The 57,332-nt window shown below is 65.9% G+C and carries 54 protein-coding genes and 7 pseudogenes (1 of these 61 only partly in view); 45 read left to right on the forward strand and 16 right to left on the reverse strand.

The window, feature by feature from the left end:
- Positions 1–145, forward strand: partial view of a TetR/AcrR family transcriptional regulator gene (locus QSK17_RS17065; protein WP_285705790.1) — the end only. 479 nt of this gene lie to the left of the window's left edge; the window shows 145 of its 624 coding nt (coding positions 480–624); the start codon falls outside the window, past its left edge; the stop codon is at positions 143–145.
- 67 nt (positions 146–212) lie between these two features.
- On the forward strand, positions 213–578 hold the full coding sequence (locus QSK17_RS17070) for a transposase (RefSeq protein WP_285705791.1): 366 nt from the start codon (positions 213–215) through the stop codon (positions 576–578).
- A 626-nt stretch (positions 579–1,204) separates the two neighbouring features.
- Here QSK17_RS17070 and QSK17_RS17075 read toward each other — a convergent pair.
- The 3 genes from QSK17_RS17075 to QSK17_RS17085 are packed head-to-tail and all read right to left on the reverse strand — an operon-like array spanning position 1,205 to position 2,520.
- On the reverse strand, positions 1,205–1,600 hold the full coding sequence (locus QSK17_RS17075) for a GlcG/HbpS family heme-binding protein (protein WP_285705793.1): 396 nt from the start codon (positions 1,598–1,600) through the stop codon (positions 1,205–1,207).
- Positions 1,601–1,652: 52 nt separating this feature from the next.
- Positions 1,653–1,961, reverse strand: a complete 309-nt coding sequence (locus tag QSK17_RS17080) for a DUF4286 family protein (protein ID WP_285705794.1) — start codon at positions 1,959–1,961, stop codon at positions 1,653–1,655.
- A 22-nt stretch (positions 1,962–1,983) separates the two neighbouring features.
- The gene (locus QSK17_RS17085) at positions 1,984–2,520 is read right to left on the reverse strand and encodes a hypothetical protein (protein WP_285705795.1); all 537 of its coding nucleotides are present in this window, start codon (positions 2,518–2,520) and stop codon (positions 1,984–1,986) included.
- Positions 2,521–2,870: 350 nt separating this feature from the next.
- Here QSK17_RS17085 and QSK17_RS17090 point away from each other — a divergent pair, with 350 nt between their 5' ends.
- Together QSK17_RS17090 and QSK17_RS17095 are read left to right on the forward strand one after the other, a co-directional pair.
- On the forward strand, positions 2,871–3,389 hold the full coding sequence (locus QSK17_RS17090; RefSeq protein ID WP_285705796.1) for a hypothetical protein: 519 nt from the start codon (positions 2,871–2,873) through the stop codon (positions 3,387–3,389).
- Positions 3,390–3,472: 83 nt separating this feature from the next.
- The gene (locus QSK17_RS17095; RefSeq protein ID WP_285705797.1) at positions 3,473–4,114 is read left to right on the forward strand and encodes a cysteine hydrolase family protein; all 642 of its coding nucleotides are present in this window, start codon (positions 3,473–3,475) and stop codon (positions 4,112–4,114) included.
- Positions 4,115–4,165: 51 nt separating this feature from the next.
- Here the strand turns inward: QSK17_RS17095 and QSK17_RS17100 are convergent, their stop codons facing one another.
- The 4 genes from QSK17_RS17100 to QSK17_RS17115 form a co-directional block, all read right to left on the reverse strand.
- The gene (locus QSK17_RS17100; protein WP_285705798.1) at positions 4,166–4,753 is read right to left on the reverse strand and encodes a transposase; all 588 of its coding nucleotides are present in this window, start codon (positions 4,751–4,753) and stop codon (positions 4,166–4,168) included.
- Between the two features lie 101 nt (positions 4,754–4,854).
- Complete coding sequence (locus QSK17_RS17105; RefSeq protein WP_285705799.1) at positions 4,855–6,030, reverse strand: NAD(P)/FAD-dependent oxidoreductase; 1,176 nt, start codon at positions 6,028–6,030, stop codon at positions 4,855–4,857.
- Positions 6,030–6,218: a ferredoxin gene (locus tag QSK17_RS17110; protein ID WP_285705800.1), complete on the reverse strand. Its 189-nt coding sequence runs from the start codon at positions 6,216–6,218 to the stop codon at positions 6,030–6,032. The genes QSK17_RS17105 and QSK17_RS17110 overlap by 1 nt, the downstream gene beginning before the upstream one ends.
- Positions 6,219–6,232: 14 nt before the next feature.
- Positions 6,233–7,102: a cytochrome P450 gene (locus QSK17_RS17115; RefSeq protein WP_285705801.1), complete on the reverse strand. Its 870-nt coding sequence runs from the start codon at positions 7,100–7,102 to the stop codon at positions 6,233–6,235.
- A gap of 773 nt (positions 7,103–7,875) precedes the next feature.
- On the opposite strand from QSK17_RS17115, the gene QSK17_RS17120 reads away from it, so the two are divergent.
- Complete coding sequence (locus tag QSK17_RS17120) at positions 7,876–8,277, forward strand: IS66 family transposase (RefSeq protein ID WP_285705802.1); 402 nt, start codon at positions 7,876–7,878, stop codon at positions 8,275–8,277.
- Between the two features lie 124 nt (positions 8,278–8,401).
- Here QSK17_RS17120 and QSK17_RS17125 read toward each other — a convergent pair whose 3' ends face one another.
- Positions 8,402–9,547 carry an ABC transporter substrate-binding protein gene (locus QSK17_RS17125; protein ID WP_285705803.1) on the reverse strand — a complete coding sequence of 382 codons (1,146 nt, stop codon included), beginning with the start codon at positions 9,545–9,547 and terminating at the stop codon, positions 8,402–8,404.
- 650 nt (positions 9,548–10,197) lie between these two features.
- On the opposite strand from QSK17_RS17125, the gene QSK17_RS17130 reads away from it, so the two are divergent.
- The 9 genes from QSK17_RS17130 to QSK17_RS17170 all read left to right on the forward strand — a co-directional run bounded on the left by QSK17_RS17130 (position 10,198) and on the right by QSK17_RS17170 (position 20,148).
- On the forward strand, positions 10,198–11,025 hold the full coding sequence (locus tag QSK17_RS17130) for an SDR family NAD(P)-dependent oxidoreductase (RefSeq protein ID WP_285705804.1): 828 nt from the start codon (positions 10,198–10,200) through the stop codon (positions 11,023–11,025).
- A 394-nt stretch (positions 11,026–11,419) separates the two neighbouring features.
- A complete protein-coding gene (locus tag QSK17_RS17135) occupies positions 11,420–12,613 on the forward strand; it encodes an NAD(P) transhydrogenase subunit alpha (RefSeq protein ID WP_285705895.1) in 1,194 nt (397 codons plus the stop codon).
- A gap of 2 nt (positions 12,614–12,615) precedes the next feature.
- Positions 12,616–12,933 carry an NAD(P) transhydrogenase subunit alpha part 2 gene (locus QSK17_RS17140; RefSeq protein ID WP_285705805.1) on the forward strand — a complete coding sequence of 106 codons (318 nt, stop codon included), beginning with the start codon at positions 12,616–12,618 and terminating at the stop codon, positions 12,931–12,933.
- Positions 12,930–14,330, forward strand: a complete 1,401-nt coding sequence (locus QSK17_RS17145) for an NAD(P)(+) transhydrogenase (Re/Si-specific) subunit beta (RefSeq protein WP_285705807.1) — start codon at positions 12,930–12,932, stop codon at positions 14,328–14,330. Before QSK17_RS17140 ends, QSK17_RS17145 begins: the two co-directional genes overlap by 4 nt.
- Before the next feature lie 549 nt (positions 14,331–14,879).
- The gene (locus QSK17_RS17150) at positions 14,880–15,665 is read left to right on the forward strand and encodes an ABC transporter ATP-binding protein (protein WP_285705808.1); all 786 of its coding nucleotides are present in this window, start codon (positions 14,880–14,882) and stop codon (positions 15,663–15,665) included.
- A 308-nt stretch (positions 15,666–15,973) separates the two neighbouring features.
- Positions 15,974–16,540 (forward strand): ABC transporter permease, encoded by a 567-nt coding sequence (locus tag QSK17_RS17155; RefSeq protein WP_285705809.1) that lies wholly within the window; start codon positions 15,974–15,976, stop codon positions 16,538–16,540.
- A 71-nt stretch (positions 16,541–16,611) separates the two neighbouring features.
- Entirely contained in the window at positions 16,612–17,640 is a 1,029-nt protein-coding gene (locus QSK17_RS17160; protein WP_285705810.1) for an ABC transporter substrate-binding protein, read from the forward strand.
- Between the two features lie 76 nt (positions 17,641–17,716).
- Positions 17,717–18,751, forward strand: coding sequence for an LLM class flavin-dependent oxidoreductase (locus tag QSK17_RS17165; protein WP_285705811.1), 1,035 nt, complete (start codon positions 17,717–17,719; stop codon positions 18,749–18,751).
- 167 nt (positions 18,752–18,918) lie between these two features.
- The gene (locus QSK17_RS17170) at positions 18,919–20,148 is read left to right on the forward strand and encodes an MFS transporter (RefSeq protein WP_285705812.1); all 1,230 of its coding nucleotides are present in this window, start codon (positions 18,919–18,921) and stop codon (positions 20,146–20,148) included.
- 198 nt (positions 20,149–20,346) lie between these two features.
- Here the strand turns inward: QSK17_RS17170 and QSK17_RS17175 are convergent, their stop codons facing one another.
- Positions 20,347–20,982, reverse strand: coding sequence for a TetR/AcrR family transcriptional regulator (locus tag QSK17_RS17175; protein ID WP_285705814.1), 636 nt, complete (start codon positions 20,980–20,982; stop codon positions 20,347–20,349).
- 115 nt (positions 20,983–21,097) lie between these two features.
- On the opposite strand from QSK17_RS17175, the gene QSK17_RS17180 reads away from it, so the two are divergent.
- The 9 genes from QSK17_RS17180 (at position 21,098) to QSK17_RS17220 (ending at position 29,242) form a co-directional block, all read left to right on the forward strand.
- Positions 21,098–22,243, forward strand: a complete 1,146-nt coding sequence (locus QSK17_RS17180) for an acyl-CoA dehydrogenase family protein (protein ID WP_285705815.1) — start codon at positions 21,098–21,100, stop codon at positions 22,241–22,243.
- 57 nt (positions 22,244–22,300) lie between these two features.
- The gene (locus tag QSK17_RS17185; protein ID WP_285705816.1) at positions 22,301–23,518 is read left to right on the forward strand and encodes an acetyl-CoA C-acetyltransferase; all 1,218 of its coding nucleotides are present in this window, start codon (positions 22,301–22,303) and stop codon (positions 23,516–23,518) included.
- A gap of 28 nt (positions 23,519–23,546) precedes the next feature.
- Positions 23,547–24,302 carry an SDR family oxidoreductase gene (locus QSK17_RS17190; RefSeq protein ID WP_285705818.1) on the forward strand — a complete coding sequence of 252 codons (756 nt, stop codon included), beginning with the start codon at positions 23,547–23,549 and terminating at the stop codon, positions 24,300–24,302.
- A 1-nt stretch (position 24,303) separates the two neighbouring features.
- A complete protein-coding gene (locus QSK17_RS17195; protein WP_285705819.1) occupies positions 24,304–25,086 on the forward strand; it encodes an SDR family oxidoreductase in 783 nt (260 codons plus the stop codon).
- A gap of 193 nt (positions 25,087–25,279) precedes the next feature.
- Positions 25,280–25,924: an HAD family hydrolase gene (locus tag QSK17_RS17200; protein WP_285705820.1), complete on the forward strand. Its 645-nt coding sequence runs from the start codon at positions 25,280–25,282 to the stop codon at positions 25,922–25,924.
- 47 nt (positions 25,925–25,971) lie between these two features.
- The gene (gene fabG, locus QSK17_RS17205) at positions 25,972–26,712 is read left to right on the forward strand and encodes a 3-oxoacyl-ACP reductase FabG (protein WP_285705896.1); all 741 of its coding nucleotides are present in this window, start codon (positions 25,972–25,974) and stop codon (positions 26,710–26,712) included.
- 25 nt (positions 26,713–26,737) lie between these two features.
- A complete protein-coding gene (locus QSK17_RS17210; protein ID WP_285705821.1) occupies positions 26,738–26,959 on the forward strand; it encodes a hotdog family protein in 222 nt (73 codons plus the stop codon).
- A gap of 1 nt (position 26,960) precedes the next feature.
- A complete protein-coding gene (locus QSK17_RS17215; RefSeq protein WP_285705822.1) occupies positions 26,961–28,019 on the forward strand; it encodes a phosphotransferase family protein in 1,059 nt (352 codons plus the stop codon).
- Positions 28,019–29,242 carry an acyl-CoA dehydrogenase family protein gene (locus QSK17_RS17220; protein ID WP_285705823.1) on the forward strand — a complete coding sequence of 408 codons (1,224 nt, stop codon included), beginning with the start codon at positions 28,019–28,021 and terminating at the stop codon, positions 29,240–29,242. The genes QSK17_RS17215 and QSK17_RS17220 overlap by 1 nt, the downstream gene beginning before the upstream one ends.
- Positions 29,243–29,261: 19 nt before the next feature.
- On the opposite strand, the pseudogene QSK17_RS17225 reads toward QSK17_RS17220, so the two are convergent.
- The 6 genes and pseudogenes from QSK17_RS17225 to QSK17_RS17245 all read right to left on the reverse strand — a co-directional run.
- Positions 29,262–29,405 (reverse strand): annotated as a pseudogene (locus QSK17_RS17225) (IS5/IS1182 family transposase); the annotation flags it as partial.
- Positions 29,406–29,425: 20 nt separating this feature from the next.
- A pseudogene (locus QSK17_RS36430) lies at positions 29,426–29,527 on the reverse strand (IS5/IS1182 family transposase); the annotation flags it as partial.
- A 35-nt stretch (positions 29,528–29,562) separates the two neighbouring features.
- Entirely contained in the window at positions 29,563–30,039 is a 477-nt protein-coding gene (locus QSK17_RS17230) for a hypothetical protein (RefSeq protein WP_285705824.1), read from the reverse strand.
- Positions 30,036–30,251: pseudogene (locus QSK17_RS17235) on the reverse strand (IS256 family transposase); the annotation flags it as partial. The gene QSK17_RS17230 and the pseudogene QSK17_RS17235, both read right to left, overlap by 4 nt.
- 135 nt (positions 30,252–30,386) lie before the next feature.
- Complete coding sequence (locus QSK17_RS17240; protein ID WP_285705825.1) at positions 30,387–31,088, reverse strand: SDR family NAD(P)-dependent oxidoreductase; 702 nt, start codon at positions 31,086–31,088, stop codon at positions 30,387–30,389.
- Between the two features lie 7 nt (positions 31,089–31,095).
- Positions 31,096–31,971 (reverse strand): ABC transporter permease, encoded by an 876-nt coding sequence (locus QSK17_RS17245; RefSeq protein ID WP_285705826.1) that lies wholly within the window; start codon positions 31,969–31,971, stop codon positions 31,096–31,098.
- Between the two features lie 525 nt (positions 31,972–32,496).
- On the opposite strand from QSK17_RS17245, the gene QSK17_RS17250 reads away from it, so the two are divergent.
- The 18 genes and pseudogenes from QSK17_RS17250 (at position 32,497) to QSK17_RS17330 (ending at position 50,825) form a co-directional block, all read left to right on the forward strand.
- Positions 32,497–33,342 (forward strand): ABC transporter ATP-binding protein, encoded by an 846-nt coding sequence (locus QSK17_RS17250; RefSeq protein WP_285705827.1) that lies wholly within the window; start codon positions 32,497–32,499, stop codon positions 33,340–33,342.
- Positions 33,332–34,219 (forward strand): alpha/beta fold hydrolase, encoded by an 888-nt coding sequence (locus tag QSK17_RS17255; protein ID WP_285705829.1) that lies wholly within the window; start codon positions 33,332–33,334, stop codon positions 34,217–34,219. The genes QSK17_RS17250 and QSK17_RS17255 overlap by 11 nt, the downstream gene beginning before the upstream one ends.
- Complete coding sequence (locus QSK17_RS17260) at positions 34,216–36,126, forward strand: flavin-containing monooxygenase (RefSeq protein WP_285705830.1); 1,911 nt, start codon at positions 34,216–34,218, stop codon at positions 36,124–36,126. The genes QSK17_RS17255 and QSK17_RS17260 overlap by 4 nt, the downstream gene beginning before the upstream one ends.
- A gap of 42 nt (positions 36,127–36,168) precedes the next feature.
- Positions 36,169–36,999, forward strand: a complete 831-nt coding sequence (locus QSK17_RS17265; RefSeq protein WP_285705831.1) for an alpha/beta fold hydrolase — start codon at positions 36,169–36,171, stop codon at positions 36,997–36,999.
- Entirely contained in the window at positions 36,992–37,822 is an 831-nt protein-coding gene (locus tag QSK17_RS17270; RefSeq protein ID WP_285705832.1) for an SDR family NAD(P)-dependent oxidoreductase, read from the forward strand. Before QSK17_RS17265 ends, QSK17_RS17270 begins: the two co-directional genes overlap by 8 nt.
- A 136-nt stretch (positions 37,823–37,958) precedes the next feature.
- A complete protein-coding gene (locus QSK17_RS17275; RefSeq protein ID WP_285705833.1) occupies positions 37,959–38,849 on the forward strand; it encodes a LysR family transcriptional regulator in 891 nt (296 codons plus the stop codon).
- A gap of 569 nt (positions 38,850–39,418) precedes the next feature.
- On the forward strand, positions 39,419–40,321 hold the full coding sequence (locus tag QSK17_RS17280) for a LysR family transcriptional regulator (protein WP_285705834.1): 903 nt from the start codon (positions 39,419–39,421) through the stop codon (positions 40,319–40,321).
- A gap of 171 nt (positions 40,322–40,492) precedes the next feature.
- Positions 40,493–40,570, forward strand: a pseudogene (locus QSK17_RS36435) (hypothetical protein); the annotation flags it as partial.
- Between the two features lie 53 nt (positions 40,571–40,623).
- Positions 40,624–40,935 carry a hypothetical protein gene (locus QSK17_RS17285; RefSeq protein ID WP_285705835.1) on the forward strand — a complete coding sequence of 104 codons (312 nt, stop codon included), beginning with the start codon at positions 40,624–40,626 and terminating at the stop codon, positions 40,933–40,935.
- 100 nt (positions 40,936–41,035) lie between these two features.
- Entirely contained in the window at positions 41,036–43,249 is a 2,214-nt protein-coding gene (locus QSK17_RS17290) for an acetate--CoA ligase family protein (RefSeq protein WP_285705836.1), read from the forward strand.
- 13 nt (positions 43,250–43,262) lie between these two features.
- The gene (locus QSK17_RS17295) at positions 43,263–44,795 is read left to right on the forward strand and encodes an acyl-CoA carboxylase subunit beta (RefSeq protein ID WP_285705837.1); all 1,533 of its coding nucleotides are present in this window, start codon (positions 43,263–43,265) and stop codon (positions 44,793–44,795) included.
- A gap of 9 nt (positions 44,796–44,804) precedes the next feature.
- Complete coding sequence (locus QSK17_RS17300) at positions 44,805–46,160, forward strand: acetyl-CoA carboxylase biotin carboxylase subunit (RefSeq protein WP_285705838.1); 1,356 nt, start codon at positions 44,805–44,807, stop codon at positions 46,158–46,160.
- A gap of 25 nt (positions 46,161–46,185) precedes the next feature.
- The gene (locus QSK17_RS17305; RefSeq protein ID WP_285705839.1) at positions 46,186–46,407 is read left to right on the forward strand and encodes a biotin/lipoyl-binding carrier protein; all 222 of its coding nucleotides are present in this window, start codon (positions 46,186–46,188) and stop codon (positions 46,405–46,407) included.
- 14 nt (positions 46,408–46,421) lie between these two features.
- Complete coding sequence (locus QSK17_RS17310) at positions 46,422–47,405, forward strand: NADPH:quinone oxidoreductase family protein (RefSeq protein ID WP_285705841.1); 984 nt, start codon at positions 46,422–46,424, stop codon at positions 47,403–47,405.
- Positions 47,406–47,670: 265 nt separating this feature from the next.
- Positions 47,671–47,868 (forward strand): annotated as a pseudogene (locus tag QSK17_RS17315) (acyl-CoA dehydrogenase family protein); the annotation flags it as partial.
- Positions 47,788–48,350 (forward strand): annotated as a pseudogene (locus QSK17_RS36440) (tyrosine-type recombinase/integrase); the annotation flags it as partial. The pseudogenes QSK17_RS17315 and QSK17_RS36440, both read left to right, overlap by 81 nt.
- Before the next feature lie 132 nt (positions 48,351–48,482).
- A complete protein-coding gene (locus QSK17_RS17325; RefSeq protein ID WP_285705843.1) occupies positions 48,483–49,016 on the forward strand; it encodes a kinase in 534 nt (177 codons plus the stop codon).
- Between the two features lie 474 nt (positions 49,017–49,490).
- Positions 49,491–50,825 (forward strand): tyrosine-type recombinase/integrase, encoded by a 1,335-nt coding sequence (locus QSK17_RS17330; RefSeq protein WP_285705844.1) that lies wholly within the window; start codon positions 49,491–49,493, stop codon positions 50,823–50,825.
- Positions 50,826–51,032: 207 nt separating this feature from the next.
- On the opposite strand, the gene QSK17_RS17335 is transcribed toward QSK17_RS17330, so the two are convergent.
- The gene (locus QSK17_RS17335) at positions 51,033–51,548 is read right to left on the reverse strand and encodes a hypothetical protein (RefSeq protein WP_285705845.1); all 516 of its coding nucleotides are present in this window, start codon (positions 51,546–51,548) and stop codon (positions 51,033–51,035) included.
- A gap of 545 nt (positions 51,549–52,093) precedes the next feature.
- Between QSK17_RS17335 and QSK17_RS17340 the strand changes: the two genes are divergently transcribed.
- The 4 genes and pseudogenes from QSK17_RS17340 (at position 52,094) to QSK17_RS17355 (ending at position 56,819) form a co-directional block, all read left to right on the forward strand.
- Positions 52,094–52,474, forward strand: a complete 381-nt coding sequence (locus tag QSK17_RS17340) for a hypothetical protein (protein WP_285705846.1) — start codon at positions 52,094–52,096, stop codon at positions 52,472–52,474.
- A 1,030-nt stretch (positions 52,475–53,504) separates the two neighbouring features.
- Positions 53,505–54,273: pseudogene (locus QSK17_RS17345) on the forward strand (IS256 family transposase); the annotation flags it as partial.
- Positions 54,274–54,323: 50 nt separating this feature from the next.
- A complete protein-coding gene (locus QSK17_RS17350; RefSeq protein ID WP_285705847.1) occupies positions 54,324–56,432 on the forward strand; it encodes an ISAzo13 family transposase in 2,109 nt (702 codons plus the stop codon).
- A gap of 84 nt (positions 56,433–56,516) precedes the next feature.
- Entirely contained in the window at positions 56,517–56,819 is a 303-nt protein-coding gene (locus QSK17_RS17355) for a hypothetical protein (protein WP_285705848.1), read from the forward strand.
- Positions 56,820–57,332 lie beyond the last annotated feature (513 nt).

Consider the following 57,332-nt stretch of genomic DNA (forward strand, 5'->3'; position numbering starts at 1 on the left):
TTTCCATGTCAAGACCGTAGAGGACCCGCAAGCGTGGACAGGAGAGCGAGTGAACCATACTCTCGAATACCTCCTTCAGGTACTCCTCTCCTCGGCAGACGCGCAGGTATCTACCCCGCCCGCTTCTTCAGCCGTGGAACGCTGAACGATCGGCGTCTTGCGTGCGCAGATCGAGATCGGCCTCACCGATCCCTCCCCGGACCGTCTCTCCAGTGCGGCAGGAACTGCTGAACGCCACCCAGCGCAGCGAGCGGCTCATCAAGGCGCTGCTCGTACTGGCCAGAGCGAGCACGGCCTGGATAGACCGCCTGCCCAGCACATCCATGCAGGTCAACACGGCGTGGTGCGTCGCCGCCGCGATCGCCACTGACCTTTTGTGCTGGCTACGGCTGCTGTGCCTGAGTGGGACCATGTCCCACGCCGAACCCAAGACGTTGCGCTACCGGCTCCTGCACACCGCCGTACGCCTCGTGCGTGGCCAACGGAAACGGAAGATCAAGATCCCACAGGCCTGGCCCTGGGCTCACGAACTCGCCGACTGCTTCACCTTCGCGCTCGCCCTGGCCCCACCAGGCTGACGAGCACCCTGCCCCTTGCCCCCAACCCCGGAGGAACCCCACATCGGCCCGTGGAACCGACGCCCACCCGGCGCGACAGCCGGGCGGACACGCTATCCCACAGCTCGACAACATGATCGAACTCGAAGCCGAAGACCGGTTTCACACCCGAGAAGTCCCCTCGCGCCCCACCCGTGACTGATCAAGGCTGAAGGTCGCCCGCGGTCAGGTCATCCGACATGATCCAGAACTATAGATCACAAAACCTGGCTGTAGTACTAGCGAGGAGGCCATGTGAAGTTGGCCAGAAACACCCTTCCCGAAACACCCCCAAGCGACGTGAGCGCCGGGCATCCGTGACGAGCAGAGTCCCGATCGTCCACGTCGTCATCGCTCACTCCTCACATGCCGGGCCGACTACGCGCCCGGCCCCTCTCCCTGTACCTGCCCTAACGACCTGCCACGGGGTTGCGCCGACCGTCGCGGCCCGTGGCAGGTCGTCGACCGGCTCTCGGGGTAGGGCACCACGACCGCCTGCCCGCCCACCGCGTCGAGCACAGCGGGCTCGGGCACGATCGGGCGATCGGGCCCCTTGAGGCGGCGGACAGACGCGTCCCGGGTTGAGTCAGATCTCGGGCATGCACGGGTCAGAGGGATGCCACGCCGGCACTGGCGCAGTCCTCATCCTGCTGGGCTGAGCCACCGCCGACACCGACACCGCCCACGAGGTTCCCGTCGACGACGATGGGAACGCCGCCTTGGCAGTAGATGATGTGCCCACCCTCAGCCGCCGCGATCCCCTGCATGATGGGCAGGTGAGCCAGTTCGGCCACGACGCCGCTGGGCCTGGCGAAGCCAGCAGCCGTGACGGCCTTGCCCTGCGAGCCGTAGCCGCCCGCCCAGTGGGCACCGTCCATGCGCTGGAATGCCACCAGGCGACCGCCCGCGTCGCAGACGGAGACACTGATGCGAATGCCGAATTCCTCGGCCTTACGGATCGCTCCCGCCAGGATCGTGTTGGCCTGCCCGAGACTGAGTGTCATACTGCATCCTTTCGTTCAACTATGGACTGGGCGACGTGAGCTCGATATGGAATCACGAAATTGCTCGGAACAACGCCAATTTCGCATTGACGACGAACGGCCTGATCTTCGACTTCCATTCGCCCTCTGCAGACGCGGCGGCCCATTCGGCAGAATGTGGCAGATCTGGCGAGTCAACGTGATAGATGGTGGTGTACTTCTGCACCCCCTCGGTGGGCTCCTCGAGGACATAACGCTGCACGCTCGAAACGCCGGGTACCTTTGAAATGGCGGGCACGTGCTCGGCGTCGTAGATGCGATTGAACTCGTCCTCGAGCTCCGTCGGGATGTCAAGCTGGACGAGCCAGATGTACTCCTTCACGACTTCTCCTTTTCCGGGAAGGTCACACCCGTGCCGACTCTGCGACCAGCTTCTCGTAACTGACCTGGCCGTCCTTGAGATGCCCGAGCTTCTGACCGACATCGATCATGACGTCGACGCCCTCCTTTTGGACCTTCCAGTCCGGCTGGATCTTCGGCACCACCGTGGTGGCGTAGTGCTCGATGTAGGCCTTGGACGCGTTGGCGGCCTTGCCGTTGACCTGACTGCTTTCAGCAGGTCCGCAGCTGCGTCGCGATTGTCGAGGATCCACGCCTTGCCTTCCCAGGCCGCCGCCTTCCAGGCCTCCACGACGTCCGCGCCCGTGAGGTATCGGCGCCGCCGCCACGGTGAACCGGGTCGGCTTCGCCAATGCGCCCGAGGCCGTCGTCTGCCCCACTCCGCCAGGCTCCTCGCCGCCACCGCAGGCCGCGAGAACGCTGCCTGCGGCGAGGGGCAGGGCGCCGAGGCCGGCCGCCCGAAGGGCGCTCCGGTGGGAGATGCTGGTCGGGCCGGCGGACGCGGGGCCTGGGCCGATACGGGGATTGAGGAACTGCGACATGCTCAAGCTTTCTGGCAATTCGCTGTGGAATCGAGTCGGAGGAGGCAGACGCGTGGGCCTGCCCTGATCTGGTGAACGACCTTCAGCGCGATGGGCCAATTGGACGGATATAGTGCGCATCCGGCACCTGTCGGCGGCTTCGGCCGGATGTATGCGTAAATCACACGTCACCTGACGGTAAAGCGCGGTCCACATACTCTGGCCATCCCCTGGTGATGTCAAGATTCAGCCAGGCGCCCAGCCGTATAGCGGTGATAGCCACCCGCTGCTTCCCGTACCCGTAGCGTCAGTGCTGGCATTGGGGACACGGCTTTGCGGGACAGTTTGCTCCTGACAGACGGAAGGAACTCATGTCACCCAGGGATATCGATCTGGTCTTCACGACGGTGCGCAATCTCTCCGAGGCTCATGAACTGGCCGCGGCGACGTCCAGCGTGCTCTACCAGGCCGCCGATGACGCGCAGACGTGGGCCTGCGTGCACCCCCCGTCCTCAGGTTCCCCATTCCCTCCGGCGTTCACCGGTCAGCTCGCCGTGGACGTGAGCAACGACGTCGATCCCTCGAGCGCGTCCATGCTCGTGACACTGCACTACACGATCCCCGAGGGCCGAGCAGCTGACTTCGAAGCGTGGTTCTCCGACGAGCATGCGCAGATCCTGGTCGAGGAGCCGGCATGGCTGTCTGTTCGGGTCGTCCGGGGTGAGTCCCGTGACGACCACTCCACGCATCTCGTGGTCCACGAACTGGCCGATGCCTCCGCACTCTCATCCGCGGCTCTGCACAGGGCGCGCGAAACTCCGGATCGTGCCCGCTTCGCGGAGCTGGACTGGTTCCGCGGCGCCCGTACACGGCAGTACGCGCGGGCCTGAAGCCGTCACCGGCCTCTTCGCGTGCCGTGCACACCACCCGTCATCATCGAGGCCGTAGTTCGGACGCAGAGAGGATGCTTGCCATGCAACTTCGCGAGAAGATAACTCCTTCACGGACCGCGCTGCTGATCGTTGACATGCAGAACGACTTCTGCAGCCCTGGGGGGTTCATCGATCGGCAGACGGCGCTCTCGATCGACATGACGAGGCGGGCGGCCGAGCGCATCAGCTCGTTGCGTGATGCCGCAAACGCCCTCGATGTCCTCACCGTGCACGTCCTGTCCCACTTCGACGAGCACTACCTCAATCCGGCGATGCGTGAGCGGCTGGAGCGGCTCGGCGTTGACCCCTATTGCGTGTCCGGGACCTGGGGCGCTCAGGAGATCGAGTCCCTCAGAGCCGGACCGGGCGAGATCGAGGTGGTCAAGCACGCCTATGACGGCTTCTACGCCACCGAGCTGGAGAAGATCCTCAAGGATCGCGGGATCGAAACCGTGATCATGACCGGCCTGGCGACCGACAACTGCGTGGCGGCCACGGCCAAGGGCGCCTTTTACCGCGGCCACTACGTGGTGGTCGCCTCTGACGCGTGTGCGGCCGGGAGCGATGCGCAGCACGAGATGGCCCTGCTGATGGCGAGACATGCCTACGCCGAGGCGTGCACAACTGACGACATCCTGTCCGTGTGGAGCACCGGCGTCCCAGATGATCCGTGTGTGAGTTGATGTCCGACATCGGCGTTTGAAGCGTCCTGAGACCCTGCTGGCTAACTTGTCTCAGGCTGCGAGAGCGAGTTCTGCCAGTTCGAGGCGGGCAAGGTGGCCGGTGCGGGTCCGATCGAGTGGGTGCTCGTTCCACCAGGCGTCCAGGCGGATCAGGTTGAGCGCCACGGCGGAGAAGACGTGTTCGAGCTGGACCTTCGCCAGGCCCCGATAGCGGGCCCGGCGAACACCGGTGACCGCGACGGCCTGGCGCATGGTGCCCTCGACTCCGGCGCGGAGCTTGTCCTTGTCCTGCCACTCCTTGCTGGTCTGATCGACACGGGCCTGGTCAAGAGCTTGTTGAAGCGGGCGGGCGCGGATGGTGAGTTGGCGTCCACCCTTCTTGGCCGAGGTGCACAAGGAGCGAACCGGACACGGCCGGCAGACCTCGCCGCTGAACTTGACCACGATCGCCGCGGTGTCGCGCTGGGTGCAGGGACTCCACGAGGAACTCGCCTGCCCTTGCGGGCAGATGACCTGCTCGGCGTCCCAGTCGATGGTGAACGCCGAGCGGTCGTAGCCGGCGGCGGCACGGGCTTGCGATGAGTGATCAAGCAGAACCGGGGTGACCAGCGTGATAGCGAACCTCTTGCGCGCACTCACGAGGATTTCCGCGGACGGGTAGCCGGAATCGAGTCGGCCTCTTGCGCACAGCAGATTCTTGCATGCGGCGCCGAACGCCGTGCGCTCGCGCCCCGAGGCGCTCAGCCGAGGATCCGGGCCATTTCCCGGCGGACCGCGAGGTGCTCCTTCGGCCAGCCCACAGCCTCGCCACCGACCAGACGGTCCTCCCGGTAGCGGCGCACCGAGAACCGCTCCTCGTCGGGATAGCCGAGGACTTCGATGCGATCGTGCCCTCCGGGAAAGCCCGCCATCTGGACCTTGACGCCGGCTTGGTCAGTCCAAAACCACGGGACCGGCACCGGGCCCGCGTCACGCCCCGCCAAGCGGCGGGCGACGTGCGTGGCGGCGTCGAAGGCGTTCTGGACCGACGTCACGCGCAGCAGGCCCCTCGGGCCCGGGAAGCGAACGCAGTCACCGATCGCCGAGACCCTCGGGTCGCTGGTGCGGAACGTGGTGTCGACGACGATCCCGTTGTCGACGACGATCGACGCGGACGCCGCGAGGTCGTCATTGGCAAGGGTGCCGATCCCGACGACGACGACGTCGCAGGGGATCTCCTCCTCCGAGTCGAGGACCACGGAGCGGACACTCCCGTGCGCTCCCTTCACGAGGCGAACGGACGACCCGAACCGGAAGTTCACCCCGTCGGCCTCGTGGCGGCGACGCAGGAAGGTCGCGGTCTCTGCCGTGAGTGCTGCGGACAGGATGTCGGCGGCCACCTCGACGACCGTGACCTTCACCCCGTGGTGGCGCAGCACGCTCGCGAGCTCCAGGCCGATGAAGCCGGCTCCGACGATGAGGGCCGAACGAGCGGAGCCGAGGCTGCCCCGCAGCGCCTCGGCGTCGTGGGCGTCGTGCAGCGTGTGTATGCCGCTGAGCCCGTGGGTCGGGAACGGCAACTCCCGTGGGCGGGAGCCGAGCGCCAGGACGAGGTGGTCGTACTCGAGCCGGTCGCCGGACTCGAGGACGACATGACGGTCGGTGCGGTCGATCTTGACGACTGCGTCACCGAGTCGCAGGTCGATGCTGGAGTCGTCGTAGTGCTCAGGCGGGTGGAAGGCGAGCGCTGCCAGGTCCTTCGCGTCACCGAGCAGTTCCTTGGACAACGGCGGCCGCTGGTAGGGCATCCACGGGTCGGCGTCGACCAGGGTCAGACGGCCTACCCAGCCCAGACGACGCAGCGCCGTGGCAACCTGCGTGCCGCCGTGCCCGGCGCCAACGACGACGACGTCGTTGGCCACCACATCGCCGGTCATCACACGAGCTGGATCGCTATGGTCGGGCAGGCTGCGATGGTCTCACGGACCTGCGCGACATCATCACCCTCCACCGTGTCCTGCAAAGTGAAGGCGACGCCCTCGTCGTCCTGGTCGAAGTAGGCGGGTGCCAGCATGACGCACTGGCCTGCCCCGCAGCACTTGTCCTGATCGATCTCGATATGCATGGGTGGCTCTTCCCTCAGTCTGCGGGCTCGAGGTCCACGAGCAGTTCACGTAGGCCCCAGAAGGCACGGTCCTGACGGGTCTTGACCTCGGGGATGCGGTCGTCGACGAGACGCATCCTCGGGAAGCGGTCGAAGATCGCCTTGAGTGCGGTCACGATCTCGGCCCGTGCCAGGTTCTGACCGAGGCACTGGTGCGGGCCGAAGCCGAATGCGAGGTGGCTGGGACGCTGCTCGGGCACCGTGAAGTCGGTGAACCGGCTCGGACCGAAGCGCTCCTCGTCGTGGTTCGCAGCGAGCACAGAGGGAATCACGCCCTCGCCCTTGCGGACGACGAAGCCGTTGACCTCGAGGTCCTCGCTCGCGATGCGGCGCGGGCCGGACCGGGCGACCGAGTGGATCCGCACGAGCTCCTCCGCGGCGTTCTCCCAGGTCCGCTTGCCCGAGCGCAGCAGTTCGAGCTGGTCGGGGTGCTTGAGGAGCGTGAAGATGCCGAGGCCGATGAGGCCGGTCGTCGTGTCGTGCCCACCGAAGACGAGCAGGATCAGCATGCCAATCAACTGATCCATGTCGATCTCCCCGGCCTCGAGCCGGTCGGTCACGAGCCGCGTGATGAGGTCGTCCTGTGGCTCAGCCTTCTTCAGCTCGATCAGCTCACGGCAGAATGCCACGAAGTCCGCAGCCGACTGGGTGAGCTCCTCGGGGGTGAGCGTCGTGGTGACGAACCGCTCCGTGAGGCGCTGGAAGCGCTGCTCCTCCTCGTGCGGGACGCCCAGGATCGACGAGATGACGCCGGATGGGACCGCGAGGGCGAAGTTCTCGACGAGGTCGACCGGCTGAGGCATGGTCGCCATCGCGTCGAGACGTGCCTCTATGACCTCCCCCATGAAGTCGGTGTAGGTGGCAACCGCCTTTGGAGTGAATGGGGCCACCACCATCCGGCGCAGAGCCGTATGTAGCGGCGGGTCCTTCCTGATGAACGACTGAACCGCGATGGGGTCATCGCCTCCAGCTTGACCGTCGAACGGGAAGTTGGGCCGGCTGGCATCCGAGCTGAAACGGGGGTCCCTGAGTACCGCCTTCACGTCCTCGAAGCGAGTGAAGAGAAGCGCCTGCCGGCCCGAGGGCATTTCCACCCGGGCGACCGGGCACTGCTCACGCAGCTCGACAAAGTAGTCGGGTTCGTCGAGTGGCCGATGCGCCGGGGGCTGCAGGTGAAACCTGTGCAGATGCGGACATGCCGTCTCGTGTCGCGTGGTCGATTCCGCTGAATTCATGAAGCCCTTTCCACATGCGGAGGTAGTACTCGATGTGATGTGTTTCATGATTTGGCCAGGTGACTAAGCCGTCAACGCATCACGGTGATAGCCGAATAGGTCTACTCGGAGGGCGGGCATGGTGACTATTCGCGTTTCCTCTCCTTGCACTGCATGAGCATGGCCCCATACGTGGGATGATCTCCGGGTAACAGTGACCGAGGGCGAGTGACCGTCGTACGGCGAGCTCGCGGCCTTGGTCGTGACGCTGACTGCCCGGCTGGATGTGCTGGAGGCACGGGTAGCCGATCTGGAAGCTGACAACGCCCGGCTTACGGCCGGGAACGTCCAGCTCAAGGCGGACAACACCCGGCTCGCTACGGAGAATGCAACGCTTTGCGAGGGTGGCCGGCAAGAACCGGTGGTTGCACGTGGCCGCCACCACGACGCCCACCGCCTACCACATCGACCTCACGACCGCGTGGCCGAGTCGATTACGACGTTCGGGATCCTGCCCCGCTTCACCGCCGAACCTGGCGCTGCGGCTGCGGGAGCGAAAAGCCGAGGTGTTGCGGTTCGCCGCCGACTTCACGGTGGCGTTCTCCAACAACGTCGCCGAGCAGGCAATCCGCATGATCAAGACGAAGACCAAGGTCAGCGGTGGTTTCCGCACGCTCAAAGGCGCTCAGGCATTCCTGGCCGTCCGCGGCTACATCTCCACCGCCCGTAAGAACGGTCTGCGCGCCGCGCAGGCACTTTATGACGCCCTGATCGGTAACCCCTGGACCCCAGAACTCACATCGTGACCTGAACAGTCACCGGGCACGAGTGCCGAACCGGCACGGGCACGCCCCGAGCCGTCGCCCTGTCGAACGACTCGATGCGCGCCCCGATGTGAACGGAGATGCGCCCCGTGCGCGGCCCTGCCCCTCAGGCGCGAGCGAAGTCCGCGACGATCTGGTCGTAGGTGATCTGGCCCTCCTTGAGGCGCCCGAGCTTCTGGCCGACGTCGATCATGACGTCGATGCCGGCCTTCTGCACCTTCCAGTCCGGCTGGATCCTAGGCACGACCGTGGTGGCGTAGTGCTCGATGTATGCCTTGGCCTCCTCCGCGCCCCTGCCGCCGTATGCCGTCTCGTTGAGCATGGCCGCCGCCTCGTCACGATTGGCCAAGATCCACTCCTTGCCCTCCCAAGCAGCCGCCTTCCAGGCGTCGATGACGTGGCGGTTGTCCTTGAGGTAGTCCTCCCGGACGATGATGGGCTGGACCTGCTGCTTGTGCAGGATGTCGGGCGAGCTCTCGTCCCAGAACGGGAGGTAGACGCTGCCGCCAGCGCTCTTGGCCATGAGGTGCGCCGAGCCGTAGTCGACCGCTACGTAGGCGTCGAGGCGACCGGCCGTCATCTGGGGGATGCCCGAGACGAACTGCCCGACGCCGAGGTGCGTCACGTCGTCGTACTGCATACCCGCCGCCTCGAGGGCAAGCATGAGCTGCTGGTCGGAGCCCGCTCCCACGGCCGAGACACCGACCTTCTTGCCCTTCAGCGCCTGCATGCGCTCCTCGAAGCTCGCGGTGGCGTCTGGCCACGACCCCTTGTTGACGACGATCGAGTAGGTCGTCTCGGGGACGCGCATCCCGACGATGACGGGCCGCTTGCCCTCCTGGCCGTTGACGTAGCTGACCATGGTCAGCACGGTGTCCTGCTGCATGCCAGTGATCGTGCCACCGGCAAATAGCTGCATCGCCTGGACACCGCTCTGCGGGAAGACAAAGTCGGGGACCTTGAGGTTGTACTTGTCGAAGAGCTTCTTCTCCTTGCACACCGTGTCGAGAAAGTAGTTGTCGCCCGGCGATGAGGCGATGGTGAACGGGGTCGGCTTGGTCAGCGCGCCCGAGGCCGCCGTCTGTGCCGCACCGCCGGGCTCGTCGGCGCCGCCGCACGCCGCGAGCAGGCTCCCTGCCCCGAGCGTCAGCGCCCCGAATCCGGCCGCGCGAAGCACGCTCCGACGAGAGGGGCCGGTCAGGCCGGCGGACGCCCGGCCCCAGTGCCCGGCGGAATTGTGGAACCGCGACATACTCATGCTCCTAGTAATTCGCTGTGGAGTCGAAAGTGGAGGAGGCGAACCCGATGGTTAGCCACGTGCCTGGTGAACGACCTTCAGCGCGGCGGCCTGAATTGGTCAGAATTGGTGCGCGGCCACGCAAGTCGGCGACCCGAGCGAATCATGTTCCGATTCACTCATCACCGGATGTTGAGATGCCGATCACATACTCCGGTCGCCCGGATCGACGCCTCAAGATTCATTCGCCGCCTCCGCCGCTATCACGACGATAGGGAAGCGTGTGATTTCGGGGCGGCTTTTTCCGGCTCTTCCCAGATGAGTGTGGGGTGAGCACGACGCAGTTCGACTAGACATTTCCCCTCGGAGCTCACCATGGGCGGCCCCGGGTCCCCGAAACGACCGTGTGACGGAGATTACGGACTCGGCCTGCCGATAGTCGGCGAACCGGGGAAACACTGTCAAGGAATTGATGAGGTCGAGGTGACTATCGCACTGATAGAAGTTCTCGCATTGCCTTGCGCCCCGGTCCGGCGTGACGCTGGGGGCCCTCTCACGGACAGGCGGTGCGGAGCATAACGACCGGCCCCGCACGTCGCCGCCATCCGGCGGCCCCGGCCGGCGGATAGGAAAGGCGACAGACCAAACAGTATGAAAGGACGTTCATGACTCAGGATGCGATGGCCGATCGGCGAGGCCGTGCCACCTTCGACTTCACCGACCAGGTCGTAGTCGTCACGGGCGCCTCCGGCGGCATCGGGTCGGCGATCGTTGACATGTTCGCGGAGTCCGGAGCGAGGATTGTCCTGCACGGCCGCAACACCGCCGCTCTCGCGGCCGGCGTCGAGCGAGCGCGTGCCTGCGGCACAGAGGCCGTGTTCGTGGAAGGGAACATCCGCACCGAAGAGACCGCAGTGGCGATCGCCAAGGCAGCGTTGACGTCCTTCGGCCGCCTGGATGTCCTGGTCAACAACGCCGGTGGCAACTTCGGAGCCCGCCTCGAAGATCTCTCGGTCAACGCCTGGAACGCCACCATCGAGGCAAACCTCAGCGGCGCCTTCCACTGTTCCAAGGCCTGCCTGCCGCTGTTCGAGGCACAGGGCGGTGGAGTGATCGTCAATGTCGGTTCGGCCTCGGCCAACTATGCGCATCCCCTGCGCGGCGCCTACGCGGCCGCCAAGGCGGGCCTGGCGTCGCTGACGCGGACGATGGCCTGGGAATGGGCTTCTCGGAACATCCGGGTGAACTGCGTGGAGCCGGGAGCAGTGATGACCGAGGCATCCAGGTTCGCTTCCGAGGACATCGTGGAACGGGTCAGAAAATACGTCGCCCTGGGCCGGGTCGGCAGACCTCGTGACATCGCGAACGCCTGCCTCTTCCTGAGTTCGGAGGCTTCCAGCTACATCACCGGTGAGACGCTGCTGGTCGCCGGTGGGCCACACACCTCGACTCCGGCGGACGTGGAGCTGCTCGGAGCCTCGGCCCCCGCCTGAAGCCCATGAGCGCCGGCCCACCTAGGCTGCCTAACTCGACCGGCTGGTGATCCGGTTCTGGGTGACTCGGGCGGCGGTTGACAGCTGACCGGTGACCGATTCACCTCGGAGGTCGGGGACGCGCGTGTGCCTAGTGCCACTCCCGGCAATCTTTGCCCCGTCGCGTCGCCCAGGGCGGCGCCCCGCCGCGTTGTCGCCCCTCCCACGAAAAGTCCTCGCAAGCTCGGACTTTCCGGGGGCCCGGGATTGTCGGCCGCAGGCTCCGCTACGGCCTCCTCCTCCGCCTTGCGATGCACCACCCTGGACACCGCTCCGTCCGGGCAAACCTTGCCGGTCACGGCACTAGCAACCGTAAACGATCAGCAGACGCAGAGAGAGGTAGCGGCCATTGACAGTGATCGGTGTTCTTCGGGAGCGTTCGGACGAGCCGCGGGTGTCGCTGGTGCCGCAGGATGTTGCGGCCCTGGTGCAGGCAGGATTCGAGGTGGTTGTCGAGCACGAAGCCGGTATACGCGCGGGGTTCCGTGACAAGGACTACGAGGCGCGGGGAGCCCGCACAGGCGGTAAGGACGAGGTGCTCGCGGCTGAGGTGCTTGTGCAGGTCAGGGCTTACGGCGCCGACCGGGGTGATGGCGAGGATGTCCCAGCGGGGCTGCGCCCGGGGCACGTGACGGTGGGTCTAGGAAACTCCCTGGGCAACCCTGCCGCGGCGCAGGCAGTGGCGAAGGCGGGGGTCACCTCGTTTTGCTTGGAGCTGCTGCCACGGACGACACGCGCGCAGGCGATGGACGTGTTGTCCTCGCAGGCTGTCCTCGCGGGCTATCGGGCCGCCTTGGTGGGGGCGGAACGACTGGCCAAGGTGTTGCCGATGATGTCCACCGCAGCTGGGACGCTTCCTCCGGCGAAGGTGCTGGTGGTCGGCGCTGGTGTCGCAGGTCTGTCGGCGATCGCCACGGCGCGGCGTCTGGGCGCACTGGTGTCTGCGTACGACGTCCGGCCCGAAGCCCGTGAGCAGGTCGAGAGCGTCGGAGGGATGTTTGTCGCGCTTCCCCTCGACACCTCCGAAGGCTCCGCGGGAGGGGGGTACGCCGCGGCGATGGGGGAGGACTTCTACCGGCGGCAGCAGGAACTGCTGGCGGCGACGGTGGCCTCGTCCGACATCGTCATCACCACCGCGCAGGTTCCTGGTCGCCGTGCGCCGGTGATCGTGACCGAAGAGATGGTGCGGAGGATGGCACCGGGTTCGGTAGTGGTCGACATCGCCGCAGCCCAGGGCGGCAACTGCGAGGTCACTCGTCCGGACGAGGAGGTGCTTGCTGCGGGTGTGCACGTCCTGGGGCCATCGAACATCGTGGCCGGCCTGGCACCACATGCCAGCCAGCTCTTCTCCAAGAACATAAGCAACTTCCTCAAGCTGATTCTGAACTCCGAGGGAGTGAAACTCGATCTCGACGACGTACTGATCGCCGAAACGCTCGTGACCCATGAGAGTGCGGTGGTCCACCCCGCCGTCCTGCAGAGGCTGGGCCCTGAGGAGAACGCTGAGTCCGAGCATGTCACCCCCTCCACCTCGCCCGTGAGGAGCTGATCGTGTCTGAGCAACTGTGGTCAGGGCTGTTCGTCTTGCTGCTCGCGACCTTCCTCGGTCTTGAGATCATCCGTCGTGTCCCGCCTCTGTTCCACACGCCTTTGATGTCCTTGACGAACGCGATCGCCGGCATCTCGCTGGTGGGGAGCCTGGTGCTTGCCGGTGGCGAGGCGACCATGACCGCGAAGATTCTCGGCGCGGTGGCCGTGTGCGCTTCCACGCTCAACGTTGTCGGCGGCTTCGTGCTGACGGACCGCATGCTGCGGATGTTCCGGACACCGCGCCGGACTGCCGATACGACAGCGGGGGAGCGGTCATGAGAAACACGCTCAACGACATCGTCGTTCCGATCTGCTACCTCGCTGCGGCGGGGTTCTTCATCCTCGGTCTCAAGGGCATCACTCAGCCGCGGAGCGCGCGCCGGGGTCTGCGGGCCGCCGAGGCGGGAATGCTCTTCGCGATCGTCGGGACGCTCCTGAACAAAGAGATCATCGACTACACGTGGATCGTGGCCGCGATGGCGGTGGGCGCCGTGCTCGGCGTCGTGCTGTCGCTGTGGACCCCGATGACGGCCATGCCGCAGCGCATCGCCCTCTCGCACGCCTTCGGGGCGCTGGCCGCCGGACTCGTAGGCTTCGGCCACTACCTGGAACACCGTGGCGACCTCACCGTTGCCACAAGCATCCCACTGGTACTCGAGGTGTTGCTCGGCTTCCTCACATGCACCGGAAGCCTCATCGCGGCAGGCAAGCTTCAAGAGCTGCTGCCGACCCGGCCCATGGTCTATCCGGGGCAGAACGCCCTGAACCTGGCTGTCTTCGTGGCCGCACTCGCCGCGGGGGCGGTCGTGGTGGCGGATCCGCGGAACACGCTGGCCTTCGGTCTGCTGATCACGCTCGCGCTGGTGTTCGGACTCCTGCTGGTGCTGCGTATCGGCGGCGCGGACATGCCCACGGTCATCTCGCTGATGAACGCCTACGCCGGCTTGTCGGCCTCGGCCATGGGCTTCGTCCTGGACAACCAATTGCTGATCATCGCTGGTGCCTTGGACGGCGCGTCCGGGCTGATCTTGTCGATCATCATGTGCCGGGCGATGAACCGCTCGTTCACCAACGTGTTGTTCGGCGGCTTCGGGGCGACGGCGGGCAGCGGTGCGGGTGTGGCCGAGGAACGGCCGCATCGCAGCGCCACGCCGGAGGAAGCGGCGATGCTCCTGGAGACCGCGCGCGAGGTCATCGTCGTCCCGGGCTACGGTATGGCGGTGTCACAGGCTCAGCACAAGGTCCGTGAGCTGGCCGACGTCCTCGAACGGCATGGGGCCCGGGTCAGGTTCGCGATCCACCCGGTGGCCGGACGCATGCCCGGCCACATGAACGTGCTGCTCGCCGAGGCTGATGTGCCGTACGACCGGATCCTCGACATGGATCACATCAACGGCGAATTCCCCCAGTGTGACGTCGCGCTGGTGATCGGCGCCAACGACGTCACCAACCCCGCCGCCAAGGACGATCCCAGCAGCCCGATTTACGGGATGCCGGTCCTCGACGTCGCCGCCGCCAGGACGGTCATGGTCGTCAAACGCGGCATGAGTCCCGGCTTCGCCGGCGTCGACAACGACCTGTACTACCTGGACAAGACGTTGATGTTGTTCGGCGATGCCAAGGGCGTGGCCGATGGGCTCGTCCGTGAACTCGAAGCCACAGTGCCCGCCCACTGATCCCACACCCGTCCGCGCGACCCCGTCCTCGCGGCGGATGTGACGAAAGGTGCGTAGCGACATGGTGAACCCCGTCCAGCCCAGACCGGGCGGCTCCCGGGCGATCTTCACCGTCGAGCTGCAGCGGGTGAGGTTCGACGGGTGCGCTCGACTTCTGCAGAGCTTGGGCCGCGGACCACTCGAACCGGGGCGAGGCTGACCCGTCAGTACGTGCCCGGCTATAAGGAACGTTTATCGCCCTGGCAGCCGAACGGCTGTAGACGCCATCAAGGTGGCTCAGGTAGCGTACACGACATTCAGAAGTCTTCAGGGCAAATCGACCCAGGGGGCCACCCATCAATGGTAAGAGATTGCTCCTTTCAGCCGGGAACGGTCTCTGCGCCCCAGTCCTTCCTTCAGACGCCTGCGCCGCAGGAACTCCTTCTCAACAAACGGCAGCCCTGGTCGTGGCCGATCATGCATGTGCGCACGTCTGCCGCACCGACGATATAGCTCGCACTTGGATGTCCACGTCTACCGAATCCACGTGACCGGAAGGAGTGTTGTCCGGTGAACCCCCCATCGGGCATACGCATTGAAGGCGTAACCCATTATTTCGCCAAACCAGGGTCGAAGGAATACACCCCAGTCTTGAGCGATGTCTCTCTCGAAGCCCGTGCCGGACAGTTCTTGGCGCTGGTAGGACCTTCCGGGTGTGGTAAGACCACGCTCCTCAACATGATTGCCGGCTTGGTTCAGCCAACCCATGGAAAGGTCTACCGCGGTGAAGAGTTGGCGACGAGGCCGGACCGCGACGTTGCCTACATGTTGGCCAGGGCAGCCCTCTTTCCGTGGCGGACAGCGCAGAAGAACGTTGAACTAGGCCTCGAATTGAGGGGAGCACCGCGCCAGGAGCGCGCCGATACTGCGGCTAGGCTGCTCGAACTTACGGGCCTTAAGGACTTCGCCAAGAGCTACCCCAGCCACTTGTCGCAAGGCATGCGCCAACGGGTCGCACTGGCCCGCACCTTCGCGCTGAAGCCGAAATTTGTCCTCATGGACGAACCGTTCTCTGCTCTGGACGCACAGACCAAGCTGGCTCACCAGGAAGAGTTCGTCCGGATCTGGGAGCAGACACGTACGACTGCTGTCCTCGTGACTCACGACCTTGCCGAGGCCATTCTCATGGCTGACCGTGTCGTTGTCTTCTCCCCCAGGCCAGGGCGGATCAAGGCAGACCTCGAGATCCAGTTGCCTCGTCCGCGTGATCTAGAAACCCTAAGGTTCGATGAACGGTATCGGGACATCCATGAACGAATGTGGATGGAATTGAAGCAGGACGTCGATCACGCGTGAGGTCGCAAGTGAGTACTGTCCCGAAAACGTACAGCGAGACCAAGGGGAACGAAGAGTCGGCTACCGCGAGCGGTGGCGACGCTGCGCTCCCACCGCCCCCGGCGCCGAGTCGAAACTGGCGTCTCTACGGGAATCTGACGACCCAGGCACTCCGCATTGGTGTCCTGGTCCTCGTGTGTGGTCTTTGGCAATTGTCCACGAGCTTGGGCTGGGTTGACCCATTCCTGGTGAGCACCCCGTGGGATGTCGCCCGCTTTCTAGTCTCATCCTTGTCCAGCGGAGATATCTGGCCACACGTCCAAGCCACTGTGACGGCGACCCTCATTGCCTTTGTGGTGGGCTCTCTCGCCGGAATCGTGACGGGCCTGGTGCTGTCGGTCTCGCCCCGATTGAATGCTGTGCTGGATCCGTACCTCACGATCGCCAATGCGATGCCGAGAGTCGCTCTGGCGCCTCTGTTCCTTCTATGGTTTGGCTTGGGCCAGACTTCGAAGGTCATGATGGGTATCAGCACGGGCTATTTCATTCTCGTCCTGAACACGCACGCAGGGGTCAAGGCGATCGACCCGGACCTCAAGACGATCTGCCATGTCATGGGCGCGAACCGGCTGCAAATGTTCACCAAATTAATTCTGCCAGCCGCCGTCCCGGCAATTTTCGCCGGGCTACGACTTTCGGTCGTTTATTCTCTGCTGGGCGTTGTGCTCGCTGAGATGCTGGCATCCCAAGCCGGTATGGGCCAACTTCTGCAATACTACGCCGGACTCTTCCAAGTCCAGGGGGTCTTCGGTGTACTGATCTGCCTGTCGTTGCTGGCAGTCGCCGGGACCGCGGTGGTCGGCGCTGTCGAGAACAGAATCCTGCGATGGCAGTAGATCTCCGGCTTCATCCTTGCCCTTCAACCTAGGAAACCTCATTTTCCCCGATTCTGAAGAGGGGTTTCAGCGTGCACATATTCAGACTTAGTCGGCGCATTCTGGGAATCCTCGCGGTTGCCGTCGCGTTGGTTGTTTTCTCGACCGCTTGTGTTAGTGATCGGACTGGCGGTGGCGGCGACAAGCATCTCAAGATCGCCATCTTCCCGGGTGCCATGCAGAGCCTGCCTGCTGTACTCGCAGATGAACTCGGGATCTTCGCCAAGCACGGTCTTGAGGTCACTCTGCTCAACGTGCAGGGCGGTCCGGCAGGCACTTCTGCTGTCCTGTCCGGATCCGCGGATGTGATGCTCAACGGCACGGACAACGTCACCTTGGCGCGCGCAGCCAAGGGTGGCCCGGATCTAGTTGTGGTCAGTGGCAACACTAGTAAGCAGATCAACAGCCTGATCGTCCGCTCCGACCTGCCGACGCCCAACCTCGACAGCGGCTACCCGGAGGCCATGCGTGATCTGGCTGGTAAGAAGATCGGCGTCCCGGCCCGGGGAAGCAGCTTGGAGAACATCACCCGGATCATGCTTAAGGCCGCGGATATGGACCCGGACAAGGATGTTATCTGGCTTGCGCTCGGTACTGCTCAGGCCATGGCAACCGCCATCCAGACCGGTCAGGTGGATGCCTTGCTCGCTCCGGAGCCGCTGCTGACGCAGACGGTTCTCAAGGGTGATGCGAAATTCCTGGTCGACATGAGGACTGGTAAGCCGGAAGAACTGCAGTGGCCTTTCAACATGTGGTGGGCCCTTCGCGGCACCATTCAGAAGAAGCACGATTCCATAGGCGCCTTCCAGGAAGCCATGAAGGAGACGTTCGCCTATCTCCAGGATGATGCAAACCTAGACGAGATCCTCCCCCATGTGCAGAAATTCATGGGCGTGGACGAGGCGACCGCCCGCAAGCTCATGAGTCCACTGAATATCTCGACCTTCGGATACAGGGTGTCCGAGAGCGGGATGCTGCGCCTATGGGAGCACATGAAGGATCTCAACCTCATCGACACAGTCCCCGATTACAAAACTGTGGTCGACGCCGGCGCCCGGTAGGGCGATTCCTACCACAAGACTCTAGTCTGGTGCGTGGACCAGGGCATGGCTACATCTACGTGAGTTTGGAGGGTAAATGAGTATCCGTGTTGGCGTTCGGATTCCTGCATGCCAATCGCTCATCGAATTCGGCGAGGCCGTCAAGGAGGTCGAGCAACGCGGTTTCAGCGCGGTCTGGGTGCCGGACTCGCAATTGCTGTGGCGGGACACCTATGCCGCGATGGCCTTCGCAGCCGCAGCGACATCGACCATTCAGCTCGGAACCGGCGTGTCGAACTTGAGGACCCGACACCCCTCGGTCGTGGCTTCAGCAGTCAACACAGTTGTGGAGATTGCTCCAGGTCGCGTCCGGCTGGCCTTGGGAACGGGGGACAGTGCCGTAAAGCTCATCGGCGAGCGCCCCTCACGGCAGGTGGAAACGCGGGAAGGTGTGGAGCTCGTCCGTACGCTTCTTTCGGGCAATGACTGGAAGTTCGGGGGGCGAGAGGTACACCTGCGCGACGCCCAAGGGGTGGTTCCGATTATCCTGGCCGCCAGCGGGCCCAAGAATGTGGCGCTGGCCGGGGAAATCGGCGACGGAGCCTTGCTGCTGGGGGGTGCGTCGGCCCGCCTGGTCGAGCAGAATATCGTCCGTTTGCAGGAGGGCGCCGCGCGCGTCGGGCGCTCCCTGGACGGGTTCGAGACAGTTGTGGCCGCTTTTTGCCATGTCACGGATGAGCCGGAACGCGACGCCGGGATGCTGAAGCCCCTGTGCGCCACGGTGGTGCTCACCGGCGGTGCGGCGGCATTGCAGCGGGCCGGAATCGAAATCGACCCGGCCCGGATTCCGCCTGCTGCCTACCCCGACTACTCCCATGCCGAGGACCTGGACGACGCGATCGCGCGGCTGGACGATGTCATCTCGGATGAGGTGGCCCTGCGATTCGCGGAGGAGTTCTGCTTGTTCGGTCCAGCCGCCATCGTCACTCAGCGAATCCAGGAACTGGAACGTGCCGGAGTCACCGAGGTCTACCTGCGTCACCTGGGGAGCTACGAGGTGCCGCACGCGCTGATCGACGATGTGGCCGGCCACGTGCTGCCAGCGCTGCGTGCGTCCGACCGATTCTCCTGAGCGGGGCCGCGTTGTCGAAGGTCTCCCTCATGAGCAGATTGCGTAGGTTTCGCAATCGCTTTGGCACTTCCAAGACCGCCGTTGCCGACGCCATCCGCGGTGGTGGACGGCCCCATGCAGGCCGACCTGGCATGCAGTTCTGCGCTGGATGAGGCGAGGGCCGCTGTATGCGCTGGCGTGTTGCGTGTGGTGGGGTTCTGGTCCAGCTGGCGCTCGGTTCTGGTTATGCGTGGAGTGTCGTTGGCTCGGCTCTCCAGCAAGACGAGGCCTTCGGCTTGAGCACAGCGCAGGCAGTCCTGCCGTTCCAGCTGCTCATCGGCATGGTCTTCATCGGTTCCGTCGCCGGTGCCCGGCTACGGCGGCTGGGGCCTCGCGTTCCGATCCTCATCGGGGGAGTCCTGTTTGCGATTGGTGTGGTGCTCGCTTCGCTCGTGACAACTCCCGGATACTGGTGGGGCATAGCGCTGGGATATGGGCTCATCGGAGGCGTTGGCCTCGGGATCGCCTACTTCGCGCTGATCTCGCTGCTGCAGGAGTGGTTCTTCGACAAGCGGATGATCATCACCGCGGTGACAGGTCTCGGATTCGGTCTGGGAGCCTTGTGCACCGCGGTCTGTGGCCAGTGGCTGCTCAGGCAAAATCCCGAAGTTCCGACTGTTGCCCTGCTGCCACTCGGTATCGCCTACCTGGCCCTGGTCTTGGTCGGATCGGTGCTCTTGAGCGCTCCGCCCGCGAGCAAGGCCATGGTGGGCGCGAATGCGGCCGGTTCGATGCCCGAGGGACCGAGGGCTACTGATCAGCGGAGCGGCTACACCCCGGCAGAGGCGCTGCGGACCCCGCAGTGGCATCTGCTCACTGTGATCTTGGCCCTCAATACCTGCATTGGTCTCGCTCTGATCTCACGGACAGCCGCCAGTGCACAGGAAATCGCTGGTTTCTCCGTGTCCAGGGCAGCCCTGCTCGTTGGCGTACTCTCGCTTGTCAACGGTTGCGGTCCGGTTGCCTGGACAAGGATCGCGACGAGAGTCGGCCAGGTGCCGGCCCTCACGTTTCTGAACTGCCTGTCGGGAAGTTGTGTGCTCTTCATTCCGCACGCTTCGAACGAGCTGCTTTTCTTCGCCGTCGCAGCGATCGCGTATTGGTGCTACGGCGGAGTGTTCGGAGTCGTCTCCGCGACGGTCAGTGAGTATTTCGGGATGGAGTACGCGGGCGTCATCTATGCGCGGATGTTGTCAGGGTGGAGTGTCGGCGGGCTGGTGGGACCGTGGATCGTGGTTTCGGCGGCTGGGCCGGGGCACCCGACCCTGGCCTACACCGTGCTCGGTTGCCTGGGCATCGTAGCGGCCTTCCTGACGTTGGTCACCCGAGCGCCGGGCCTGCGTCCAGAGCGCGTCTAATACTGAGGAATCTGCTGGTAGGCGGAGTGGTCGGGAAGCGCGGGAGGTGGTGCGGTCGGCTCGGCGTCGTCTTCGTCGGCGAGCGAGAGAAGGGGTCGTGCGGGTGGTCCGCAGATGATCGATCGCCTGGTCGAGTTCACGCAGCCTCGCCGTGAGTTCGTCGATCAGCGACGCCCGACGGGCGATCCTCGAACCGTCCTATCTGCGTGCTCCGACGATGCGCAGAGCGAGCTCGCAGTAGTGGTCGGCGATGTCCTTGTCACTCCACTCGCCCTCGTCGCGGTACCACCGGGCGACATCGATCCCGAGCGAAAGTAGCGCGAGCGCGGTCATGCGCGGGTTGGAGGTATGGAAAACACCGCCGGCGACGCCGGCTTCCACGAGCAGGCGCATCTCCCGATCGATGGCGCGCCGGATGGCGATGATCTCCTCGTAGTGCTCTGGGCTGAGAGCGGCCAACTCGTAGTTGACGACACGTGCACTCGTGTGGCCGCGGGCGTGGTAGACAACGAACCCACGGATGATCGCGAGGAGCTGCTCCGCCGGGTCGTCCGAGCTCGCCACACCATCTCGTACAAGTTGCAGCGTGACGTCGTGTCCCGACCGCGAGATCAGGTAGAGCAACTCCTCTTTGGACTTGTAGTGCACGTAGAGGGCCGCCGGGCTCATGCCAGTCGCCGATGCGATGTCGCGGGTGGTCGTGCCGTGGAATCCCTTGGCTGCGAAGGACTCCACCGCAGCGGCGATCAGCCGACTGCGGGCGCTCTCGGTCCGGGTCTCCCTCGTCGCCGGACGGTCGACCGGCGCGTCATTGCCTGCTGTGGCCTGACTCATAAGCTCCTTCGCCTTCGCGGTGGAGGTGTTGACAAGGATGCCGCAAATGGAGAACGATAAGCAAACGCTTAGTTATAAGCAAGCGCTTAGTCAGTCGGCTCGAGTGGGGTTCCGTGTGAGACGCAGCATCTACAACTCCGACCACGAGACGTTCCGCAGTTCGGTCCAGAAGTTCCTGGACCGGCACGTGCGGTCGCGCACGGAGCAGTTCATCGAGGACCGTACGTTCCCTCGGGACCTCTGGACGGAGGCGGGCAAGCAGGGCTTCCTGGGGCTGGATGTCCCGGAGGAGTACGGCGGTTCCTCTGCAGGGGACTATCGCTACAACGCCGTTCTGGGGGAGGAGCTGGCCAAGGTGACAGTGGCGCTGTCCTCGTGTCTCGGCATTCACTACGACGTGGTGGCCCCGTACCTGGTGGAGCTCACCACCGAGGAGCAGAGGCGGCGGTGGTTGCCGAAGTTCTGCTCCGGAGAGCTGGTCACCGCGATCGGTATGACGGAGCCGAGCAGTGGCTCGGACCTCGCCGCAATGCGCACCACCGCAGTGCGTGACGGGGACACTTGGGTGCTCAACGGCTCCAAGACCTTCATCACCAACGGCTACTCCGCGGATCTGGTGGTCGTGGCCGCTCGCACCAGCCTGGAGAAGAAGGCCAAGGGGATCACGCTCTTCGGTGTCGAGACGGGGATGGACGGCTTCACCCGCGGCCGCAAGCTCGACAAGGTCGGGCAGATCGAGTCCGACACCGCCGAACTGTTCTTCGACAACGTCCGGGTACCGCATGCGAACGTCATCGGTGAGATCGATCGCGGCTTCATCCACATGATGGAGCGTCTGCCGCAGGAGCGTCTCGGCGCGGCCGTCTCCAACATCGCCCACGCCGCGCAGATCCTCGAGGAGACCATCGCGTACGCCAAGGAGCGCAAGGCCTTCGGGCAGCCGGTGGGCTCCTTCCAGCACAACAAGTTCCTGCTCGCTGAGCTCGTCACGCAGATCGAGGTGTCCCAGGCGTACGTCGACCAGGCGGTCATGGCTCACGTCGAGGGACAGCTGACTGCGGTGGACGCGGCCAAGGCCAAGTGGTGGTCCGCACAGGTGCAGAACGACGTGCTCGACGCCTGTGTCCAGCTGCACGGCGGCTACGGCTACATGAACGAGTACCGCGTGGCCCGCGCCTGGCGCGACGCCCGCGTGACCAAGATCTGGGCCGGCTCCAACGAGATCATGAAGGAGCTCATCGGCCGGGAACTCGGTCTCTGATCGCCCGGGAACCCGGTCTCTGATCGCCGACAAGAATCTGGAAAGCAGAGGAAACCCATGCCCGAGGCAGTCATCGTCGCCACCGCACGCTCACCGATCGGCCGCGCATTCAAAGGGTCGCTGAAGGAGATGCGTCCAGACGACCTCGCCACGCAGATGGTTCGCGCGGCGCTGGACAAGGTGCCCCAGCTGGATACAGCCGACATCGACGACCTGATCCTCGGGTGCGGCCAGCCTGGCGGTGAGTCCGGTTTCAATATGGGTCGCGTCGTGTCGGTGCTGCTGGGCTTGGACAACGTCCCGGGTACGACGGTCAACAGGTACTGCTCGTCGAGCCTGCAGAGCACCCGCATGGCGATGCACGCGATCAAGGCGGGCGAGGGGGACGTCTTCATCTCCGCCGGGGTGGAGACCGTCAGCCGGTTCACCAAGGGCAACGCCGACACCCTGCCGGACACGGAGAACCTGGTGTTCGCCGAGGCCGGGGCCCGGACCGGGAGGTTCGCTGCTGGCGGCCAGATCTGGTCCGACCCCCGGGAGGACGGCGACCTGCCGGACGTCTACATCGCGATGGGGCAGACCGCGGAGAACGTCGCGCAGTTCAAGGGGATCACCCGGGCCGAGCAGGACGAGTTCGGTGTCCGCAGTCAGAACCTGGCCGAGAAGGCCATCGCCAACGGGTTCTGGGAGAGCGATATCACCCCGGTGACGCTCCCGGACGGCACCGTGGTCAGCAAGGACGACGGCCCGCGGGCGGGCGTGACCATGGAGGCCGTCGCCCGGCTGCAGCCGGTGTTCCGGCCGGACGGAACCGTGACCGCGGGCAACTGCTGCCCGCTCAACGACGGAGCCGCCGCGGTGGTCGTGATGAGCGACACCAAGGCGCGGCAGCTCGGGCTCACCCCGCTCGCCCGGATCGTCGCCACGGGTGTCTCTGGGCTCTCACCAGAGATCATGGGCCTCGGCCCGGTCGAGGCGTCGAAGCAGGCGCTTGCCCGTGCCGGGATGACCATCGGCGACATCGACCTCGTCGAGATCAACGAGGCCTTCGCCGCCCAGGTCATCCCGTCCGCCCGCGACCTGGGCATCGACGTCGACAAGCTCAACGTCAACGGCGGCGCGATCGCGGTCGGTCACCCCTTCGGCATGACGGGTGCCCGGATCACCAGCACTCTGATCAACTCCTTGCAGTTCCACGACAAGCAGTTCGGCCTGGAGACGATGTGCGTGGGTGGCGGGCAGGGCATGGCCATGATCCTGGAGCGCCTGAGCTGAGAGCGCGAGCAATCAAGGAAGGGCGTAGATGAGGAAGAGGTTCGAGGGAAAGACGGCGATCGTGACCGGTGCCAGCCGCGGCATCGGCTTCGCTATCGCGGAACGACTGGTGGCCGAGGGCGCGAGGGTCTGCATCACCGCCCGCAAGCGGGAGGCGCTCGACGAGGCGGTGAAGGCTCTCGGCGGTCCCGAGCGCGCGGTCGCGTCCGCCGGCAGGAGCGATGACGTCGACCACCAGTCGGACACGGTCAAGCGAACCCTGGAGGCGTTCGGCAGCATCGACATGCTGGTGAACAACACTGGCATCAACCCGGTCTACGGGCCCATGGTCGATGTTGACCTCGACGCGGCACGCAAGATCTTCGAGGTGAACTGCCTCGCTGCGCTGTCGTGGGTCCAGCAGACGTACCGCGCCTGGATGGGGGAGCACGGCGGCACTGTGGTCAATGTGTCCTCGGTAGCCGGTGTCAAGCCGGCGCCGGGCATCGGCTTCTATGGCGCGAGCAAGGCGATGCTGACCTACATCACCCAGGAGCTCGCGGTCGAGCTCGGTCCCGGCGTCCGCGTCAACGCCGTCGCCCCGGCCGTGGTGAAGACGAAGTTCGCGACCGCACTGTATGAGGGCAAGGAGGAGCAGGTGGCGTCGGCATACCCGCTCAAGCGGCTCGGCATGCCGGAGGACATCGGCGGCGTGACGGCCTTCCTGCTCTCTGAGGATGCAGGGTGGCTCACCGGTCAGCTCATCGTGGTCGACGGAGGGTTGACCCTCACCGGAGGCGTATGACATGGACGTGACGGGCAAGGGGGTGATCGTCACCGGTGCCGGTCACGGCATCGGGCGTGCGATCGCGGCTCGCATGGCAGCCGAGGGCGCGCGTGTCGTCGTCAACGACCTCGACGCCGACGCCGCGCAGTCGATCGCGCGGGAGATCGGTGGGTACGCCGCCCCGGGTGACGCCGCGAGCGAGGACGGAGTCGCCGCACTGGTCCAGACCGCCACCGACCAACTGGGCGCGGTTGACGTCTATTTCGCCAACGCCGGCATCGACACCGGTTGCGGTCTCAACACACCCGAGGACGACTGGTCCAAGGGGTTCGAGGTCAACGTGATGGCGCATGTCCGAGCAGCACGGCGTTTGGTGCCACAGTGGCTGGAGGCCGGAGGCGGCCGGTTCGTGGTCACCGCGTCGGCGGCCGGTCTGCTGACGATGATCGGCAGCGCGCCGTATTCGGTGACCAAGCACGCCGCCGTCGCCTTCGCCGAATGGCTGTCGGTCACTTACCGCCACAGGGGAATCACTGTGCAGGCAATCTGTCCCCAGGGGGTCAAGACTCAGATGCTCGCCGGCACCGGGCCGCTGCAGGAGCTGCTCAGCCACGACACCGCGCTCGAACCGGAACAGGTCGCCGACGAGGTGTGGGCGGCGCTCCAAGACGACCGGTTCCTAGTCCTCCCGCACCCCGAGGTGAAGAGGTACTACGAACGCCGAGCGACGAGCACCGACCACTGGCTCGCGGGGATGAACAAGTTGCAGCGCCGCATCGACGAGAGGACGGGCACGGTATGAGGGCTTGGCGGGTGCACGATCTGGGTGAGTCCGGCGCGCCAGGGCCCGAGCACCTGCTGGCGCGGGTCCTAGGCGCGCCACCGACTTCCTGGACGGCAGGGCGCAGCCCTATTGGAGGGGGGAACGTGCTGGTGCATGCCGCCGCAGGCATTGTCTCCGTCGCTGACGGGAGTCCGGCGTGAACGGCACCGGCATGGCAACAGTCAGGGCTGTCGTGTTCGACTACGGCGGTGTGCTCACCACACCGGTGCGGGACTCGATTGCGGCGTGGCTGGAGCGTGACGGCATCGACCCGGGGTCGTTCTCCCGCACTCTGAAGTCGTGGCTCTCCCGGTCGGCTCCTGCAGGGACGCCGATCCACCGCCTGGAGACCGGTGAGCTGACCGCCGAGGAGTTCGACGAGATCTTCGCCGCCGAACTCACCCTCATGGACGGCTCACCGGTGCCCCGAGGCGGACTGTTGTCCGGGCTGTTCGCCGACATGCGCCCGGACCCGGCCATGTTCGCATTGATCGAGGAGCTCAGGGACGCCGGGCTGCGGGTGGGGCTCCTGTCGAACAGCTGGGGCAACATCTACCCGAGGGAGAGGCTCGATGCGTTGTTCGACCCGGTCGTCATCTCCGGAGAGGTGGGCATGCGCAAACCGAACACCGACATCTTCTATCTGACGCTCGACCGTCTCGCGCTCCCCGCCGATCAGGTGGTGTTCGTCGATGACGCCGAGCCCAACGTCGAGGGTGCGGCCAGGATTGGCCTTCACACCATCTGGCACACCGACGCCGTGTCAACTCGTACGGAGCTTGCCCGTTTCGTCACGGGCATCCACGAAGTCGCATAACCAGAGGAGACCAAGTGAACGAACAGCAGAACCAGCAGCTGGGCCGCATCGCAATCGTCACCGGGGCCGCACGCGGCATCGGCGCCGCGGTCGCGAAACGGCTCAGCGAGGACGGCTTCGCCGTGGCGGTTCTGGACCTGGATGAGGCGGCGTGCAAGCCGGTCGTGGAGGAGATCGCGGCCGCCGGTGGCAACGCGTTGGCGGTCGGCGTGGACGTGGCTGACGAGCAGGCGGTGGAGGCCGCGGTGGCGAGGGTGGCCAAGGAGCTCGGCGCTCCGACGGTGCTGGTGAACAACGCTGGCATCATCCGGGACAACCTGCTGTTCAAGATGACCGCCGACGACTGGGATGCGGTGATGGGCGTGCACCTGCGCGGGTCGTTCCTGATGAGCAGAGCCGCGCAGAAGCACATGACCGAGGCGAAGTGGGGGCGCATCGTGAACCTGTCCAGCACCTCCGCTCTCGGCAACCGGGGCCAGGCCAACTACGCCGCGGCCAAGGCTGGCCTGCAGGGGTTCACCAAGACGCTGGCGATCGAGCTGGGCAGGTTCGGGATCACAGTGAACGCGATCGCGCCGGGCTTCATCGAGACCGAGATGACCGCCGCCACCGCCGAGCGGGTCGGGGTGCCGTTCGAGGACTTCAAAGCGGCGGCCGCCGCGGAGATCCCGGTCGGACGGGTCGGCCGTCCCACGGACATCGCCGCGACGGTGTCGTTCTTCGCGCGCGAGGAGGCCTCGTTCGTGTCCGGTCAGGTGATCTACGTTGCCGGCGGGCCCCGCGCCTGACGGCGGAGATGACGAGGAGGCGCTGATGAAGGCGTTCACGGGTGTCGAGGAGTTCGAGAAGGCCGTCGGCGCCCACCTGGGCTACAGCGACTGGCACACGATCACCCAGGCGCAGATCGATGCCGAGCTTCTCGACGTCACCCGCGGCGCCAACGGTGCCCGGGCGACCGTCCGTGTCATCGTCGAACGGGAGGGCAGTGACAAGCCCGCCTGCGTGGCCGAGACCGTCCTGCTGGTGGTGGCCTGACATGCCAGGCCAGGACAAGCGCGACATCGCCCCGAGCCACGACGACCCTCCCGGCGTGGATCTGGCCCGGGTCTCGGCGTACCTCGCCGATGCCGCGCCCGAGCTGGTCAGTGGCCCGCTCCGAGCGGAGGTGATCGCCGGTGGCAAGTCGAACCTCACCTACCTGGTGAGTGACGGTGCCAGCGAGTGGATCTTGCGTCGGCCCCCGCTGGGGCACGTGCTCGCCACCGCGCACGATATGGCCCGGGAGTACCGTGTGATCTCCGCGCTTGGTCCCACCGACGTCCCGGTTCCGCGGACGTACGCGCTCTGTGAGGACCCCGGCGTGATCGGTGCACCGTTCTACGTGATGGAGAAGGTCGAGGGGACGCCGTACCGGACGGCTTCCCAGCTCGAGCCGCTCGGCCGGGATCGGACTCGCGCGATCTGCACGCGGATGGTCGACACTCTCGCCGTTCTGCACGCTGTGGATCCGGCGGCCGTCGCACTGTCCGACTTCGGGCGGCCGGACGGGTTTCTGCAGCGGCAGGTACGACGCTGGAAGAAGCAGCTCGACGCATCGTACAGCCGGGACCTGGCCGGCGCGGAGGAGCTACACCGACTGCTCCTGGCGAGAGTGCCCGGGCTGTCGGCCCCCGCGATCGTGCACGGGGACTTCCGGCTCGACAACCTGCTCGTCGACACCTCGGACGACGTCGTCTCGGTGCTGGATTGGGAGATGGCAACACTCGGGGACTGCTTGACCGATTTCGCCTTGATGCTGGTCTACCAGCGTCTGGCGACATCCGGGATCGACTACGCCGTATCCGACGTCTCGACCGCACCCGGCTACCTCTCCGACAGCGAGATCATGAATCGCTACTCCGTCGCCGGTGGCCGGCCCCTGACGGATATGGGCTTCTACCTCGGGCTGGCCTACTTCAAGCTGGCCGTGATCCTCGAGGGCATCCACTACCGCCACATCCAAGGGAAGACCGTCGGAGCCGGGTTCGACACGGTCGGCACCGCCGTTGAGCCCCTGATCAAAGCCGGACTCGACTCAGTGAGGGAAAACCACTGATGGACTTCGCATTCGACGCCAAGACCGAGGAACTGCGCGAACGGCTGCTCGCCTTCATGGACGAGTGCATCTACCCCGCAGAGCCCGTGTTCGACGAACAGCTTGCCGCACTCGAGAACCCCTGGGCCTGGTCCACGGTCCCGGTGCTGCAGGAGCTGCGCGCCGAGGCGCGGGAACGTGGACTGTGGAACCTCTTCCTTCCGGGAGAGTTCGGTGCCGGACTTACTAACCTGCAGTACGCGCCGCTGGCCGAGCTCACCGGACGTAGCTCCCGGATCGCTCCCGCGGCACTCAACTGTGCTGCGCCGGACACCGGCAACATGGAAGTGCTGGCCATGTTCGGTACCGAAGAGCAGCGGAAGCGGTGGCTCCACCCGCTGCTGGCCGGTGAGATCCGGTCCTCCTTCGCGATGACCGAGCCCGACGTCGCCTCCTCCGACGCGACCAACATCAGCACCCGCATCGAGAGGGACGGCGATTCCTACGTCATCAACGGACGCAAGTGGTGGATCACCGGGGCCATGAACCCCAACGCCGAGATCTTCATCGTCATGGGGAAAACAGACCCGACGGCGGACCGGCACAGGCAGCAGTCGATGATCTTGGTCCCGCGTGACACGCCTGGAGTGACGGTTAGGCGCGGCATGCACGTGTTCGGGTACGACGACCACGACCACGGTGGCCACGCAGAACTCGAGCTCAAGAATGTCTGCGTGCCCGCCGAGAACCTGATCGGCGGCGAGGGGGAGGGGTTCGCGATCGCGCAGGCACGCCTCGGTCCGGGCCGGATCCATCACTGCATGCGGTCGATCGGTGTCGCGGAGCGGGCGATCGAGCTGATGTGCCGGCGCGCCTCGGAGCGGGTCGCTTTCGGCAAGCCCCTCTCCGAGCAGGGAGTCATCCGCGACTGGATCGCCGAGTCTCGGGTTCGGGTCGAACAGCTGCGGCTCCTGGTGCTCAAGACCGCCTGGTTGATGGACGTCGTCGGTACTAAGGGCGCCCACACTGAAATCCAGGCCATCAAAATTGCCACACCCAAGACCGTGGAATGGATCCTGGACAAGGCGATCCAGGTGCACGGGGCCGGTGGTCTCAGCCAGGACTTCCCCCTCGCTGCCGCATTCGCCGGGATCCGAACGCTCCGGTTCGCCGACGGCCCAGACGAGGTGCACAAGAACTCACTGGCCCGCAACGAACTTAAGCGGCAGACAGTAACTAACTAAGAGCGCCCGGCAATAGGGATCACTTCAGTCGCTTGGTCGTCGGGCGAGTGTCCCAGCGGTAAAGCTTGCGGGCGCGTTGGATGAGTTGACGTACGGTGACGAGCGCGGCGGACAGGTACAGGTAGAAGTACATGATCTGGCCGTCGCGGTCGGTGTAGCGGCGGCAGGGTCGCACCCATCCCTGAGACGACGCCTGATCGTCCGATCCGAGCAGGCTGCCGTCGCGATCCGTTCGTATCCCGATCCATGGACCAGAGCATCGATGACGTGCTCGAACACCACACGAGAAATCGTCAAGACCTGTGGATCAAAAGAGTTAGCTATCGGCGTTGCTCAGTCAGCCAGCGGTCGGCGGCCGTTCGAACGCGTCGTGTCCTTCCCTCGCTGGCGAGCAGGCGCAGTGCAGCCGGTGAAGTGAGGATCTGCACGGCTGTGCGCTGGAACCAGTCGGAGGCAGCAAGAAGATCCTCCGGCCTCCAGGGGGCATTGACGGCGATCACCCTGAGCAGGGTCCATTCCTGCAGGCGGTGGACGAGGAACTCCTGCTCTCCGATCGCCATGGACATGGCGTGGAACCAGTCGGCGAACCCTGGGTCGTTGAGAAGTTGCGCCGCCCGCCGGTCCAGATGCCGGACCACCGCCGACTGCGCCATCACGGTATCCGGATCGCGCAGGACCGACCGCACCAGCTCGGCTTCCTCCTTCTGGCGGACATCCGCCAGCTCCTGCAGGTAACGGGCAAACCGTTGATGTTCGTCGTCGGCCGGCAACTGCGCGGTATCGCTCCAGCCGCTCACGCCGCCACCCCTTCGGGGCGTTCGACGAGCTTGCCGTCAATGAAGGTCGCCCCGGCGCGGACCAGGGCGACGAGATGGGGTGCGTTGACAGCGCGCCAGCGGGCCTGGGCTGACTCGATCAGCTTGAACGCCATGGCCAGTCCGGCCGCCCGGGATCCGGGACCCTTGGTCACCTTCGTGCGGTGCCTGACCGTGGCAAACGTCGACTCGAGCATCGGGTGTGCCTTCCCAGCCGACGTTGACGCGTCGGCCATGCGTGTGAGACCTCAAACGATCACCGGGAAGGTACACCCCTTCCCGGCCGATCCACAGATCTCAAGCATTGCTCGCCGGCGCGTCCGGGGGACTCAGTGCTTGAAGGCGCCGCCATCGACGACGAGGGTCTGCCCGGTGAGGAACCCGGCCCCCGGCGAGAGAAGGAACCTAACCGGCTCGACGAAGTCGTCGGGAGTCGACTCGCGCTTGATGACGCGGGTCAGGACCGTGGCCGGTTCGGTGTGGCTGATGGACTCCGTCATGGGGGTGCGCACGAGGCCCGGGGCGATCGTGTTGACCGTGATCCGGCGCGGGCCGAGCTCCTCGGCGATGCTGCGGGCGAAGCCGATGACGCCGGCCTTGGAGGCGACGTAGGCCGCGGCATTCGCCGGGCCCTTGAACGCGGTGGCCGAGGCGAACAGCACGATTCGGCCGCCGTCGGCGACGAGCGGGGCGAGCGTCTGGGTCATCGCGAGGGTGCCGTGGAGGTTGACCGTGAGGATGCGCTCCCACTCCGGGCGCGGCATGGTGAAGAACTCGGCGAAGGTCGCGACCGCTGCGCAGTGGACGAAACCGTCGATGCTCCCGTGCTGCTCGCGGATCGTGCTGGCGACGCGCTCCGCGTCGCCAGCATCCGTGATGTCCGCCTCGATGTATGCGACCCCGGCCAAGGGGGCGGCGGGCCGCTCCCGGTCGATGACGACGAGGGGCCACTCGTCACCGAGGGCCGCCACCAGGGCTGCCCCGATGCCCGAGCATCCGCCGGTGATGACGAGGGGCGCCTGCGGGCTCACCGGCCGCTCACCTGGCCCGCTTGCGGACCAGGCGCTCGAGGGCCGAGATCGTGTAGTCGAGGGCGGTGGACATCAGGCCCATCGCGAGCAGGACGGCGAAGGACTCCGCGACCTGGAAGTTGTTGGTCATGACGACGAGTCGCTGGCCGAGACCGGTGTAGGCGCCGACCATCTCGGAGACGACCGCGCCGAGGACGGAGTAGACGGCGCCGAGGCGCAGTCCGCCCGTGATGGTGGGCAGTGCACTCGGGAACTCGACCTTGACGAAGCGCTGCACCGGGGACATCGACAGGGACTTGGCGAGGGTGTCGATGTCGTGGTCGATGCCGCGCAGCGCGCTCGCGGTGTTGGTGAGCAGGACGAAGTAGACGACGCTGGCCGCGACGAGTGCCTTGGGGGCGACGCCGAGCCCGAACCACAGGATGAAGATCGGGGCGAGGGCGGGTCGGGGAAGGCTGTTGGCCAGCGTAAGGAACGGCCCTGCGGCGCGATCCAGGACGGGCCACCGGGCGAGGGCGACACCGCTGAGGATGCCGAGCGCGGCACCGCTCACCAGCCCAGCCATCGCTCCGCCGAACGTGCTGGCCACGTCGGTCCAGAACCGCGGTTCGGTCAGCTGGGTCACGAACGCGCTGATGACCTCGTCGGGCGACGAGACGAGCAGCGGGTCGATGAACTTGCGGCTGCTGGCCACATACCACACGCTGACGAAGATGGCCGCGACCCCGATGCGGATCGCCCACGTGAGGATCGTTTCCTTGCGCCGGGCAGCGCGGCGCTCGGCGAAGATGACACGTTCCATTGCCTCCGCGGACGTGCTGGTCGCCGTCGGGGGACTGGTCTGGGTCTGGACGGGAGTGGTCATCGCGTTCTTTCTGGTCATGGCTCGCGCTCGGTGCCGGCCGCTGCTGCGGTCACAGGGGCTGTCGGATGAGGTCGACGTCCGCAGGCGTGGAGGTGTGGGGGCCGCCGGCTGCGACGATGGTGCCGCCACCCTGCGCGCGGAAGGTCGGCAGGCATGCAGCGCGGACTGTCGGGGTGGGAAGGGGAGCCATCCGATCCTCCCGTAGGCGTCGGTGTCCGGCTTGGATACGCCAGGTGAACAGGTCCAGAGTCGGGCCGGCCGGGCGGTGAGGCAATCGGTCTGGCCCTATCGGTGCGATAGTCGCTGCCCGGGCCGACTTTCCTTGACAGTCTTTCCGCTCGTCAATGACCATCACTGGACCGGTCGGATCGGGCCGGCTCGGCGTCACCGATTCAGCTCTGCGCCTCCGAGTGTGCTGCACCTCCGAGTGTGCTGCGCCTCCGAGTGTGCTGCGCCTCCGAGTGTGCTGCGTCCGCGAGGGTGGCGACGTCATCGACGAGTCCCGGGTTGTCCGGGTGAGAAGAACGGTGAGAAGGGACGACCATGACGGCTACCCCGCTGCTCAATGCACCCGGTGAGGCACGAGGTCTCGCCATCGACTTCGAACACGTGAACCACAGCTTCATCCACGGTGATCGGGCCGTGCGGGTACTCGACGACTTCAACCTCAACATAGAGCCGTCGCAGTTCGTCAGCATCGTCGGCCCTTCCGGGTGCGGCAAGACGACGGCGTTGTCGATGACCGGCGGCCTGCTGCGGGCCCGCGAAGGCTCGGTGCGCCTCGACGGCCGAGAGGTGACGTCCACGTCGGCGGACGTGGCGTTCCTCTTCGCACGCGACGCTCTGATGCCGTGGCGCCGGGTGCGCAGCAACGTCGAGTTGGGTCTGGAGGTACGCGGCGTGCCCAAGGCCGAACGGCGCGAGCGTGCCACGGCCTGGCTGCGCCGGGTGCGGTTGCACGAGTTCGCGGAGTCGGACGTGCTGCACCTGTCGCAGGGCATGCGGCAGCGGGTTGCGATCGCTCGCACGCTCGCACAGAGCCCGCGGGTGGTCCTCATGGACGAGCCGTTCGCTGCGCTCGACGCGCAGACCCGGGCCCTGCAGCAGGAGGAGTTCATCCGGCTCTGGGAAGCCGAGCGGCCGACCGTGATCTTCGTGACCCACGACCTCGAGGAGGCGATCCTGCTCAGCGACCGTGTCATCCTCATGGCGAGCCGGCCCGGGCGCATCGTCGCCGACATGACGATCGACCTCGAGCGCCCACGCACCCAGGAGATGCGCAGCTCGGAGCGCTTCCGCGAGCTCGTGGTGAGCCTGTACGACCAGTTACGCCACGAGGTGGACGTGGCCGAGGCGCGTCGGCAGGAGTCCGGCGGCGATGACGACTGACCCGTCGGGCAGCCTTCGTGCCAGCGACGGCACCACGCTGACCTACCGGGTCGTGGGCAGCGGCCCCGTCACGGTCACGGCCCTACACTCGTTGGCCCTCGACGGCACCTGGTTCGAGCCCCTGGCGCACGCGCTGGGAGCCGACTATCGCCTGGTGCTGCCCGACCTGCGCGGGCACGGCGGCAGTGGCAGCGGCCCGATGCCGATGAGCTTGGCGACCATGGCGGACGACGTCGTGGCGCTGTGGGACCACCTCGGCATCGAGTCGAGCGCGGTCATCGGCCTGTCGATGGGTGGCATGGTCGCCCAAGCGCTGGCTTCCGCCGCTCCGGACCGGGTCGACGCCCTCGTGCTGATCGCGACGGGTGGCTCCTTCACCGAGTCCGCGCGTGAGGGCACCCGGGCTCGGATCGCCGCGGTCCGTGCGCCCGGCGGGCTCGCCGCCATGGCCGACGACCTCATGGTCCGCTGGTTTGGGGACGGCCCCGACGTGCAGCGGTCCCTCGTGGACCGGGCCCGGGCGCAGTTCGTGGCGACCGACCCGCACGTGCATGCCGCGGTCCTCGAGGCGATGACCGACGTCGGCCTGTTCACGATGGACGGACTGACGGCCCCGGCCCTCGTGATCGCGAGCCGCGACGATGCCAGCAGCCCGTTGCCGGTGTCGCAGGAGCTCGCCTCCGGACTCCACCACTCCCGCCTCCAGGTCCTCCCTGGGACCCACCTGGCCGCTTTGACCGAGCCGGGCACCTACGCGGAGGCGATAGCGGCCTTCCTCGACGAGAACCGACGCTGTATGTCGTCCGCCGCGTCCCGAGGTGCCGCCGCGACGTCTGCCCGTGAGGCCGCAACGACCCAACCAACGGAGAAGCGATGACTACTGAACCGCGTCTGTTGCCCACGGCCGGCGAAGTCCGCGCCCGTCTCGGGTCGGCGGAAACGCCTGCGCTGCTGATGCTCGTCGCGCACGTCACCGGCGACACGGAGGTCCTGCGGCCGGAGTGGCGCCCGCAGCCGGAGGCGCTCCCGCTGAGCGGGCTGGGCGAGACCCTCGACGCCGAGATCCGGGACTACTGCCTGTCCCGGCTTGAGTCCTACCTCGACTCCGGCGAGGCGTGGACGTCGCTGCCCCCTGCCGGTGTCCTCGAGAAGATCGGGAAGTGGAGTCTCGGCTCGGGGGTCGAGACCCCGGTCGCCCTGCTCGAGGCCGCCTTCGTCGCCGACGGGACCGACCCGCGCCGCCCCGACTGGTCCGTCGAGGAGCTGTCGCCGGGGCATCAGGTGCGCGCCGTCGTCGTCGGGGCCGGCATCTCCGGACTGCTGGTCGGGCTGCGGCTGAAGCAGGCTGGCGTTGACTTCACCATCGTGGAGAAGAGCGGCGAGGTAGGGGGCACGTGGTGGGAAAACACATACCCGGACTGCCGCACCGACGTGCACAGCCACATCTACACGTACTCCTTCTTCCCCGAGGACTGGCCGAGCTACTTTGGTCGCCAGCATGTCATTCACGGCTACCTGCGCCGCTTCGCTGAGGAGAACGGCCTGCTCGAGCACATCGAGTTCGACACCGAGGTCACCGACATGACGTGGGACGAGGACCTCCAGGTGTGGCGCGTTTCGACGCGGCGGACCGGGGCGTCCGAGACCTCCGTCCGGGAGACGAACGTCGTCGTCAGCGCGGTGGGCCAGCTCAACCGGCCGATGGTGCCGGAGATCGAGGGCATGTCCGGCTTCGACGGGCCGGTGTTCCACTCGGCGGAGTGGGACCACACGGTGGACTTCGCCGGCAAGCGGGTCGCCGTCATCGGAACCGGCGCCAGCGTGTTACAGATCGGTCCGGCCCTTGCGAAGACCGCGGAGCACGTCACGATTTTCCAGCGCAGCGCCCCATGGCTCATGCCGACCCCGGAGCTGCGCCAGGACATCGGTGAGGACGAGCGGTGGCTGCTGCGGTCGCTGCCGCTCTACCGCGCTTACTACCGCCTCTCCCTGTTCCTGCCCCGGGCTATCGGCCAACTCGACGCCGCGACCGTCGACCCGGACTACCCGCCGACGGAGCACGCGGTGTCCGCCGCCAACGAGGCGCTGCGCGTGCAACTCACCGCGTACCTCACGGACCAGGCCGGTGGCGACGAGGAGTTGTTCGCCAAGATCCTGCCCGACTACCCACCCGGCGCCAAGCGCATCATCCGCGACGACGGGACGTGGGTCGCCACCCTTAGGCGCGACAACGTCGACCTCATCACCGACCGGGTCGCGCGCTTCGACGCCAAGGGAGTCTGGACCGCGCCGGGAGACTACCACCCGGTCGACGCTGTCGTGTTCGGCACTGGCTTCAGGGCCTCCGACTTCCTGACCCCCATGACTGTGACAGGACGCGGAGGCAAGGACCTGCACACCGAGTGGGGTATCGACGCCTGTGCCTACATGGGCCTGACGATCCCCGACTTCCCCAACTTGTTCTGCCTCTACGGCCCGAACACCAACCTCGTGCTCCACGGCAATCTCGTGTTCTTCCTCGAGTGCCAAGCCGCCTACGTGGCCGACTCGGTGCGGCTGCTGCTCGAGACGGGTAGGTCGGCGATGTCCCTGCGCCGTGACGTCTTCGACGACTACTGCGCGGAGGTGACCAAGGCCAGTGCGCTGCGCGTCTGGGGCTGGTCCAAGACCCACAGCTGGTACCAGAACGCCGAGGGTCGGTCGACGATCATGTGGCCGCTGCCCGCTCAGCGGTATCTCGAGGGCACCGCGGCCGTGGACGCCGCTCACTACGAACTCACCTGAGCGCACCCGCCCCCACCTGACCGGATCTGCAAGGAGAAATGCGTGATCGACGAGACCACTACCACCGTCAACGACTTGGAGACCCGTTACCTGAGCGGCGGGACAGGGCCGACGGTCGTCTTCCTCCATGACGGCGCCTGGGGTGCCAGCGCAGACGTGACGTGGGGGGAGGTGGCGGCCCTCGCGGTGAGGAACTACTCTGTCGTGGCCCCCGACCTGCTCGGCTTCGGCGGCAGCGCGAAGTCGGTGCGCCTCGACCAAGCGCCGTTCGGCTTCCGCCTGCGTCATGTGTTCGCGCTTCTCGACCAGCTCGGGGTCACCGCGCCTGTCCACCTCGTCGGGAACTCCTTCGGTGGTTCGCTTGCGCTGCGCGCGCTGACGGACCCGAGCGTGCGCCCGCGGATCGCCTCGGTCACGACGATCAGCGGGACCGGTGGCCCGTGGCGTGCCGCGGCCAGCGCGCAGCTCGGCCCGTTCGACGGCACCGACGCCGACATGGCGCGCATCGTCCACCTTCTCTGTGGCGACTACGACGGTGCCGAGGCCCAGGTGAGCGGACGGATGAAGTGGGCCCGTATGCCGGGTCACTACGCGGCTACGATGGCGATCCACCAAGCCGTGCCCGAGCCGCTCCGGCTCGCTCGGCCCGCCGACCCGTACCCCCAGTCGCTGACCGGTGCGACCACGCCGGTGCTGCTCTTCGAGTGCCTCGACGACGTCCTCGTCGAGGTGGGGTGGACCAAGCACGTCGTCGAGGTGCTGCCGCAGGCCAAGGTCGTCAAGGTGAACCGGCTTCACGCTCCCAACATCACGCACCCCGAGCAGACCTGGGCGCTGATCTCCGCGTTTCTCGAGGAGGTCGCGCGTGGCTGAGGTCAGCGCTGATACGAGGAGCCGCGAGGCCATCGCCGCCACGAAAGTGGACCATGGCGCCCTCTTCCGGCTCGACGGGCAAACCCATATCGTGCTCGGGTCCGCCGCCGGTATCGGTGAGCACGTGTGCCGCATCCTGCACGCCCTCGGGGCGAAGCTGCTTCTCGTCGACCTCGACGACGCCGTCGCGGCCCTCGCCTCCGAGCTCGGGTGCCCGCACGTCGTCGCCGACGTTACGACGGAGGCCGGGATGGTTGCGGTGGCCGACGCAGCCCGGTCGCTGGACCGCGTCGACGGCTACGTCGACGTCGTCGGGAAGATGACGCGCAAGCGCCTGCCCGACTTCAGTGCCTCCGACTGGGAGGAGGACTTCCGGGTCAACCTGAGGCACGCGTTCCTCGCGGGCCAGGCCCTCGCGCCATTGGTCGCGGAGGGCGGATCGGGATCCATCGTCCACGTGTCCAGCGTGATGGGCTCCCGGTCTGGAAGCTCGTCGCCGGGCTACGGGCCGGCCAAGGCGGCGCTCGAGCTGTGGGTCAAACAGATGGCCGGCTTCTACGGTCCCGCCGGGGTGCGCGTCAACGCCGTAGCGCCGGGCCTGTTCCTCTCACCGCGCTTCCTCGCAGACCCCGTCGGGGCCCAGGCCATGGACCACTTCGCCTCCAAGACGATGCTCGGGAGGCTCGGCCAACCCTTCGAGGTGGCGGCGGTCGTCGCCTTCCTCCTTTCGCCTGCCGCGGGTTACATCACCGGGACGACGATCCACGTCGAGGGTGGCGCCCTGAGCGCGGACTCGACCGGGCTCGACGACGTCCCTGTCTGACCGGTGACGGCCGAGCCGCCAGGTGGGCGGCCCGGCCATTTGTCTCGGAAGCGCAGTCCCGCGAACGCGTCGACAAGCCCGAGATCGGACGAACTACGCTCTGGAGACAGGTCAGCATCTCGTCGAAGGGGTCACAGTGCGGTTCGAACAGTTGTGGTACCTCGAGGCGGCGCTTCGGACCGGGTCGTTCCGCCAGGCGGCCAAGGCGCTGGGCGTCTCCCAGCCGACGATCACCAACCAGATCCAGAAGCTCGAGGAGGACCTCGGGGTCGTCCTCGTGCTGCGAGGCTCGAACGGCGTCCGCCCGACGTTCGCCGCCGAGCGGATCCTGCCGCACGCCGTGGCGGCCATCCGTGCGGAGTACCTCCTGCGCCAGGAGGCCAGCGCCTTTGAGGGCCTCAAGATCGGTAGTGTGCGGCTCGCCACCGTGTCCACGGGCAGCCTCATCGTGCTTCCCGACCTCGTCAAGCGCCTGCACAAGGAACACCCGAACATCCGCTTCGAGGTCACCGAGGGCGGTTCCGCCATGGTGCGCCGAGGAGTTGCCGCGGGCCACTTCGACATCGGGCTCGTGACGCGCCTGGGGTTGCCGGAGACCGAGCACGAGGCAGAGCATCTGCATCTCGTGGATCTTCGGTCGGGCCGGCTCGTGCTCTGCGTGCCCGAGAACCATCCCCTGGCCCAAGCGGAGGCGCTCGACAAGTCGGCCCTCAACGGTGAGCCCCTCATCATCTTCAAGGAGGGCAGCATCCTGCGCGCTGCCCTCGAGAAGCTCGTCGAGGGTGTCGAGGCTCGGGTCGTCTATAGCACGGACAGCGCGGAGACGGCCCAGCAGATGGTCCGGGCCGGCGTCGGTATCGCGATCGGGAACACTTTGGCCCCGTCAACGGTGAGCGGGAACGGGGTGGCGCTGGTGCCCATCAACGATCCCTGGGCCTGCACGACGCTGTCCGCGATCGTTCGGCGCGACGAGCTGCGCGGGCCCGTGGTGCAGATGATGCTGCGGCTCATGAACAGTGACCAATGAGGATTCCTCATCAGTCGTGAATGCCGTGGGCTGAGGAGCCCATGGTGCCTGCGTGACTCCCCTGGTGCAGGTGGGGGCATGTGCTCCAGAGTCGGTCGCGTGTCGCGCTGGCTCCAAGCGCACCGCACGCGTGTCGATGTCCGGGCGTGGCAGCGGGCCGGGCGTGAGAACTCCCGTGATCTCGGACGGAAGGCCATCTCTCTATCACAGGCTGAAGCCCGTCACAGTCCGTAGCTTTCACGAATTGGACATACGGGCTGATACACCCCAATCGGGCGACTATGAAATCGCCCTGGGGTGATATCTCCCACCGTTCGTAACGCTAAGTGACGCCCATTCGGTGGCCGGTGAATTCGCGAGGTTTGGGGCGTTGAAGAATTCGAGTAGCTGGCGATGGAGCTGCGTTGAGACAAATCTGCCGAAAGCGGCATAAATTCCCCTAGCTTGACGCAGTGGCCTGCTACGCTCATCGTCGGTCCGCACTGCAAAAGCGTCGCCGGTCGAACGTGTTCGAAAGTGACCCAACGGGCGTACGGTGACCGTGGATCGTGTGCGCGGGAAAGGTGGTCATGAGATTCGAACAGCTGCAATACCTGGAAGCGGCGCTACGTACGGGATCGTTCCGCCAGGCTGCGAGAGAGCTCGGGGTTTCCCAGCCGACGATCACGAACCAGGTGCAGCGGCTCGAAGAGGACCTCGGGGTCGTGCTCGTTCTCAGAGGTGCGCACGGCGTGCGCCCGACCTACGCCGCAGAGCGGATCCTTCCGCACGCCATCGCCGCTATTCGCGCGGAACATCTGCTGCGCCAGGAGGCCAGCGCCATCGACGGCCTGAAAATCGGCAGTGTCCGGCTCGCTACCGTCTCGACGGGAAGCCTGACGCTTCTCCCCGACGTCGTGAAGCGACTGCATGACGAATATCCGAACATCCGGTTCGAGGTGACCGAGGGCGGCTCGGATATGGTGCGGCACGGGGTTGCTGCGGGGTATTTCGATGTCGGACTGTTGACACGTCTAGGCCTCGACAAAGAGGACAAAGAGGACGATGAGGATCGACTGCATTACATCGATCTCATGACCGGTTGGTTGGTCCTTGCCGCGCCGGAGTCCCACCCCCTGGCGAGCAAGGAGTCCCTGCAAGTCTCCGACCTCGCTGGTGAGCCGCTGATTTTCTTCAAGAAGGGCAGCATCCTACGGCGTGCTTTTGAGAAGTTGGTCGAAGGCATCGAGGCGCGTGTCGTCTACAGCACCGACAGCGCCGAAACCGCCCAGCGGATGGTGCGTGCCGGGGTGGGCATCTCCATAGCAAACACGCTGGCACCTTCGACGGTGAGCGGCAATGGGGTCGTCCTGTTGCCGCTGCAGGTCGAATGGGCCCAGACCAGGCTCGCGGCTGTCGTCAGGCAGGGGCAACTGCGCAGCCCCGTCGTCCAGACGTTCCTCAACCTGCTCAGAAAGGTGCCGACCAAGTAGCCGGCTGTTTCGCCCAAGGCGGGTGCACGGATAGGGTCGCCTCGTTGGCGGGACCCCGACCAAGTAGCGTGCCTGGTTGATGCGGTGCTGCACCGCGAGTGCCGGAACCTGTTCCCGGGCAAGATGTTCGCCGACCTGTTTGCCCAGGACGGCCGTAGGTCGGTGTTGCCGATGATCGTGGCCGTGGTGATGCTGCTACAACGGCTGGAGGGCTGGTCGGATCGGGAGCCGGTGGATCGGTTCGCCTTCGGTGTGCGGTGGAAGTACGCCGCCGGCGGGCTGGACTTCGATCACCCGGACGCGTGCACACGGTGCTGGTGGACATGCGCGCGAGGCTGGCCGCCTCGGATCGTCCGGACCGGATCTTCGACCGGACGGTCCAGGTGGCCCGCCAGGCGGGAGCCAAGGACGGTCGCGCGGTTGCTCCTGCCCGGGAAAGCCCTACTGCCCGAATCGATCTTGTTGAGAAAACGTCATTGACCGACGTTGCACTTCCGCAACTCGCCGGAGACGGTTCCGCCCACTCTACAACAGATCTCAAAGATGCTCTTTCCGATAGATCGCGGGTATCACCGTGTAACGACTATGCGCCTTCCCGGATCTTCAAGTACTGACCAGACTGAAGTTCAACCCCTCGCGCTGTCGGCATGACGGAACAGCTCGCAATCTTACGTAAGGGATCTTCAGTTGTCAGTCGAGTCAATACCTCGGCACGTGTCCGCGAATGTCCATAAGACCCTTGATGAAGCACGTCGTGGTGAAAGAAGTGTCCTAGCTGAGGCTGGGGCCAAGGAGATTCTTCAGTCTTTCGGTATCGCGGTTCCGAGGGGCTGTGTCGTCACGGACATCGACTCCGTGCCCGCTGAACTCAGCGCACCCTTCGTACTCAAGGCCGTTTCAGCGACACTGATCCACAAATCCGACGCAGGCGGCGTCCGTGTCGGACTGCAGCGTGACGAGCTGCCTGGTGCCGCGACCAGCATGCGCGAAGGTCTCGCGCGTGCCGGACACGCACTCGACGGCTTCCTGGTCGAGGAGCTTGCTCCCGCAGGCGTCGAGGTTGTTGTGGGGGCGGTCCGAACAGCCGGTGTCGGGTGGGTCGTCATGGTCGGCCTGGGCGGTGTCTTCGTCGAGATCCTCCAGGACGTGGCCTTCGGGGTCACTCCGCTGTCACCGGCCCAGATCCGGGATATGCTGGCGGAGCTCCGCGGACTGCCCGTGTTGCAGGGTGCCCGCGGGAAGGCGCCAGCCGATCTCGATGCCCTGGTCGGACTGATTGCGCGACTGACCGGTTCCGGGGGCGTTCTGGACGCGATGCCCGCGGACATCACCGAGATCGACCTCAACCCGGTCATCGTATCCCCCTCGGGAGCGGTTGCCGTCGATGCCCGGTTCATAGTCCAGAAGGACAACGACGCTTCCGAACCCGTCCCGCATGGTGATCCGGTGCCTGCCCGGGAGATGCCGTTCGAGCACCTGTTCAGCCCTCAGACCATCGCCGTGCTGGGGGCCAGCGGACAGGGCACCAACGGGGGCAACCTGTTCATCCGCAACCTGATCGACTACGGGTTCGCAGGCACCATCGTGCCGATCCACCCGAGCGCCGAGTCGATCGAGGGCATACCGGCCGTCGTATCGCTGGGCGAGATCGACGGTGTGGTCGACTACGCCTATGTGGCGCTTCCGGCGGCCAAGGTCGCCACGGCTCTCGCGGCGGGTGCCGGGCGGGTCAGGTTCGCCCAGGTGGTGTCGAGTGGCTTTGCCGAAACCGCCGAAGGCGTGGATCTGCAGCGGGCGTTGGTCGACACGATGCGGTCGGTCGGCACCCGGATCATCGGTCCGAACTGTCTCGGCACCCACTCGTCGAGTGGGCGCCTCACCTTCGTTCCCGAGGCGCCCAGCGAGCAAGGGAGAGTCGCCGTCATCTCCCAGAGCGGCGGTCTGAGCGTCGACATCCTCCGGCTCGGGGAGTCGCGGGGGCTCGCCTTCCACAGTGTGACCAGCATCGGAAACGGCTCCGATGTCAAGGCTGTGGAGCTCCTGGAGTACCTGCTCGACACTCCGGAGACCACTGTGGTCGGCCTGTACCTGGAGTCGCTCGCGGCGGCCCGCGACGTGCTCGACCTGTTGGTCCACCGCGAATGCTCCAAGCCCATCGTGCTACTGGCGGGAGGCCGCACAGCCGATGGTTCCCGAGCGGCCATGAGTCATACAGGTGCGCTGTCCGGCAACCACCGGCTGTGGCCAGCGCTGGCGCGCCAGGCCGGTGTGGAACTCGTCGACTCCCTGGATGAGTTCATCAACGTGCTGCTGGCCATGGACATTGCCGACAGGAGCATCGCGACCGAGAGCTTCGATGCCGTGCTGTTCGGGAATGGCGGTGGGGCAAGCGTGCTCGCCGCTGATGCGCTGGAGCGGAACGGGCTGAACACGCCAACGCTGCCCGAGCCGGCCATCGAAAGACTCAACGGCCTCGGCCTTCCGCCTGGCAACGGGTTGCTCAACCCCATCGATGTGCCGGCCGGTTCCCTTGCGGTCAATCGCGGCGGCATCGCGGAGGACATCCTGCGTACCATCCTGGAGTTCAGCAGTCCCGCGATCGTGATCTCGCATTTCAACGTCGGCATCATCCAGAGGAATCTTGCCGAGACCCACGGTGACGTCACCGGCACGCTGATCGAGGCGATAGCGCGGGCACGCGACTCCGCCGCGCGGCCGTGCCACCACTTCCTCGTGCTCAAGACAGATGGCAAACCTGACACCGAGTCGCAGATCCGCGGATACGCCAAGCGGGCGTTGGCCCTACGCATGCCGGTCTTCCCTGAGCTTGAGGACGCCGCGACCGCTGCGCGCGCCCTCCTGAGACATCAGGCGAAGGTGGCCTCCCGGATGTCTAGGTCTCCCCAGCGATCCTTCGAACACGCTTGAAAGGCGGACGGCGATGATGGAAGAGCGTGCTGAGGCGGTGCATGCGGAGCGTCGCGCCGCAGCCTTGGCCATGGGAGGCGATCGCAAGCTCAAGAAGCGTGCGGCGGCCGGTGCGCTCAATGCGCGAGAGCGCGTCGACTTGTTGTTTGACTCCGGGTCCTTCACGGAGAGCGGGCTCTTCGCGACCTCACCGGTCGATGCGGACAAGGACACCACCCCTGCTGACGGCAAGGTCACCGGCACGGGCGACATCGACGGTCGCCGGGCAGCGGTGATCGCCTACGACTTCACGGTCAAGGGTGCCTCGAGCAGCTCGGTCAGCAACAAGAAGATGCAGCACATGAAGGACCTCGCCACCAGGCGGGGAATGCCCCTCATCTACCTGGCCGAGTCCACCGGGGTCCGCATGCCGGATGTCATGGGGGGCACCGGTATGGGGCAGGGCAACGACCGCTCTCGCTTCCTGAGGTGCCGTGAGAGCCCATGGGCATCGGGCGTTTTCGGCTATTCGTTCGGCTCTGCGGCGTGGCACACCGTCTCCTCGGACTTCGCCGTCTTCCGGAAGGGCTCGGTGATGGCCGTGTCGAGCCCGGGCCTGGTGAGCCGGGCCACGGGACAGGAGGTCGACGGTCAGGACCTCGGAGGGTGGCGGATCCACTCCGAGATCACCGGCTTCGCGGACGCGGTCGCCGACACCGACGAGCAGGCCATCGAGCTGATCCGGCGTTTCCTGTCCTATCTGCCTGCCCACAACGGTGAGGCTCCGCCGTCGGCTCCGATCACGGAAGGCTCGGAAGACCGCCTGCACGAGCTGCGCACCCTGGTTCCGCAGTCGCGAACCCAGGTGTACGACGTCCGCAAGGTGATCGAGGTAGTCGCCGACAACGGCTCGGTCTTTCCGATCAAGGCGCGTTACGGCAAGAGCCTGGTGACCGCCCTGACGAGGATCGGGGGGCAGACGGTCGGCGTGATCGCGAACAACCCGATGTTCAAGGGCGGCGCCATCGACGCGGACGCGTGCGACAAGGCGACAAGCTTCCTGGTTCTCTGCGACTCCTACAACATCCCCATTCTGTTCCTGGTCGATCAGCCGGGCTTCCTGATCGGACTAGAGGCCGAGCGGGACAAGGTCGCCGGCAAGGTGATCAATTGGATGAATGCGCTGTCGCTCGTCACGGTTCCCAAGATCACCGTGATGATGCGCAAGAACTACGGCCAGGCTTTCGTGAACATGGGGGGCGCTTTCACGGCCGATGCCACGGCCGCCTGGTGGAGTGCGGAGATCAGCTTCATGGACCCGCGTTCCGCGGTGAGTGTCGTGTACGGCATCCAGCCGGAGAGCGACCCCGAAGAGTACGAGCGACGACTGGCGGAGATGGCCCGCGGTTCGACGGCCTACGACATCGCCCGCGTGTATGGCGTCCAGGACGTCATCGACCCCGTCGACACCCGTTCCTTCGTCCTTGCCGCGCTGAGGGACAACCACCTGGCTCGGACCGGCGGTGTCGGAGAGCACCTGCTGAGCACCTGGCCGACGAGCTACTGAGGAGCCAAGATGAGTTCCTTTCCACAGCGTGTGCTTGTCGCCAACCGAGGTGAGATCGCCCGGCGCGTGATCGCCACGACGCGACGGCTCGGTATCGAGTCGGTCGCCGTCTACCACCCCATCGACGCGGCTCTGCCGTTCGTCAGCGAGGCGGACCGGGCCGTGCCGCTTGAAGGAGAAGCGCCGGTCAAGGCATACCTCGACGGTCCGCAGATCATCAGGCTGGCGTTGAGCGTCGGGGCTACTGCTGTGCACCCCGGCTACGGATTCCTTGCAGAGAACGCCCAGTTCGCACAGGACGTCGCGGATGCCGGTCTGGTCTGGATCGGGCCACCAGCCGACGCCATCCGGACCATGGGTGACAAGGTCCAGGCGCGACGTGCCGTGTCCGCGGTCGGCGTACCGGTCAGCGGGGGAGCAGCCGACGCGCTGGCGTCCGTCGATGATGCGGTGGCCGAGGCAGGCCGGATCGGATATCCGGTCATGGTCAAGGCCTCCGAAGGCGGTGGCGGCATTGGCATGGCCGTCGCACACGACGAAGCCGCGCTGCGCAAGGCGTTCGCCGGTACCCAGTCGATGGCGGAGAGGAGCTTCGGTTCGAGCCGGGTTTTCGTCGAGCGGTTCGTCTCGACGGCGCGCCACGTGGAGGTCCAGATCCTCGGCCTGGCCGACGGCTCCGTCATCGTGCTTGGGGAGCGGGACTGCTCGGTTCAGAGGCGTCACCAAAAGCTCGTCGAGGAGAGCCCCGCCCCGGCTCTCGACGCCAGCACCAGGGAGCGCATGCTCCGGTGTGCCGTCAAGGCGGCCGAAGTCGTGAACTACGTGAACGCGGGGACGGTGGAGTTTCTGCTCGATACCGCAACAGGCCAGTTCGTCTTCCTTGAGATGAACACCCGGATCCAGGTCGAGCACCCGGTGACGGAGCTGGCCCTCGGAGTCGACCTCGTGGAGCAGCAGCTGAGCATCGCTCAGACCGGTACAACCGCCCCCGGGTTCGAGCCGGTGCTGCGCGGGCACGCCATCGAGGTCCGTGTGTGTGCGGAGGACCCTCGCCGCTTCTTCCCCAGCCCCGGGGTTATCGACACCTGGAAGGAGCCGGAGGGGGCCGGGATCCGGGTGGACGCCGGTTATGCGGCAGGCCTGGAAGTGACTCCGTTCTTCGACCCGCTCTTGGCCAAGGTGTGTGCGTTCGGTGACTCACGGGATGAAGCGCTCGCGCGTGTCCGGCGCGCGCTCGACGACTTCGAGATCACCGGTGTGGTGACGAACCTGCCGTTCTTGAGGGATCTCCTGCGCTCGGAGGCGTTCACCACGGGGCACTACGACACGAGCATCGTCGCGAACATGAAGTCGAAACAGCCGTAGACAAGCCCTGATAGGAGACTGACCGATGGCCGAGACCATCCAGGCGGAGATGAACGCGAACGTGTGGAAGATCCTGGTGGCACCGGGCGACTCAGTCGAAGAGGAGTGCCCGCTCATGATCCTTGAGTCCATGAAGATGGAGATCCCGGTACTCGCGGAGTCCGAGGGGTTCGTCGTCGCCCTGCATGTCGCAGAGGGCGACAGGGTGAGCCCGGGGCAGCCGCTCGTGGACCTCTCGACGAACTGACGGATGTGATGACGATGAAGGCTTGGTCCGTTACGCGACTCTGCGACCCGGCGGATGCCCTGGAACTGTGCGAGGTCGAGGTCCCGCAGCCGGGACCCCGCCAGGTTCTGGTGAGAGTTCTGGCGAGCGCCGCGAACTTCCCCGACGTGTTGCTGTGTCGAGGCGAATACCAGATCCGGCCTGAACTGCCGTTCACCCCCGGGTCCGAACTGTGCGGCGAGATCGTGACTGTCGGCAGTGAGGTGACCCGCCTCGCCGTGGGGCAGCGTGTCCTGGGCCTGTGCGCACTTCCCCATGGCGGCTTCGCCGAGTACGCCCTCATGGATGAGTTGACGACCTACGAGGCACCGACGTCGCTGGACCACGCGCAGGCGGCAGCCTTGTTCATCGGCTACCAGACCGGCTGGTTCGGCCTGCACCGCCGCGCCCGGATCCAACCGGGGGAGACCCTGCTGGTGCACGCCGCCGCCGGAGGCGTGGGGAGCGCGGCGATACAACTCGGCAAGTCCGCGGGTGCCCGCGTGATCGGCGTCGTCGGCGGACCGGAGAAGGCCGAGTACGCCAAGCGGCTCGGCGCCGACGTGGTGGTCGATCGCCGCGCCGAGGACTTCGTCGAGGTCGTCAAGCGCGAGACGGAGGGGCGAGGTGCCGACGTCGTCTACGACCCGGTGGGCGGCGATGTGTACGAGCGGTCGACCAAGTGCATCGCCTTCGAGGGGCGCATCCTCGTGGTCGGCTTCGCAGGCGGTGTGATCCAGCGCGTCGCACTGAACCACGCCCTAGTGAAGAACTACTCGATCCTCGGACTCCATTGGGGGCTTTACAACAGCAAGGACCCCGCCTCGGTCGCCGCCTGCCAGGCGGAACTCGCCAGGCTGGCCGAGCTGGGGGAGGTCGCCCCATTCGTCAGCGAGCGGTTCGCACTCCCGGACGTAGCGGCCGCGCTGCAGCGTCTCGCAGATGGCGAGACGGTGGGCCGGCTGGTGTTCCAGCCGTAAAGCCCCCGGCGCATCAGAACCGAAGGAAGGGGCGGTGCTCGTCAAGACCGACGAAGGAGCGAACTCGGTCTACCGGAACATGACCACGTTCCTGGTCGAGAAGAAGCAGGGTTTCGGTGAGGTCGAACCTGGCCTCACCGTTCCCGGCAAGATCGAGAAGATGGGCTACAAGGGCGTCGACACCACCGAGCTCATCTTCAGCGGCTGCCGCACGTCGCCGGACCAGATCCTCGGCGGAACGCCGAGACGCGGCTTCTACCAGATGATGGACGGCGTCGAGGTCGGCCGCGTCAACGTGGCCGCGCGGGGCTTTGGCGTCGCGCTGCGCGCGTTCGAACTCGCTATAGGGTACGCCCAGCAGCGCGAGAATTTCGGTAAGCCGATCGCCGACCACCAGGCTGTGCAGTTCCGCCTCGCCGACATGGCGACCAAGGTCGAGGCCGCGCACCAGATGATGGTCATGGCCGCACGCAAGAAGGACCGCGGCGAGCGCAACGATCTCGAAGCGGGCACGGCGGCTACGGCTTCTCGAAGGAATACGAGATCGAACGCCTCTACCGGGAAGCCCCCCTCTCCAAAAGATGCGTGGAGGCGCTCCGCGCCCATCAGGCGCAGCAGGCCAAGGAACGGCAGGACGCCGGAGCCAAGTGGACCGACAGCGATCTCGTCTTCGCTTCCAAGGTCGGCACGCCCCTGGACTCGCACAACGTACGACGCGCATTTCGGAAGATCGTGAAAGTCGCGGGATTGAAGGCCCAAGACTGGACGCCACGGGAGATGCGGCACAGCTTTGTATCGCTGCTGTCCGACTCCGGCGTTCCGCTGGAGGACATCGCCAGGCTTGTCGGCCACAGCGGCACAGCCGTGACCGAGGCCGTCTACCGGAAGCAGATCCGCCCGGTCCTCCTCGGCGGAGCCGAGGTCATGGATCGCATCTTCTCCTGACGAAACCGCTCACGCCAGGGGCGGCACTGACACAGAGCCACCCCTGGCGTGCCGTGCGAACCGCAAGGACGCCGTCGGTCTCCACCGCGAAAGGCGATGCTGTCGGCGACCCGCTTTCCGTACGCTGACGTTGTGCGCACCGGTTCGCATCAGACCCGTTTGATCGTCGTACGCGGGAACTCCGGCTCCGGGAAGACCAGCGCCGCCCGCGCCGTACGAGCGGCCTACGGCCGCGGCCTGGCGCTGGTGAGCCAGGACACCATCCGGCGCGAACTCCTGCGGGAACGAGACGTGCCCGGGGGAGTGAACATCGGGCTCATCGACGCCATCGTCCGATACTCACTCGACCACGGATACAGCGTCCTGCTCGAGGGAATCCTCACCGCCAGCCGGTACGGGACGATGCTCCAGGCTTTGCGCCGCGACCACGCCGGGATGAGCGCCTTCTTCTACCTGGACGTGTCCTTCCCGGAAACCCTCCGCCGGCATGACACGAGGCCGCAGCGGCTCGAGTTCTCCCCGGACCAGATGCGGGAGTGGTACCGGGAACGAGACCTGCTGCCAGGCGACTGGGAGACGGTGATAGGCGAGGACAGTTCGCTCGACGCGACGGCTCAGCGTCTGCTCAGCGCGGCCCGGCCGGCCTCGGCGCGGATCGACCCGTGACTCGCCTTGTGGCGGCGCTGCGGATCCGGTCCGGTCGGCAGCAGATTTGAACCTGTCGCCCCTTTACACGAAAGACATCGTCCGACCGCACGGTCAGCGACGCCGTAGGTAAGGGCAGACCCATACGAGCGGACCCCTGATTCCTATGGGGGAATACGGCATCGACAGACACCTGTCTCCGTGTCATCGGTGACAGTCACTCAGTTAGTCACTCAGTAATAGAAAAGGGTGTCACGTGATCTCGTGACACCCTCTCCGACCTGCGTAAACGCGGTCGGGACGACAGGATTTGAACCTGCGACCCCTTGACCCCCAGTCGCGTTTCGACGTTCATTCGTCACCTTGAGTAATCGGGGCGGGTGAGAGAAACTCCAGGTAGACCGCGTGATCGCGATGCCAGGCCATCCCAGCCGCTGTCACCAGCTCGCACACAGTCCACGGTCAAATGACGGTCAGACGATCTTGGGGGAGGGCATGGGCTTCTCGCGCAAACGCCTCGGCATCAAAGGCAAGCCGAGGTACACCGCGTACTACACGGACCTCCGAGGTCGAGAACTGTCTGCGGGAACCTTCTCCAGCAAGAAGGAGGCCGACAAGGCCTGGCAGCAGGCCGAGGCGAAGGTCGCAGAAGGCCGAGCAGGCGACCCCGCCCGAAGCAAGCAGTCCTTCCGCAGATACGTCGAGGAGGAGTGGCTGCCGCATCACCTGATGGAGGCCACGACCCGGGAAGGTTACACGTACTCGATCTACGCGCACATCATGAAGTGGTTCGGGCCGATGCGCATGATCGAGATCCTGCCGAGTGACGTGCGCGCCTGGGTGAAGGACCAGCAGGACTGTGGGCTCTCGCCCGCCACCATCCGGCTCAACAAGTCGATCCTCAGTGGCATCTTCACCACGGCGCTGAACGACCAGGTCACTGTGCTGCATCCGTGCAAGGGAGTGAAGACGCCGACGGTCCCGAAGAAGCCGCTGCGCATCGTCTCCCCTGAGGAGTTCGACCAGCTCTACTTCGCCCTGCCCGACGAGGAGACCCGCCTGCTGGCCGAAACCGCCATAGAGAGCGGCATGCGCTGGGGTGAGCTCACCGAACTCCGCGTCAAGGACCTCGAGCTCATCAACTGCATCGTCACCGTGAGCCGCACGGTCGTCGAGATCAACCCCAAGCATCATCCGGAAGGCAAGCGGTTCCTGATCAAGGAGTACCCCAAGGACAGGGAGTTCCGCCGCTTCAAGCTCACCCCGCAGATCGCCGCGAAACTCAAGCAGTACATCAAGGACAACAAGCTGGAGCGCGACGACCTGCTCTTCGTCTACCGCCCCGAGGAGCCTGCGCCGCAGTCACAAGCACAGCCGGTCGAGCACCTGGGTCTGACCGAACCGAACGCGGCCGGGCGGCGGTATCGGCACGGCACGCTCAGCGCGTACGCCGCGGGCAAGTGCCGCTGCCGGCACTGCAAGAACGCTTACGCGGTCTATCGGGCAGAACGACGAGCCGCCGGCAAGGACGGACCGCGTCACGCTCGGCAGTGGGACACCGACGGCCACATACCGCGTCGTTGGTTTCGTGACCAGGTGTGGCGGCCCGCGCTGGCCGCCTCAGGCCTGGAGTTCAAGGTCAAGATGCACGACCTCCGCCACGCCCACGCCTCCTGGCTCCTCGCCGGCGGCGCTGATCTTCAGGTCGTCAAGGAACGCCTTGGCCACGGCAGTATCTCCACCACCGAGAAGTACCTTCACACGCTCCCGGACGCCGACCAAACAGCGCTCGACGCCCTCGCCCGTACCCGGTCCCGATCTCGGCGATGATCTGGGCGGGCGGGACACGCCCCTGGCCCGCCCTGCGTCATTTCCCCAGGTGATCGCGCTGGTGGCCAGCGGGTCTTCCTTTGCGATCTACTTTGTACAGATGCCCGGCTGGAGAAGCTGGAGCGCTCACGCGCATGTGCCAGAAGCTCAGCATGTTTCTGCTGGGTGGCGTCGCCGATGCCTTGCCAACCTGTCCCGGTAGTACGCCTAATGCGCCCCCGGGAGATAGGCAAGGACGATCTGGCCGTTGGAGGCGTAGGCGGCGATCTGGGGAGATACAGCGCTGTCCACGATCACGTTGACGAGGCGAGACGAACCGTGGGGCCCTGGCTCGTTGACTGTCTCGACCAGCGCGCTTTGGGCCAGCACGGTGCTCTTACGGTCGGTGCCGTCCTGGTTGGGCAGGTAGATGACCTGCACGCGCTGGCCGGATTCGAGTTCGGCGGGGAATTGGCCGGGTTTGAGGGCCAAGCCGACGCGGGCCCTGCCCGGCATGATTTCCTCGCTCGCCGTGGCGGTCATCTGCCTGGTGAGAAGGGTGCCCGGCAGCAGGGTCACGCGGGCCAAGCGCTGGGCGTATGTCGTGCGCTCTGACCAGGGCAGATAGCTGATGCCGGTGTCGGCTATCCGGACTTCTTCCATGCCCGCGCGGTCGAGTGGTTGTCCGGCGGTGACCTGTTGGGTGATGCGGATCGCTGAGACCCGGGCGCTGCTGTCCAGCATGAGCATGACGGTGGCCGATGTGCCGCCGAGGATGAGCAGGACGGCCAGTACGGCCAGGGCGGGCCGGCGTTGACGGGGCGATGCGGGCAGTCGACGCGCGTCCGGTCCGGACAGCGTGGCGGGCCATTCGCCAGAGGTGGCTGCCGGAGGCTGATCGTCCCGATCAGATGTCGAACGGCTCCACATGATTGAACCCCCGGGAGTCACACGTGCCCTGCGATGCGCCGCGATAGTGAACGAACAGCGGAATTCACGCCATTATCGACGGAGCGGATAGGGCTTGCCATGCGAATGCTAAAAGGGCTGATTGATTCATCGCCTAAGTCGCCGTTGGTGTTGCTGGAGTTGTAGTCATATCCCGATTGAAGCGATATAGGCGGATATTTGTTTTAATAGGCGAATCGGATGATGGGCCTCAACGTTGTCGAGATTTCGGAATGTTTCCGCCATGTCCGATGCGAGGCTGGTGGTCGAATGCATGGTGTCCGAGCTACTCCCGGAGAGTCCGCTTGCACGCTAAGTGACGTTCGATTACTTTCCGTGACGTGTTCGTGCATCACTCCATAGCGGCATTGGCTGCTCTTGTCGTTGCAGCTTTGCCAACCAAGCCCGCTCTCGCCAGCACTGGACCGTGGAGCGATTACTACACCGATTCGGGCATGGTGACGGTAAGCGCTGACCGAAAACAGGTGCGCGTATGCGACCTCGATGCCAGCGATGATCTGCATTTCAAAGCGGAATTCGCGACCGACAATCCGATCGATCCGAGCATCTACACAGTCAAGGCGCCTCAGGGAGGGTGCGACAGCGACCGGACATACATCAGCAGAATCAAGGTGTTCAAGCTGTGTACAGGAAGCGTGCGTATCAGTGATGTCGTCTGGGATCACTGCAATGCGCCTATCTGGCTTAGCCGTTTGTCATGACTCGGGGATATTTTCTCAACAGAATTCTCCGATCCGCACTTTGGCGCTTATTTGGCGCCCTGACCTGTTGGGATGAAATGTCCCTGCGAGGGCCAGCCGCAGCGGCCTGGGCATCGATGGCGTCCGCGATGTGGTCGACATGACCGGCCAGCACGGTCAGCGCACGGGCGGCGACCTGGGACGCGGTACGGCTGAGGCCGCCCGGCAGGCGCGGCAGGGTTTCTCCCCGGAGGCTAGCCGGATCCGCAAGTAGGCGGGCACCCCAGCGGCCGCTTTCCCGGACAAGCCGGACGGCGCGTATTGAGCCAGCGTTTCCAGTAGTTGCTGGCTCGGGCGCGGTCTTGGTGGTGTCGTCGGCGTTGGGATCAGGCGAGAGCGTGGCTGAGCGGACGGGTGATCGTGGCGGTCCGGACCCGTCGCCGGAGATCGAGGCCGGTCCTGACGATCCGATCGAGGCGGACAATGACGCGAAGTTCCCAGCGCGGACCGGCCCGAAGATGGAGCCGCAGGAGGCCCGCGGGGTACTGCTCGACCAACTGCGCGTGTGGGTGGCCGAGGGTCGGACGGAGTTCGCGACGAAGGACTTACGCGCCGTACGGCAGCGGACGGGCCTGTCCCGGACATGGTACGTCGGCCAACTCAATCTCCTTAATCGAAGGCGGTGTGCTCGAACGGGCCGACGAGCGCCACTGCTACCAGATCATCCGGGCGGACATGTTGCAGCCGGAGCCAGCCGGCGTGTGACGCCCGCGAAGGGGTCGAGGTGTCATGCGGGAGGGGGGCTACAGGTCAGCGCCTCGTGACAGGTGCCACGACACTTCGCGACGCCCCGGCTGTGACACCCGATCAAGATCAAAAAGTACGGCGGCCGCGCATCCCACGCGCAGCCGTACGCACGGGCCAGCCACGGTTGCGTCCACGGAAGTGGTGTAAGAGTTTCCGCTCGTAGAGGCGTGGCGTCGTGAAATGAGGACGGCCATCGCGTGGTCCTTCGTGATTGCGAAGTCAAGATCGAAGGAGAACAAAGGCGATGGCCGTGAACAACAGTGTGGACCCTGCCGGCTGGCTGGCGAAGCAGATCGAGACCGACGACCCGGATCTGTTGCGATCCATGGTGAAGACCATGGCCGAGGCGTTGATGTCGGCCGAGGCCGACAGCCTGTGCGGCGCCTCCTATCGCGAGCGCAGCGGCGAGCGGACCAACTCTCGCAACGGCTACCGCGCCCGCGACTGGGACACCCGTGCCGGAACGGTCGAGCTGGCGATCCCGAAGCTGCGGCAGGGGTCGTACTTCCCGGCCTGGCTGCTGGAACGCCGCCGCCGTGCCGAACAAGCCCTCGTCAGCGTGGTCGCCACCAGCTATCTGCTCGGAGTATCCACTCGGCGGGTGGACAAGTTGGTCGAGCAGCTCGGTATCACCGGGATCTCCAAGCCAGGTCTCGCAGATGGCCAAGGTGCTGGACGAGCAGGTGGAGGCGTTCCGCACCCGGGCGTTGGACGGCGGGCCGTACGCGTTCGTGTGGCTGGACGCGCTGACGCAGAAGGTCCGCGAGGGCGGCCGGATCGTCAACGTCCACGCCCTGGTCGCCACCGCCGTGAACGCCAACGGTCAGCGGGAGATCCTCGGCCTGGACGTCACCTCCCGCGAGGACGGCGCGGGCTGGCTGGCGTTCCTGCGCGGCCTGGTGGCTCGAGGCCTGTCCGGGGTGCAGATGGTCATCTCCGATGCCCACGCCGGGCTGGTCGAGGCGATCGGCGCCACCCTGCCCGGGGCGTCCTGGCAGCGTTGTCGAACCCACTGAAGCCGTCAAGAAATAAGCCGATACTTTCTGATCTTTGTCTCGTTGAGATGGTATGGCGATCCAGCGAGGTCCGCGACCAGCTTGCGCGGAAATTCCAGGCGTTACTCCCGCATCTGAACGAGCGGCAGCAGCGGCTGGTTCTGGCGGCCGAGGCCCGGCTGCTGGGACACGGCGGTGTGCGGGCCGTTGCCCGGGCCGCTGGGGTCAGCGAGACGACCATCCGCAATGGCATCTTCGAGATCGAAGACGACCAGCAGCCCCTTGCACGGGGTCGCATCCGGCGGCCCGGTGGCGGCCGTAAGCGAGTCGAGGACGATGACCCAGCCGTGCTGACGGCGCTGCTCGGGCTGGTCGAGCCGGATGAGCGCGGTGACCCGCAGTCCCCGCTGCGCTGGACGACCAAGTCTCTGCGGCATCTGGCCGCCGAGCTGACCCGGCAGGGCCATCCCGTCTCGGCGCCCACGGTGAGGCGGCTGATGAAGTCGGCCGGGTTCAGCCTGCAGGCCAACGTCAAGACCCTCGAAGGCGCCCAACACCCCAACCGCGATGCACAGTTCCGCTACATCAACGAGCAGGTCAAAGCCCACCAGGCCGACGGAGAGCCGGTCATCAGCGTGGATACCAAGAAGCGGGAACAGCTGGGCCGGCTGCCGATGGCCGGACGCGAATGGCGGCCCAAGGGCGAGCCGGTCGAAGTCGAAGACCACCACTTCTTCTTTACCGGCCCGGATGTCCAGCAGGCGATCCCGTACGGGATCTACGACGTCGCCGCCAACACCGGGTGGGTGAACGTCGGGGTCGATCACGACACCTCGGTGTTCGTGGTGGAGTCCATCCGCCGCTGGTGGAAGGCGCGCGGCAGCCACGACTATCCGAAGGCCTCGCGTCTGCTGATCACTGCGGACGCGGGTGGCTCCAACGGCTACCGCTACCGGGTCTGGAAGAGTGAACTGGCCGCCCTGGCCACCGAGACCGGGCTGGCGATCACGGTCTGCCACTTCCCGCCGGGCACCTCCAAGTGGAACAAGATCGAGCACCGGTTGTTCTCCCACATCACGCTCAACTGGCGCGGCAGGCCGTTGACCAGTCATGAGGTGGTGGTCAACACCATTGCTTCCACCCGGACCAGTACCGGACTGCGGGTGGAGGCTGTCTTGGACACCGGCGACTACCCGACCGGTGTCGCGATCAGCAAGGAGCGCTTCGCCGCCTTGCCGCTGGAGCGGCACGCCACCCACGGCACCTGGAACTACACCCTGCGCCCGGTGGTGACCGGCAACCCGGCCGCGTCGCCACTGGTAAGCGAAAGCGACGGGCCCGCGCAGCGGCGCCAGGCCATGCTGCTCCGTCTGGCCGATCCGCGGCTGACCGGCATGAGCACCGCTCAACTGCAGCAGTTGGCCACTGCGCTCGCGCCCGCCCAGGCCGCCCGCACCCAGGAACGGCACAGCCGGCAGCGGGGTGGCCGGGCCCGGCGGGCCACTGGCAAGCTCCGCGTCAAGCCAATCTTCGACGACGCCGCCCGGCTCCTGCTCACTGTCCTCTACCAGCGGCAGGTCTGCTCGATGAAAGTTCTGGCCGACCTGCTGGAGGTCACCGACGTCTGTATCGCTGACCTGGTGAAGGAGACCCGCCGAGTTCTTGAAGACCACGGCCACCATCCCGGAACCGCCCAGGTCCGCTTCGCCAAACCCACCGCTCTCCTCGACTTCTTGGACACCAACCAGCGCCCCGCACGAGCCTTGATCATCGACCAACTGTCCCACCCGGTTCTGACCGGGCTCACCCGAGACGAGCTCCGCATCCTCACCCAACGGCTCGCCGCACAGCAGGTCGCTCAGGGCGAGCGTCTCGGCTACCAGCGGCGGGGAGGGCCCCGCCAGCCCGGGAGTCGATCCGGCGTCTTCCCCCAGAAGATCAGCAATTGTGAACGGGTCTTGCTCACGATCCGCTACCAGCGGAAACTCTGCACCCTGGATGTTCTCACCGACGCCCTGGGAGACGTCAGCAGATCCTCCATCGGCAACGTCGTCCGCGAAACCCGTCCCCTGCTCGAACAAGCAGGCCACATCCCTGTTCCGGCGACCATCCGCTACCGCGCAGCGGCCGACCTCCTGGCGGCAGCGCCAGACAATAGCGACACGCCGACAAGTTGATTCCTTACGGCTTCACATGGGCGAGTTCGTGATGCCTCATCGGGCCGGATCCCCTTCAGAGAACGAAGCCAGGACGGAACGCACGTGTCCGATACTGCGCAGGAGCTCGGCGCGGCGTCCGTCGGCGTCGGCCTGGGACGAGAGGTCCTCAAGCCTCGGGCCTCGCCCCTCGGCCGCCGAGCGTTCACACCGCACCGCGGCCCGGACCAGGCGTGCCAGCTCTCGGGGGCACACGTGTGGCTCCGAGTCGAACCAGTCGTCCAGGAAAATCTCGGTGTCGAACTGTCCGCGGTGCTGCTCGAAGACAAGGTGCGTCACGGGCGAGTCGTGGACGAGGCTGCGAAGGATCGCGGTCCAGTCGAGCACACCGTCACCGCAGGGCCGTAGTTTGCGGCGAAGACCCGCGCCGGCGAAGAACAGCGCGACGTCCTCCAGATGGCTCTGATGGACGTATATCCGCCCGATTTTCGGCGAGTACTACGGCGACCCCCACGAATCGCCCTCTGAGATCTTGATCGGGGTAGAAGGTGACATGTCCGTGTCCTCGGTGAACCTTTGGGGCCGGGGCGGCGCACTTGACGACAGGCGCCCACCATGGGGGTGTTTGTGGGCGCTCATCACCAGGCCAGCCTCCGGCGCAGGGGTCTTCCAACGGCCCCGCCCACTGCTGTGACCGCTCGGCAAGGGGCGGGGCTCGGCTCTCTTTGCGTTGCCCAGGTCGGTATGGTCTGGCCGTAGACAAGCAAGACGTTCCTGGCCCATCTTCAACACCTCCCGTGGTTCGCCCCTGAACGCACGATGGGTAGCGTCGAGTTTGCTACGGGATAACCCTCGCAACACGACCTCCGGCCCTGGCATGGTGACCAGCCCGTCCGCCAAGGAGAGCCGTGACCCAGGTCA

The organism is Microtetraspora sp. NBRC 16547 (assembly GCF_030268965.1).
In the GTDB taxonomy this organism is placed as follows: domain Bacteria; phylum Actinomycetota; class Actinomycetes; order Streptosporangiales; family Streptosporangiaceae; genus Microtetraspora.

Excerpts from the sequence above, each read along its gene's own strand:
- QSK17_RS17300 (WP_285705838.1), top strand. The coding sequence starts at position 44,805 with ATGAGTTCCTTTCCACAGCGTGTGCTTGTCGCCAACCGAGGTGAGATC.
- QSK17_RS17085 (WP_285705795.1), bottom strand. The coding sequence starts at position 2,520 with ATGTCGCAGTTCCTCAATCCCCGTATCGGCCCAGGCCCCGCGTCCGCC.
- QSK17_RS17175 (WP_285705814.1), bottom strand. The coding sequence starts at position 20,982 with ATGAGTCAGGCCACAGCAGGCAATGACGCGCCGGTCGACCGTCCGGCG.
- QSK17_RS17130 (WP_285705804.1), top strand. The coding sequence starts at position 10,198 with ATGACTCAGGATGCGATGGCCGATCGGCGAGGCCGTGCCACCTTCGAC.
- QSK17_RS17185 (WP_285705816.1), top strand. The coding sequence starts at position 22,301 with ATGCCCGAGGCAGTCATCGTCGCCACCGCACGCTCACCGATCGGCCGC.
- QSK17_RS17250 (WP_285705827.1), top strand. The coding sequence starts at position 32,497 with ATGACGGCTACCCCGCTGCTCAATGCACCCGGTGAGGCACGAGGTCTC.
- QSK17_RS17110 (WP_285705800.1), bottom strand. The coding sequence starts at position 6,218 with ATGCATATCGAGATCGATCAGGACAAGTGCTGCGGGGCAGGCCAGTGC.
- QSK17_RS17350 (WP_285705847.1), top strand. The coding sequence starts at position 54,324 with ATGGTATGGCGATCCAGCGAGGTCCGCGACCAGCTTGCGCGGAAATTC.
- QSK17_RS17215 (WP_285705822.1), top strand. The coding sequence starts at position 26,961 with ATGCCAGGCCAGGACAAGCGCGACATCGCCCCGAGCCACGACGACCCT.
- QSK17_RS17310 (WP_285705841.1), top strand. The coding sequence starts at position 46,422 with ATGAAGGCTTGGTCCGTTACGCGACTCTGCGACCCGGCGGATGCCCTG.
- QSK17_RS17280 (WP_285705834.1), top strand. The coding sequence starts at position 39,419 with ATGAGATTCGAACAGCTGCAATACCTGGAAGCGGCGCTACGTACGGGA.
- QSK17_RS17115 (WP_285705801.1), bottom strand. The coding sequence starts at position 7,102 with ATGGGGGAGGTCATAGAGGCACGTCTCGACGCGATGGCGACCATGCCT.
- QSK17_RS17260 (WP_285705830.1), top strand. The coding sequence starts at position 34,216 with ATGACTACTGAACCGCGTCTGTTGCCCACGGCCGGCGAAGTCCGCGCC.
- QSK17_RS17295 (WP_285705837.1), top strand. The coding sequence starts at position 43,263 with ATGATGGAAGAGCGTGCTGAGGCGGTGCATGCGGAGCGTCGCGCCGCA.
- QSK17_RS17165 (WP_285705811.1), top strand. The coding sequence starts at position 17,717 with ATGAGTATCCGTGTTGGCGTTCGGATTCCTGCATGCCAATCGCTCATC.
- QSK17_RS17190 (WP_285705818.1), top strand. The coding sequence starts at position 23,547 with ATGAGGAAGAGGTTCGAGGGAAAGACGGCGATCGTGACCGGTGCCAGC.
- QSK17_RS17105 (WP_285705799.1), bottom strand. The coding sequence starts at position 6,030 with ATGACCGGCGATGTGGTGGCCAACGACGTCGTCGTCGTTGGCGCCGGG.
- QSK17_RS17335 (WP_285705845.1), bottom strand. The coding sequence starts at position 51,548 with ATGCTGGACAGCAGCGCCCGGGTCTCAGCGATCCGCATCACCCAACAG.
- QSK17_RS17200 (WP_285705820.1), top strand. The coding sequence starts at position 25,280 with ATGGCAACAGTCAGGGCTGTCGTGTTCGACTACGGCGGTGTGCTCACC.
- QSK17_RS17245 (WP_285705826.1), bottom strand. The coding sequence starts at position 31,971 with ATGACCAGAAAGAACGCGATGACCACTCCCGTCCAGACCCAGACCAGT.
- QSK17_RS17095 (WP_285705797.1), top strand. The coding sequence starts at position 3,473 with ATGCAACTTCGCGAGAAGATAACTCCTTCACGGACCGCGCTGCTGATC.
- QSK17_RS17220 (WP_285705823.1), top strand. The coding sequence starts at position 28,019 with ATGGACTTCGCATTCGACGCCAAGACCGAGGAACTGCGCGAACGGCTG.
- QSK17_RS17125 (WP_285705803.1), bottom strand. The coding sequence starts at position 9,547 with ATGTCGCGGTTCCACAATTCCGCCGGGCACTGGGGCCGGGCGTCCGCC.
- QSK17_RS17195 (WP_285705819.1), top strand. The coding sequence starts at position 24,304 with ATGGACGTGACGGGCAAGGGGGTGATCGTCACCGGTGCCGGTCACGGC.
- QSK17_RS17090 (WP_285705796.1), top strand. The coding sequence starts at position 2,871 with ATGTCACCCAGGGATATCGATCTGGTCTTCACGACGGTGCGCAATCTC.
- QSK17_RS17075 (WP_285705793.1), bottom strand. The coding sequence starts at position 1,600 with ATGACACTCAGTCTCGGGCAGGCCAACACGATCCTGGCGGGAGCGATC.
- QSK17_RS17210 (WP_285705821.1), top strand. The coding sequence starts at position 26,738 with ATGAAGGCGTTCACGGGTGTCGAGGAGTTCGAGAAGGCCGTCGGCGCC.
- QSK17_RS17145 (WP_285705807.1), top strand. The coding sequence starts at position 12,930 with ATGAGAAACACGCTCAACGACATCGTCGTTCCGATCTGCTACCTCGCT.
- QSK17_RS17330 (WP_285705844.1), top strand. The coding sequence starts at position 49,491 with ATGGGCTTCTCGCGCAAACGCCTCGGCATCAAAGGCAAGCCGAGGTAC.
- QSK17_RS17170 (WP_285705812.1), top strand. The coding sequence starts at position 18,919 with ATGCGCTGGCGTGTTGCGTGTGGTGGGGTTCTGGTCCAGCTGGCGCTC.
- QSK17_RS17305 (WP_285705839.1), top strand. The coding sequence starts at position 46,186 with ATGGCCGAGACCATCCAGGCGGAGATGAACGCGAACGTGTGGAAGATC.
- QSK17_RS17255 (WP_285705829.1), top strand. The coding sequence starts at position 33,332 with ATGACGACTGACCCGTCGGGCAGCCTTCGTGCCAGCGACGGCACCACG.